42 protein-coding genes and 1 pseudogene (2 of these 43 running past the window's edge) are annotated in these 57,671 nt (G+C 45.3%); 23 read left to right on the top strand and 20 right to left on the bottom strand.

What is annotated here, in order from left to right:
• Window positions 1-1,148 carry the 3' portion of an alpha/beta fold hydrolase gene (locus ACWYU8_RS08990; RefSeq protein ID WP_457519043.1) on the top strand. Its footprint begins 148 nt before the window's first position, so 1,148 of the gene's 1,296 nt are visible here — the last part of the coding sequence; its start codon lies off the left edge, out of view; its stop codon occupies window positions 1,146-1,148.
• 96 nt (window positions 1,149-1,244) lie between these two features.
• Here ACWYU8_RS08990 and hutG read toward each other — a convergent pair whose 3' ends face one another.
• The gene (gene hutG / locus ACWYU8_RS08985; protein ID WP_457519041.1) at window positions 1,245-2,057 is read right to left on the bottom strand and encodes an N-formylglutamate deformylase; all 813 of its coding nucleotides are present in this window, start codon (window positions 2,055-2,057) and stop codon (window positions 1,245-1,247) included.
• 240 nt (window positions 2,058-2,297) lie between these two features.
• Between hutG and ACWYU8_RS08980 the strand changes: the two genes are divergently transcribed.
• The 3 genes and pseudogenes from ACWYU8_RS08980 to ACWYU8_RS08970 form a co-directional block, all read left to right on the top strand.
• The gene (locus ACWYU8_RS08980; RefSeq protein WP_457519039.1) at window positions 2,298-3,683 is read left to right on the top strand and encodes a formimidoylglutamate deiminase; all 1,386 of its coding nucleotides are present in this window, start codon (window positions 2,298-2,300) and stop codon (window positions 3,681-3,683) included.
• Window positions 3,676-4,272: a HutD/Ves family protein gene (locus ACWYU8_RS08975; protein WP_457519037.1), complete on the top strand. Its 597-nt coding sequence runs from the start codon at window positions 3,676-3,678 to the stop codon at window positions 4,270-4,272. Before ACWYU8_RS08980 ends, ACWYU8_RS08975 begins: the two co-directional genes overlap by 8 nt.
• Window positions 4,273-4,309: 37 nt before the next feature.
• Window positions 4,310-4,467 (top strand): annotated as a pseudogene (locus ACWYU8_RS08970) (IS5/IS1182 family transposase); the annotation flags it as partial.
• Window positions 4,468-4,655: 188 nt separating this feature from the next.
• Here the strand turns inward: ACWYU8_RS08970 and ACWYU8_RS08965 are convergent.
• Complete coding sequence (locus ACWYU8_RS08965; protein ID WP_457519035.1) at window positions 4,656-6,113, bottom strand: DUF3360 domain-containing protein; 1,458 nt, start codon at window positions 6,111-6,113, stop codon at window positions 4,656-4,658.
• 857 nt (window positions 6,114-6,970) lie between these two features.
• Between ACWYU8_RS08965 and ACWYU8_RS08960 the strand changes: the two genes are divergently transcribed.
• Both ACWYU8_RS08960 and trhO read left to right on the top strand, forming a co-directional pair.
• Window positions 6,971-7,384, top strand: a complete 414-nt coding sequence (locus tag ACWYU8_RS08960) for a VF530 family protein (protein WP_457519033.1) — start codon at window positions 6,971-6,973, stop codon at window positions 7,382-7,384.
• Window positions 7,385-7,566: 182 nt separating this feature from the next.
• Window positions 7,567-8,547, top strand: coding sequence for an oxygen-dependent tRNA uridine(34) hydroxylase TrhO (gene trhO / locus ACWYU8_RS08955; protein ID WP_457519031.1), 981 nt, complete (start codon window positions 7,567-7,569; stop codon window positions 8,545-8,547).
• Between the two features lie 62 nt (window positions 8,548-8,609).
• Here the strand turns inward: trhO and ACWYU8_RS08950 are convergent, their stop codons facing one another.
• Complete coding sequence (locus ACWYU8_RS08950; protein WP_457519029.1) at window positions 8,610-9,497, bottom strand: patatin-like phospholipase family protein; 888 nt, start codon at window positions 9,495-9,497, stop codon at window positions 8,610-8,612.
• Window positions 9,498-9,615: 118 nt separating this feature from the next.
• Entirely contained in the window at window positions 9,616-10,257 is a 642-nt protein-coding gene (locus tag ACWYU8_RS08945) for a MarC family protein (protein ID WP_457519027.1), read from the bottom strand.
• A gap of 197 nt (window positions 10,258-10,454) precedes the next feature.
• Between ACWYU8_RS08945 and nfsA the strand changes: the two genes are divergently transcribed.
• The 3 genes from nfsA to ACWYU8_RS08930 all read left to right on the top strand — a co-directional run bounded on the left by nfsA (window position 10,455) and on the right by ACWYU8_RS08930 (window position 14,176).
• Window positions 10,455-11,177: an oxygen-insensitive NADPH nitroreductase gene (gene nfsA, locus ACWYU8_RS08940; protein ID WP_457519025.1), complete on the top strand. Its 723-nt coding sequence runs from the start codon at window positions 10,455-10,457 to the stop codon at window positions 11,175-11,177.
• Window positions 11,178-11,271: 94 nt separating this feature from the next.
• Window positions 11,272-12,549, top strand: coding sequence for a DUF1835 domain-containing protein (locus ACWYU8_RS08935; RefSeq protein WP_457519024.1), 1,278 nt, complete (start codon window positions 11,272-11,274; stop codon window positions 12,547-12,549).
• 322 nt (window positions 12,550-12,871) lie between these two features.
• Window positions 12,872-14,176 carry a dicarboxylate/amino acid:cation symporter gene (locus tag ACWYU8_RS08930; RefSeq protein WP_457519022.1) on the top strand — a complete coding sequence of 435 codons (1,305 nt, stop codon included), beginning with the start codon at window positions 12,872-12,874 and terminating at the stop codon, window positions 14,174-14,176.
• Window positions 14,177-14,259: 83 nt separating this feature from the next.
• On the opposite strand, the gene ACWYU8_RS08925 is transcribed toward ACWYU8_RS08930, so the two are convergent.
• The 9 genes from ACWYU8_RS08925 to ACWYU8_RS08885 all read right to left on the bottom strand — a co-directional run bounded on the left by ACWYU8_RS08925 (window position 14,260) and on the right by ACWYU8_RS08885 (window position 27,742).
• Window positions 14,260-14,631: a YkvA family protein gene (locus ACWYU8_RS08925; protein ID WP_457519020.1), complete on the bottom strand. Its 372-nt coding sequence runs from the start codon at window positions 14,629-14,631 to the stop codon at window positions 14,260-14,262.
• Between the two features lie 154 nt (window positions 14,632-14,785).
• Entirely contained in the window at window positions 14,786-15,910 is a 1,125-nt protein-coding gene (locus tag ACWYU8_RS08920) for a M20 family metallopeptidase (RefSeq protein ID WP_457519018.1), read from the bottom strand.
• A 9-nt stretch (window positions 15,911-15,919) separates the two neighbouring features.
• Window positions 15,920-16,387, bottom strand: coding sequence for a YjiG family protein (locus ACWYU8_RS08915; RefSeq protein ID WP_444493787.1), 468 nt, complete (start codon window positions 16,385-16,387; stop codon window positions 15,920-15,922).
• Window positions 16,387-17,124 (bottom strand): nucleoside recognition domain-containing protein, encoded by a 738-nt coding sequence (locus tag ACWYU8_RS08910; protein ID WP_457519017.1) that lies wholly within the window; start codon window positions 17,122-17,124, stop codon window positions 16,387-16,389. The genes ACWYU8_RS08915 and ACWYU8_RS08910 overlap by 1 nt, the downstream gene beginning before the upstream one ends.
• A gap of 291 nt (window positions 17,125-17,415) precedes the next feature.
• Window positions 17,416-19,476, bottom strand: a complete 2,061-nt coding sequence (locus tag ACWYU8_RS08905) for an alpha-amylase (RefSeq protein ID WP_457519015.1) — start codon at window positions 19,474-19,476, stop codon at window positions 17,416-17,418.
• 161 nt (window positions 19,477-19,637) lie between these two features.
• On the bottom strand, window positions 19,638-20,315 hold the full coding sequence (gene mtgA / locus ACWYU8_RS08900) for a monofunctional biosynthetic peptidoglycan transglycosylase (RefSeq protein ID WP_457519013.1): 678 nt from the start codon (window positions 20,313-20,315) through the stop codon (window positions 19,638-19,640).
• 145 nt (window positions 20,316-20,460) lie between these two features.
• A complete protein-coding gene (gene glgB, locus ACWYU8_RS08895; RefSeq protein WP_457519011.1) occupies window positions 20,461-22,665 on the bottom strand; it encodes a 1,4-alpha-glucan branching protein GlgB in 2,205 nt (734 codons plus the stop codon).
• A gap of 277 nt (window positions 22,666-22,942) precedes the next feature.
• Complete coding sequence (gene malQ, locus ACWYU8_RS08890; protein ID WP_457519009.1) at window positions 22,943-25,123, bottom strand: 4-alpha-glucanotransferase; 2,181 nt, start codon at window positions 25,121-25,123, stop codon at window positions 22,943-22,945.
• Between the two features lie 165 nt (window positions 25,124-25,288).
• Window positions 25,289-27,742, bottom strand: a complete 2,454-nt coding sequence (locus ACWYU8_RS08885) for a glycogen/starch/alpha-glucan phosphorylase (protein WP_457519007.1) — start codon at window positions 27,740-27,742, stop codon at window positions 25,289-25,291.
• Between the two features lie 573 nt (window positions 27,743-28,315).
• Between ACWYU8_RS08885 and malT the strand changes: the two genes are divergently transcribed.
• The 6 genes from malT to sstT all read left to right on the top strand — a co-directional run bounded on the left by malT (window position 28,316) and on the right by sstT (window position 35,741).
• On the top strand, window positions 28,316-31,024 hold the full coding sequence (gene malT / locus ACWYU8_RS08880) for an HTH-type transcriptional regulator MalT (RefSeq protein ID WP_457519006.1): 2,709 nt from the start codon (window positions 28,316-28,318) through the stop codon (window positions 31,022-31,024).
• A 539-nt stretch (window positions 31,025-31,563) separates the two neighbouring features.
• A complete protein-coding gene (locus ACWYU8_RS08875) occupies window positions 31,564-32,481 on the top strand; it encodes a DUF368 domain-containing protein (protein ID WP_457519004.1) in 918 nt (305 codons plus the stop codon).
• Between the two features lie 143 nt (window positions 32,482-32,624).
• Window positions 32,625-33,050: a hypothetical protein gene (locus ACWYU8_RS08870; RefSeq protein ID WP_457519003.1), complete on the top strand. Its 426-nt coding sequence runs from the start codon at window positions 32,625-32,627 to the stop codon at window positions 33,048-33,050.
• Between the two features lie 9 nt (window positions 33,051-33,059).
• On the top strand, window positions 33,060-33,662 hold the full coding sequence (locus ACWYU8_RS08865) for an SCO family protein (RefSeq protein WP_457519001.1): 603 nt from the start codon (window positions 33,060-33,062) through the stop codon (window positions 33,660-33,662).
• 157 nt (window positions 33,663-33,819) lie between these two features.
• Window positions 33,820-34,122, top strand: coding sequence for a glucose PTS transporter subunit EIIB (locus ACWYU8_RS08860; RefSeq protein WP_457518999.1), 303 nt, complete (start codon window positions 33,820-33,822; stop codon window positions 34,120-34,122).
• 398 nt (window positions 34,123-34,520) lie between these two features.
• Complete coding sequence (gene sstT / locus ACWYU8_RS08855) at window positions 34,521-35,741, top strand: serine/threonine transporter SstT (RefSeq protein ID WP_457518998.1); 1,221 nt, start codon at window positions 34,521-34,523, stop codon at window positions 35,739-35,741.
• Between the two features lie 66 nt (window positions 35,742-35,807).
• Here the strand turns inward: sstT and pdxY are convergent, their stop codons facing one another.
• Window positions 35,808-36,677 (bottom strand): pyridoxal kinase PdxY, encoded by an 870-nt coding sequence (pdxY, locus tag ACWYU8_RS08850; RefSeq protein ID WP_457518996.1) that lies wholly within the window; start codon window positions 36,675-36,677, stop codon window positions 35,808-35,810.
• A 676-nt stretch (window positions 36,678-37,353) separates the two neighbouring features.
• Between pdxY and pulA the strand changes: the two genes are divergently transcribed.
• A complete protein-coding gene (pulA, locus tag ACWYU8_RS08845) occupies window positions 37,354-41,337 on the top strand; it encodes a pullulanase-type alpha-1,6-glucosidase (protein WP_457518994.1) in 3,984 nt (1,327 codons plus the stop codon).
• 211 nt (window positions 41,338-41,548) lie between these two features.
• Here the strand turns inward: pulA and ACWYU8_RS08840 are convergent, their stop codons facing one another.
• From ACWYU8_RS08840 to ACWYU8_RS08830, 3 genes are all read right to left on the bottom strand, one after another.
• On the bottom strand, window positions 41,549-42,055 hold the full coding sequence (locus ACWYU8_RS08840; RefSeq protein ID WP_457518992.1) for a glycosidase: 507 nt from the start codon (window positions 42,053-42,055) through the stop codon (window positions 41,549-41,551).
• A 313-nt stretch (window positions 42,056-42,368) separates the two neighbouring features.
• Window positions 42,369-43,178: a MalM family protein gene (locus tag ACWYU8_RS08835; RefSeq protein ID WP_457518990.1), complete on the bottom strand. Its 810-nt coding sequence runs from the start codon at window positions 43,176-43,178 to the stop codon at window positions 42,369-42,371.
• Window positions 43,179-43,278: 100 nt separating this feature from the next.
• Window positions 43,279-44,556, bottom strand: a complete 1,278-nt coding sequence (locus tag ACWYU8_RS08830; protein ID WP_457518989.1) for a maltoporin — start codon at window positions 44,554-44,556, stop codon at window positions 43,279-43,281.
• Between the two features lie 454 nt (window positions 44,557-45,010).
• Here ACWYU8_RS08830 and glgX point away from each other — a divergent pair, with 454 nt between their 5' ends.
• Complete coding sequence (glgX, locus tag ACWYU8_RS08825) at window positions 45,011-46,981, top strand: glycogen debranching protein GlgX (RefSeq protein ID WP_457518987.1); 1,971 nt, start codon at window positions 45,011-45,013, stop codon at window positions 46,979-46,981.
• Window positions 46,982-47,114: 133 nt separating this feature from the next.
• On the opposite strand, the gene ACWYU8_RS08820 is transcribed toward glgX, so the two are convergent.
• The gene (locus ACWYU8_RS08820; RefSeq protein ID WP_457518985.1) at window positions 47,115-48,101 is read right to left on the bottom strand and encodes a LacI family DNA-binding transcriptional regulator; all 987 of its coding nucleotides are present in this window, start codon (window positions 48,099-48,101) and stop codon (window positions 47,115-47,117) included.
• Window positions 48,102-48,487: 386 nt separating this feature from the next.
• Here ACWYU8_RS08820 and ACWYU8_RS08815 point away from each other — a divergent pair, with 386 nt between their 5' ends.
• The 3 genes from ACWYU8_RS08815 to ACWYU8_RS08805 all read left to right on the top strand — a co-directional run bounded on the left by ACWYU8_RS08815 (window position 48,488) and on the right by ACWYU8_RS08805 (window position 52,029).
• The gene (locus ACWYU8_RS08815; protein WP_457518983.1) at window positions 48,488-49,927 is read left to right on the top strand and encodes a sucrose-specific PTS transporter subunit IIBC; all 1,440 of its coding nucleotides are present in this window, start codon (window positions 48,488-48,490) and stop codon (window positions 49,925-49,927) included.
• Between the two features lie 276 nt (window positions 49,928-50,203).
• A complete protein-coding gene (locus ACWYU8_RS08810; RefSeq protein WP_457518981.1) occupies window positions 50,204-50,848 on the top strand; it encodes a recombinase family protein in 645 nt (214 codons plus the stop codon).
• Complete coding sequence (locus ACWYU8_RS08805; protein ID WP_457518980.1) at window positions 50,845-52,029, top strand: multidrug effflux MFS transporter; 1,185 nt, start codon at window positions 50,845-50,847, stop codon at window positions 52,027-52,029. Before ACWYU8_RS08810 ends, ACWYU8_RS08805 begins: the two co-directional genes overlap by 4 nt.
• Window positions 52,030-52,109: 80 nt before the next feature.
• Here the strand turns inward: ACWYU8_RS08805 and ACWYU8_RS08800 are convergent, their stop codons facing one another.
• A complete protein-coding gene (locus tag ACWYU8_RS08800) occupies window positions 52,110-54,140 on the bottom strand; it encodes a TonB-dependent receptor domain-containing protein (RefSeq protein ID WP_457518978.1) in 2,031 nt (676 codons plus the stop codon).
• A 137-nt stretch (window positions 54,141-54,277) separates the two neighbouring features.
• Window positions 54,278-55,216 (bottom strand): LysR family transcriptional regulator, encoded by a 939-nt coding sequence (locus ACWYU8_RS08795; RefSeq protein WP_457519566.1) that lies wholly within the window; start codon window positions 55,214-55,216, stop codon window positions 54,278-54,280.
• 198 nt (window positions 55,217-55,414) lie between these two features.
• Between ACWYU8_RS08795 and ACWYU8_RS08790 the strand changes: the two genes are divergently transcribed.
• The 3 genes from ACWYU8_RS08790 to ACWYU8_RS08780 form a co-directional block, all read left to right on the top strand.
• A complete protein-coding gene (locus ACWYU8_RS08790) occupies window positions 55,415-56,335 on the top strand; it encodes a siderophore ABC transporter substrate-binding protein (RefSeq protein WP_457518976.1) in 921 nt (306 codons plus the stop codon).
• 89 nt (window positions 56,336-56,424) lie between these two features.
• Entirely contained in the window at window positions 56,425-57,381 is a 957-nt protein-coding gene (locus tag ACWYU8_RS08785) for an ABC transporter permease (RefSeq protein WP_457518974.1), read from the top strand.
• Window positions 57,374-57,671, top strand: partial view of an iron chelate uptake ABC transporter family permease subunit gene (locus tag ACWYU8_RS08780; protein WP_457518973.1) — the beginning only. The gene runs 653 nt beyond the window's last position; the window shows 298 of its 951 coding nt (coding positions 1-298); its start codon is at window positions 57,374-57,376; its stop codon lies beyond the right edge, outside the window. The genes ACWYU8_RS08785 and ACWYU8_RS08780 overlap by 8 nt, the downstream gene beginning before the upstream one ends.

Here is a 57,671-nt window from a genome sequence, read left to right as displayed (position 1 = left end):
CGTGGTTGGTGTATTTTCAAGGCGGTCCGGGCTTTCCCTCTCCACGTCCGAACGGCAATAACGGCTGGATAAAAAGAGCACTTCAAGAATACCGGGTATTGCTGCTTGACCAGCGAGGCACGGGAAACAGCTCGGTGATCAACCATCAAACACTGGCGCATCTTACGCCACAGCAGCAAGCTGAGTACTTAAGCCATTTCAGGGCGGATAATATTGTTCGAGATGCTGAGTTTATTCGTCAGGAGATCGGCGTTAAAAAATGGGCAATTCTTGGCCAGAGCTTCGGCGGCTTTTGTTCTCTAACCTATCTATCCTTGTTCCCAGATAGCCTGCGTCAAAGTTATATTACTGGTGGGGTACCGTCTGTTTCTCGTCATCCTGACGACGTCTATGAGGCAACGTTTAAACGTACGATGGATAAAAATCAGGCGTTCTTTCAGCAGTTTCCTAAAGCGCAGCAACTTTGCCAGAACATCGCTGATCATCTTATTGAAAACGAAGAGTTTCTTCCAAACGGTCAACGTTTTACCGTTGAGCAGTTTCAACAGATTGGTATTAATTTTGGTGTCAGTGATACCTTTTTACCGACTTATTACTGGCTGGAGAGTGCACTTATCCATGTGAATGGAAAACCTCAGCTGCGTTACGAGTTTCTGAGCGATATGTTGGCTCAGCAAAACTTCCAAACCAATCCGATTTACGCCATTTTACACGAGTCAATCTACTGTCAGGGATTCTCCTCTAGCTGGAGTGCACACCGGGTACGTCAGTCACATCAAGCGTTTAACTATGAAAAAGGTAAGTCTTTCTACTTCACCGGAGAGATGGTCTTCCCATGGATGTTTGACCAATATGTCAACCTGAAACCACTCAAAGAAGCGGCCGAGATATTAGCGAACAAGGACGACTGGCCCGCACTTTATGACGAAAAGCAGCTGGCAATGAACAAAGTACCGGTAAGCTGCGCTGTCTACGCTGACGACATGTTTGTGGAAATGGACATCAGCCGCGAGACGTTATCTTTAATGCCAAATGCAAAGGCGTGGATCACCAACGAATATGAACATAATGGTCTGCGTGCAGACGGTGAACGTATTCTGGATACCTTGATTGCAATGGGTAATCAGACTGCCGCTACATTGCTGTAGTGGAGACTCACGTTAATTGAAAAATGCACATAGGCGGGACAGCATATGTGCATTGATACATTCCTTGCTCAATCCTCAGAGCACTCTTGCTCTAGCTTATATTTTTGTATTCAGTACCGCGCTTAAAATGGCTGTAAGTTGAGACTTAACCGCCTCAGACTTCTCAGCATCCAGCTCGTAACGTCCTCGTGCCAGAGCGTCATTGTTCAGATAGGTATCTTGGGACATCTCTAACTGAATAGCGTGAATATTGTCACTTGGGTTACCGAAGCCTCGAGTAATAAAGCCGCCTTTAAAGCGACCATTAAGCACCTGGCTGTAGTTATCTGACACTGCATCCATCACAGCATCGACAATGGCCGAGCTGCAAGACTCTCCTTGATTGGTACCCCAGTTAAATTCAGGCAGGGTACCTTCGAACAACATTGGAACTTGGGCGGCAATGCTGTGTGCATCAAACAGAATCGCGTAACCATGAACCTCTTTTAAGCGCGCGAGTTCTTGCTCGATAGTCGAGTGGTAAGGCTGCCAAATTTGCTGGATATAACGTTCGTGATCCGCTTCGGTTGGCGCTTTACCTTCAACAAATACCGACGTGGAATCAAATAATATTTCTGGGAACAAGCCAGTTGTTTTGGTGGTGTATAACGGCTTGTCATCACTCGGACGGTTTAGATCAACGACATAGCGAGAATAATTTGCAGAAATGACGCTGGCTCCGAGATCTTTTACACATTCATAAAGCTCTGGAATAAACCAATCTGTATCCGGGAGTTTACGTGCAGCATCTGTTAATCCTTGTTCGACTTCAGGAGTCAGGTTTAGACCCGAGTGAGGCATGCTCACTAGTAGCGGGACGCTTCCCTGATGAAACTCGAACGGTGATGACACGATAGTAGGTTGAGTCATTTGGCAGACACTCCGTTATCTTATATTCAAATGTATATACATTTAACAATGTAACTATGATATAGCGTTGTTGCAAGCTTGAAGTTATTAAAACAGGCCCTCCATCTCGAATTTCCGCCCAACAATCACCCTGTAATTTGTGCAGAAATTAGTTTTAAAATATAACTTGTATATACATATCAAGCTCAATTAAACTAATTTGCAACATGTATGGTCATTATAGATAACTAGGAATCCACTATGACAGGGACTCAAACACGTCATTACTTTTTTGCTGAAAGAGCTTGGCTTAATCAGGGTTGGCAAAACAACGTCTTGTTCGAAGTGGCAGATGGCGTGTTTACTCGTATCGAATCGGATTCTAAAGCGTCAGATAATGCAGTGAAACTATCAGGCCCTGTATTGCCGACAATAGCGAACGTTCACTCGCATGCATTCCAAAGAGTCATGGCTGGCATGGCAGAAGTGTGTTTGAACCCAAATGATAGTTTCTGGAGCTGGCGTGACCTGATGTACAAAATTGTACAGAAACTATCTCCAGAACAAGCAAATGTTATTGCCACTCAACTGTATATCGACATGCTCAAGGCTGGCTACACTCAAGTGGGCGAGTTTCATTATCTTCACCATGATGTGGCAGGTAAGCACTACGCGAATCGCGCTGAAATGTCCCATCAGTTAATCAATGCTGCTGATCGTTCTGGTATTGGACTAACCTTGCTTCCTGTTCTCTACTCTCACTCTGGTTTCGGTGCACTTGCACCAAATGAAGGTCAGGCACGCTTTATCCACTCTTCTCAATCCTATTTGGATTTACAACACCAGTGTGAACAGGCATTAGCGGGTTCAAAACTGCATAATCTTGGTATTTGTTTCCACTCATTACGTGCCGTTACAGAGCAACAAATTAACGAAGTGCTGGGTGAATTAGATAGACAACGAATCGTGCATATTCATATTTCTGAGCAGCAGAAAGAAGTCAATGACAGTATTGCATGGAGTGGACAACGTCCTGTTGAGTGGTTACACGAGCATATTGGCTTGAACAAACGCTGGAACCTTATCCACGCAACACATTTAAATGATCACGAACTTAACGCTATCGCGCATAGTGGAGCGGTTGTAGGCTTGTGTCCAACAACAGAAGCGAACTTAGGTGATGGTATTTTCCCGGGTGTCGAGTTTGAACGCTTGAATGGCCGTTGGGGCATTGGTTCTGACAGCCATGTTAGCCTTTCGATAGTGGAAGAGTTACGTATCTTAGAATACGGACAACGCTTGCGTGATCAACAACGTAACCGCCTCTACCGTGAAGAACAAGGCAGCATAGGTGATAACCTGTTTAAGCAAGCACTAATCGGTGGCAACCAGTCTTGTGATGTGAAGTTTGGCTTGTCTGTGGGAAGCCGAGCGGACTTTATGGTTCTCGACGATACCCATCCGTTCATTGGCGCTAGCGAAAACAAAGATGTTCTAAATCGTTGGCTATTTGCGTGTAGTGAAAATGTCGTAAAAGATGTCTTTGTTGCAGGTAAGCAAGTGATTGAAGATGGTCGTCATGAACTCGATTTGGTAAGCCGTGCTGAGTTTACTCAAGTGATTAAAAAGGTGATTTACGATGCTTAATCACAGAGACATATTTAGCATTATTCCTCAATCTGACTATCTTCGCATGCCGTGGAAAAACGGTTTAGGAGAAACACTGGAAATTGCCGTAAGTCGTGAAAACGATGAAATGCAGTACAGAGTGAGTCAAGCAGCAGTTGTAGAAGACGGCCTGTTTTCTGATTTCAGAGGATTGCACCGCACCCTTATTTTGCTCCAAGGTCAGGGGATGTTGTTGACTCATCAAAACGGAGAGAAGACATCTAGCCACGAACTGAAACAGCCATTATCCATGGCGAAATTCGCTGGCGGTGACGTAACCCATGCCTCACTAACCGATGGGAAGATTGAAGATCTCAATATTATGGTGAGAGAAGGTAAAGTGACATCGAAGGTTGACGCGGTGTTTTCTCCAGCTTCGTTTATGGCTGAGCACACGGACAGCACGTTATTCAGTGCATTCTACGCCAATAGTGATTGCGTTTTAGCTATTGAGTCTAAGTCGGCGCGACAAGAGTTACACCTAAAAAGCCAAGACACGGTACGTTTCCATCAGCCTGTCAACACCACCTTGCTGAAAGGAATGGGCGTTAAAATCCTTATTCTCTAAGTATTGGTCAGTGAGTACAAAGTAAACTTTACTATGGGTAGTTTGTCCCCAATATTACTGCATAAGTCGCCGATCTAAGGATGTCGAGGTTTGCTTTAAAACCTCTTCACGAGGCAGTATTAAGCACTCAGACATTGATGCAACTCAACTCAGGTATACGGTGAGGGCGAATGGAAAGTGAAAAAACATAGAACCGGGTCATATCCGTCTTTCATTAATGTCAGTCAGCACTGAAGCGAGACTACGTGAAGGGCTAATAAGTTGAAATATCTCTTGGATTCAAAAGTAAATACCTTGTTCCCATTATAGTCAGTTGGTCTATGTGAACCCGAATGAGAGAAGGCACAGGTGGTGACCATCTGTGCCTTTAGAGCGAGTTTAGATTAACCGATCAGAGCGGGAATACCCGGAAGCTGACCAACGACAGCAAGAGAGCCAACACAAACGATAAAGGCAACCCCTGGAATCAGGTATTTATCTTTGCCAGATAGATCGTTGGCGCGCTCATGGTCGCCGATAAGTCCGAGGTTATCCAGCAGCATAGTGGTTGCCCAGCCAAAGACTGGGTTAACGAATGCACAGGCAAAAATACATACACCTGCACTGAGTGAATCTTTATGCTTATGGATCATCTGCATACCCGCTTCAAGAAGTGGTAAGAATACACCGACTATCAGCGCAACGCGTAGCACAGGCTCCCACATCGCTAGATCCATTGGGTACCCAATTACCGCCGCGGCAACACACATTAAACCAGTTAACAGCGCGCCGCCTGGAATAGGACGCTTGGCTATTGCGGCAGGAATCATGTACGTACCCCAAGAAGAAGCTAGGTTACCGCCACCTAATAGTGAGCCAACACCCTGACGAACAGACGCTCCGATCATTGTGTCATCGACATCCATTAGTACGCCTTTCGCTTCTTTTGGGTAGTTAAGTTCTTGAAAAACACGATGACCGAGGTAGTCAGGAGACCACATAGCTACGGCTAGTAGAGCAAATGGAGTAACGGCAATAAAGTGCTCTAGGGTTGGCCAGCCTAGTTGCCATCCGGTATCTTCACCCCACCAGTAGAATGGACTGAAATTAGGCAGACCCGGCTCAGTGGTAAAAGCAAACTCAGCGCCCATCGCATAAGCGACAATACCCGCTAGAGCAGAACACAGTGGGATTGCCAACCAACGTTTGTTGATCTTGGCTAAGTATGCATAAACCAACACAGTTAAACCAATAACCACAAACGAGATGTAACTGTGGTCGGCACTTGCAGCCCACGCTTCCGTCTTATTGATCTGTCCTATCAACCCCACTGCACCAAGGTAGATCAGTAACCCACCCCGAACCCCAATGCCAGTGAGAGTCATGAGTTTAGAACCACCTTTAGTAAAAGCGAGTATTAAACCAAAAACACATACCATCAAGCCAAGAGCAAGTGGGTGCCCCCCTGCTGCTGCAATCATTGGAATTAGCGGTATCATTGGGCCGTGGGTACCGGCTAAGTTTGCGTTCGGGTTTAGGATTGCAGAAAAAAGGATAACGAACAGGGCGCCCGCGATAAGCAGTTCGTAACGCACGTTTTCTGCAACGAACTCCGGAGATAATCCGAACTGAGCAGCAAAAGCGGAAACCATGGCGGTGACCATAACCACTTTACCAATGGTTGCTGCTAATGCAGGTACCCAGTCTTCGATTTCAATACTGTAATCACGTGAAGGCAAATGAATACCCCAGCGACGAAAGCTCATGATGGTTAAATCATGGTTTAGAAAGTCTTCTCGGTTTTCAAATTCATGCGGTTTTTTGCGCACATCCCTGTAAAAGGTCTTACTTGTGTCAGACATTGAATTATCCTTTTTATGTTTCGAAGTTGAACTACGTCAACCAGAGTTTCGCTTGGTATACAGACCTTCGACCAAGACGAGACAACATCCCAGGTGCTACCAAGCACCTTTTTTAATTTCATACATAAAGAAAACATGGATTTACTTCGCTAGTAATAACAAGAAAACTGAATGGGTATCTTGCCAAACATCCACTTCAAACATCGGGGCCATACTAAGAAAGAGGCATGGGACCAATTTTGTTTGAGCTTATTAAGCATGTGTTGCTATCGATAGGAATATTAGACATTAGTAAAAGAACAACAAAAATCTCACTTATTGCACAAATATTTAACATCTCATGGACATGTTGCTCATTCGTGAGTGATTTTTGAACGGTAAAACAAGGGGAATGGCCGAAACTCCAACCTGTGTTTGTATGCTAAAACCTACGCTTTGGGGAGGGCGTTATGGCTGCTAACTTGACGCTTCCTTATCATGTGCTTGAATTAGGTTTTAACTGATTCACATTAGCGGTTTGTACAACAAAACTCACCATCAAGAGCCATATTGAATGTTAACGTCAACTCGGAAATTGGACAAACGCGTTTTAATTTCATTGTCAATGTAAGTACAGAAATCCGTCGCTTTCATACTTAGACGTGAAGGTGATACTTACTACACAAATAGCAACACATGAAGATATTACAGCCATATAAAATACTGCTTTCAACTAAACTATTTCAGATTAGGGAAAGCACATTAACTCTGCTAGAATCCTCTCCCTTCCTATCTTCATGACACAATGCGACAGTCTGTTGAGAGCGGAAACCAAACACCCCCACTACCTCGACCAGTTAGATACTTAGGAAATCGTTATGATGACTGATGAAGAAAGAATTGAATTACAGAAAAATAACCCATTACACGGTCTTAAGTTGGAAACCATGCTGCAAGAACTCGTGGATTTCTATGGTTGGGATATTCTAGATACCGCTATGCGTTTTAACTGCTTTCATACCAAACCATCGGTTGCGAGTAGCGTTAAGTATTTAAAGAAAACCGATTGGGCGAGAGAAAAGCTAGAAAACTTTTACCTATACCGCTTTAAGCGTATGCCTCGTGCTTCTAGCGAAGAGTATGACCTGCCTCCCCGTGCTCGTACTTTCCCACATGGTCTGAAGCCGAAAGAGCCAATGGAACTAACCGTTGACTCAATTTTGAAATCACAAGCTAAAGCGGCATCGGCTCATAAAGAGCGCTCATCACGCAATCGTCAATCTCGCCGTTAATGCAGTTAACAAGCGCGATAGAGTAAAAAATCGCCGCAAAATCATTGAGTTTAACGCAGACAAAATATCCATATAGATTGTCCGTATTTCCGACAAATTTAGTCAGGTATAATACGCGCCGTTATAATTTAATGGTCATCGACCACCTGTTTTATTAAAGCCTGTTTTATTAAGGAAACCTCATGAGTCAGTATGTTGTCTGCGCGCTGTACAAGTTTGTGGAACTCGGTAACTACAAAGAACTACGTGAACCATTACTTGCGCTGATGGAGAAGAACCAAATTCGCGGTACTCTACTGCTGGCAAGTGAAGGTATTAACGGTACAGTTGCTTCTGACCGAGCAGGTATTGATACGCTGCTTGATTGGTTAAATAAAGAGCCGCGCCTTGTTGGTACGGTGTACAAAGAGTCATTTTCAGACACTCAGCCGTTTAACCGCACTAAAGTGAAACTTAAAAAAGAGATTGTAACTTTAGGTGTAGAAGGTATCGATCCTCGCCACGTGGTTGGCACGTATGTGAAACCAAAAGACTGGAACGATCTGATTGCCGATCCTGAAGTATTTGTTGTCGATACGCGTAATGATTACGAAATCGAGATAGGTACATTTAAAGGTGCGGTTAACCCAAAAACAGATACTTTTCGTGAATTTCCAGATTACGTGAAAGAAAACATGGATCCGGCGAAGCACAAAAAAGTGGCGATGTTCTGTACCGGTGGTATCCGTTGCGAAAAATCAACCGCGTACATGAAAGAGCAAGGTTTTGACGAAGTGTATCATCTGGAAGGCGGCATCCTAAAGTATCTGGAAGAAGTACCACAAGAAGAAAGCATGTGGGAAGGTGATTGTTACGTATTTGATGGTCGTGTTGCGGTAAACCACCAGCTTGAAAAAGCAGACTACGACTTATGTAACGCTTGTCGTCTACCAATTACAGAAGAAGACAAACAATCAGAGCTTTACGAACAAGGTGTCAGTTGCCCTAAGTGTCACGGCACACACTCAGAAGAGCAAATCATCCGTTTCCGTGAGCGTGAAAAACAAATTTCTTTAGCAGAACAACGCGGTGAACAACACGTAGGTGGCGAAAGTGCGAAGCAACGTCAAGAGCGACGCGCAGCAAAACTGGCACAGAAAGAATCGCAGCGTAAACAAGCCTAATGCTTCTTGGCGAACCATATTTTTATGGTTCGCTAATTCAGATATTTTGTCGTGACAGGATGTTAGGCGTCGCGGCCCACAGTAGAGAAGTTATCGTGTTCTCGATCTAAGTCATGATCACAAGCAAGATTTTTCAGATGTGCTCTGCCCTCAACTAGCCCCATCTCGTAACCCTCAAGCAGTACCGATTGACGCATCGTTAAACGCTGTACGCGAAAATTATCCGGCGGAGCAATAACGCGGATACGCGCATCTTCCGGCGGGTTACGAATAAACGCCAAAGATTCGTTATAGTTCTCTGTTCGGTGCAACATTGCTTCTACCATATTAGGGTGCTCTGCAAATAACTTTCTCATCAACCATGTGGTTTTGACTGGCTTCTTCGAATAGTTCAAAGGGTGTGATAGGACGACGGTAATATCTCGGGCACCTCGACGATAAGCTTCGCGCACTGGAATAGAATCTGCAACGCCGCCATCGGTGTAACAACCTCCAGAAAAACATGGGGTATGTCTATACGCAATAGGCAAAGCCGTGGTGGCTTCGAGAGCATGGTGAAAATTCATGCGAGTCACTCGATAATAATCGGCTTTACCTGTGTCGACATTGGTTGTAGTCGCAAAAAATGGAATACCATCAAACAACTTCTTTTCATCGACTGGATATAAACGGTTAGACTCTTCAAATAACCATTTAACGTCAATAAGGTCACCGCCCTTTATAAAGCGGGTTGGATCGAAGAAACGTTTACAGGTTGCAAGCTTGGCGATGATATTAATGCTGCGATGCGGATAATCAGTTAAATAACCAATCAGATTAGATGCACCAGCCGACACACCAATAGCAAAATCAAACGGCTTATAATTTTGCTCCATAAATGCGTCTAACACGCCGCTGGCGAAGACGCCACGCATCGCACCACCTTCAACAACAATTGCTTTTTTGCCCATGTTTCCTCCCCAATAATCTATCTTCAAAATAGTATTGAAACTAAGGTGATAGAAACAATTGGTTATTCTTATTAGTCAGATAGGAGATACCTATACCTGAACCTTCTCTGACTGCTAATTAGGAAAAAACGCTCTTGTAGGCCTCCCCGGCTCCATCAATAAACATTTGAGTACCGATAACAGCCAAAATCAACCCCATCATTTTGGTCACTACATTTAAAGCGCTAGGGCCAACCGCTTTGACCAATTTATCGCCAAATAAAAACAGAATGTAAGTGATGGCGCAAAGCACAGCAAAGGAAACAATGGTGATTATCGTCTGATCAAAGCCTCCCGCTGTGGCAAAGTTCATCGCGGTTGCAATCGTCCCTGGTCCAGCCAGTATTGGCATCGCTAAAGGTGAGACTGCGATGCTTAATGCAGCCTGTTGTTGCGCGGGTGAGTATGCCTTTTCTTTGGTTTTCTGATGCGTTGTGTCACCTTGCAGCATGTTATAACCAATCAAAAACACCAATATGCCTCCGGTAATGCGCAGCGCATAGAGGGTGATACCAAACAAATCGAAGATCAATTTACCTGCAATGGAAAACACCGTCACAATAATAAAAGCAATAAGTACCGAACGGAGCGCAATAGAGCGAACCGTCTCTTTATCTTCGTCAGCCGTTAAGCTTAAAAATATTGGGATATTAGCTATGGGATTCATGATAGCGAAGAAGCCCATAAACACCGTTACCGTGTGAACGATCAGTTCTTTCATCTATGTACCGCACGTAATCTATTGATTTTAAGAAAGTATATACCTATATCTGCAGTTGTGTCTGTTACCTACTGTCCTCGCCCCAAACTTATGGGCTGAGGCACACTTTTTCTTTTACGGGAGTTTACCCAGTCAGCAAATACCGATAAGGTGATGCTAAAACGTAATAGAACAATAACAAAGGATGTTGACACATCATGAACAACACAATTCAAACCATTTTAAGCCACCGCTCGATCCGAAAGTTCAGCACACAGCCGATTGATAAAGCACAATTTGAAACCATTATTCAGGCAGGTCTTGCAGCGTCGTCGTCCAGTATGTTGCAAGTCGTCTCTATTGTCCGGGTCACCGATCCAGAAAAGAGAACATTGTTGGCTCAGTACGCAGGCAATCAGGCATACGTTGCCAATGCCGCCGAGTTTTTAGTGTTCTGTATTGATTATCAGCGCCACGCGACTATCAACCCTAAAGTACAAGCAGACTTTACGGAGCTAACCCTTATTGGTGCGGTTGATTCCGGTATCATGGCTCAAAACTGTCTATTGGCAGCAGAATCAATGGGACTCGGAGGCGTGTACATTGGTGGTTTGAGAAATAATGCTCAACAAGTCGATGAGTTGCTGGGATTACCTGAAAATACCGCCATCCTGTTCGGTATGTGTCTCGGCCATCCGGAACAAAGCCCAGAGATTAAGCCTCGTTTACCGGCGCAAGTGGTTGTACATGAAAACCAGTACCAACCGCTGAAATTAGAAGATATCGAGGTTTACGATCAAACCATGCACGACTACTACGCCAGCCGTTCAAGTAATCAAAAACAGAGTACCTGGTCTGAGGAAGTTACGACCAAGCTTGCCGGGGAATCACGTCCACATATTTTGCCTTATTTAAATAAAAAAGGTTTAGCTAAGCGCTAAATGGTATTGAACGATGGCCCTACCAATCAGGTGGGGCTTTTTCAAGTAAGATATTAATCACTGTAAGCAATTGGTTAGAAATAGCGTAGGAAACATGCAATCTCAAAATAGCTTCTCTATTAACTTAAAGCAGCAAAAAGCCATCGCGAAAGAACGCTTAAAAGCGATCCGCGAGAATGACCACGCCACTCTGGATCAGGTAAAAAAATTTCACTCCCAACCTGACACTCTTTCTTTCGAGTCTGCTCAGCTTGCTGATGTTCAACATGCTTTAGCCAGAGAACTGGGATTGCCAAGCTGGAGCAAACTTAAAGCTCATGTGGAAAATTTAGAATCTCACGAGCGCGCTATTTCGTTAAAAGGACGGGCATTGGACCATGACCTAAGCACACTCCATGTTCGATGCGGTCACGATATTCAACAACGTCTCGTAGAAAGTGGTTTTGAAGGCCCTTTTTTACCGATGATAGATCCACTGTGTATTGGTCCAATACCAAATAACGAGCAGTCATTTTTATCGATTCGCGCTCAATATGTCGTCAACACCCTTTTACCAGTAATGGGACTAGAAAATTCGGTACAAGATATAGTGCAGCAGGGACAAAGAAACCTAGACACACTACGTAACGACAAATTTCAACGTATCGTATTTTGGGTCGAGCATGACGCTTATGATCAGCTCATGCTTCTGCGCGCTCTGATGTACCTAGAGGACGTGAAGGATAAGGTCATTGAAATTATCGAGATCAATCATTTCCCTAGTACAGAACGTTTTATTGGTTTGGGTCAGTTGCCCGCCGAAGCCCTTCGCTCATGCTGGCAATACCGGAAACCTGTCAGTGCAAAATTGATGAGTCAGGCTAAACAGTGTTGGGATGCAGTGACATCAGAAAATCCAAACTCTATTGTGGCTCTGTTACAGCAAGATGATTTAGATTGCCTGCCAAATATGGCAACCATGCTCAAACGTCACTTAAAGGAATTGCCACATTCGCAATCAGGGTTGAGCTTTACTCAGCGTCTCGCCTTAGATGCACTAAAGGAACAAAGCGCCCCAATTTCAGTTAGTAAATGTTTCCAGATTTATCAGCAAAGCGAACCTTTGCCGTATCTAGGTGATGTCATGTTTTACGCCTTGATACTCCCTCTAGTAACGAATAAGTCGCCGCTAATAACAATAGATTCAATGCATAAAAATTGGTGGGAACAACAAGTGAGCATTACCCAATACGGTAAGCACTGCTTAGAAGGTAAGGCGAAGTTTATCCAAGAATATTGGGTTGGCGGTATCCCAAATAATGAGCAAAATCGCTGGGTATGGGATCACTTAAACCTATCCACTCTCTCCGATGAGCGACACTCATCCAGCTAAATAACACAGTTATAGATTGCATATCCTCTGGCTAGCTATTCTAACGGGATAGAATTAAGGCGAGATGTGCAATCAAAAACATACTTCTACCAATTTGTAACAAAGAATTATCGTTAGTTTTATATTCGATAAATATGTTAAATTTTAAATGTTAATTCCACAATAAAGGTTAAAATACCGTTAAAATAACATTTTAATTGGTGATCGCAGTCACATCTATCAACCAACCATTGGGATTTTCTTTCACGTTCTTTCACTCCGCTGCTAATCTGCACGCCACTTTGAAATGAACTCAGAGTGCATAACTATAAGGAGTGTTCTCATGAATACCAAGAAACCGATGTCGCTTACTAGCCGTGTAATTTTAGGTATGGTAGCGGGTATCTTGACAGGATTTGCAATCCGCACACTTTTCGCCGACAACGGATTTGTCGACGCATACATTGTTAATGGATTATTTGAAGTTGGTGGCCAAATCTTTGTAGCCAGCTTAAAGATGCTAGTAGTACCACTGGTGTTTGTATCACTGGTTTGCGGTACTAGCTCTCTGAAAGACCTCTCAACGCTAGGTCGTATGGGCGGTAAAACCCTCGGTTTATATATTGCAACGACCGCAGTAGCCATCACACTTGCTCTGACGATGGGGACATTATTCCAGCCAGGAGCGGGCGCAGATCTTACCGCAGTAAGTTCTTTCAAGTCAGCAGAAGCGCCATCTTTAGGTCAGGTGATCATCGATATGTTCCCTACCAACCCAATCAGCGCAATGGCTGAGGGTAAAACACTTCAAGTGATCGTGTTTGCCGTTCTATTCGGTATTGCTATCAGCGCTGCGGGTAAACCGGGCGAGCGTATCGCGGCATTTTTCTCTGATTTAAATGAAGTGATCATGAAGCTGGTTGCTATTTTGATGAACCTTGCCCCTTACGGTGTGTTCTTCTTAATGGCGAAACTGTTTACCGGCCTTGGGCTGAGTGCAATCCTTAACCTTGCTGAGTACTTTGTTGTTCTTGCAGGCACACTATTGCTTCACGGTATCGTCACATACAGTCTGATGTTAAAAGGCTTCACTGGCCTGAACCCAATTACGTTCCTACGTAAAATGGAAGACGCCGTGATGTTTGCATTCTCTACTGCATCATCGAACGCGACCATTCCTGTTACTATGGAAACAGCGAAGCACCGCATGGGCGTTGAAAACCGTGTCTCCTCGTTCACTGTACCACTTGGTGCAACTGTGAACATGGATGGTACAGCGATCATGCAAGGTGTTGCGACAGCATTTATCGCCCAGGCCTTCAACATTGATTTGACCATGGGTGACTACATGATGGTCATCATGACGGCTACCCTGGCATCTATTGGTACAGCAGGCGTTCCTGGTGTTGGCCTTGTTATGTTAGCAATGGTATTAAACCAGGTAGGCTTGCCGCTGGAAGGCATCGCACTCATTATGGGTGTTGACCGTCTGCTGGATATGATTCGTACCGCAGTGAACATCACTGGCGATAGCGCAGTAACCGTTATTGTTGCGAAATCAGAAGGCGCATTGGATGAAGCTCGCTTCAACGATCCAATGGCCGGCGTAGCCGAAGAAGAAGTAAATCTGAAGCGCGCTGACGCTTAAACCGTTTTCGGTTACTTTAATCCTGTCTAAAACAAAGCCCTGATGGAAACATCGGGGCTTTGTTTATTTAAGCCATGTTGTTATTACGCCAACGAATTTAACTTCTCTCTGGCCTGCTTCTCGTGCTCTGGCGTAATGGCATTGCCAACTGTGTTCGCAGCCAGTGTTAGCGCTGCCATATCATCAGTAAATCCAACACCAGCTAATACGTCTGGCACCAAATCGGTTGGCAAAACGAAATATGCTAACGCACCGCCAAGAATTGCTTTGTGGCGAACAGAGGTGTTGGAATCTGTCATCGCGAGCCAGGATTTAATCCCCATTACCGCAATCTCTTCACCCGCTTTCCTGACAGATTTCTTCACCTTATGCCAGAAGGTTTTCTCATCTGGCACTTTTAGAGTTTCATTGACGACGTCATTAGGCGTCGATTTTAAAGACATGGCTGTAGTCATCGTTGCCTCCTGATATTTATGACTGTGGCGCTAATACTAATAGAGTAAACCTGAACGCGAGATTAATAGCATACGATTATCTTAGGTGGCAGAAATATAAAAACCCCCAAACCTTGGTCTGGGGGTTGAGAGCTATATTAGTGCAATGAACGTTTTATTGAGCGAGCTTCTCTAGTACACGCATCAGCATCTTGATGCGAGGCTCAATAGATTCTAAAAGTAAGTATTCCTGCTCACTGTGGAAGCCCGCGCCGATTGGACCAAAGCCATCTAATGTTGGAACACCTAAAATAGCGGTATTGTTAGCATCAGAACCGCCACCAACCTCTTTCCAATTAATATCAATAGAAAGCTCACTGGCAGCCTTTTCAACCAACGCCATTAAACCTTCGGTTTGCACACTCGGTAACATTGATGGTTTATACGCTTCTCGATCTAACTGAATGCTTACCCCGTCAATAAACGGAGTTTCAACTAACCCGTTCAGCTTAGTGTCGACCTCATCGTACTCTTCGTTGCTCCAAAAGCGCACATCCACAATCGCTTCAGCTTGTGCAGGCACAATGTTCGCCCCATTACCGCCCGACACAATGCCCACGTTTAAAGTAGTGCCAGAGTTAAAGTTGGTCATCGCATTGATAGCGAGAATCCAGTTTGCCATTTCGGTAATCGCACTACGACCATTCTCTGGCTCGTTACCCGCGTGAGCCGCTACACCATTGAACGATATTTTGTAACGCGCCATGCCTTTTCTTGCTTTCACCAACCCACCGTCTGCACGTGCGGCTTCTGCTACCAGCACATTCTGGGCATTTTTCGCAACAGACTGAATCCAATCTACCGAATCTAGTGAACCTGTTTCTTCATCCGGGTTCATACAAATACAGATCGACAGCTTTTCTAATACCGCTTTATCTAAATTTCGCATCGCATGAACGATGTTTAACAAGCCAGACTTCATATCTGACACGCCAGGCCCGTATGCTTTATTTTCATCCATAGACATCGGACGTCGCTCAACTGTACCTATAGGGAAAACCGTATCCATATGTCCTATCAGCATCACATCTATCTGTTCTGCCTCTGGCTTATTACGAATCTCAAGCCCTACTCCTGCTTTGCCACAATCAATACGCTTAACATTCCAGCCGGGCAACGCTTGAAATTTTGCCTCAAACTGAGAAGCAATAAATTCAATGCCATCGGTAGTGTAAGTTCCACAATCGACGTTGATTAATGGACGTAGCTCTTCGAGATAATCTTTGAGAGAAAACAGCATGATTGACTCCTAAACAAACAGGTTCATGACCAACATTGCACCAAATGCGTTTAGCACTGAGATTGCAATCATGATTGGGATATAGCGACCTTCTGTACCGATAGGACCCATGATGCGTCCCATATATTGGACCTGAGAGCCCATCAGGTAAATTGCAGGAGCAAGAATCGCGATATGAGTGCCATTTAGAATACCTTGGTCAAACAGCGTGATAACCACACCAACAGCGCCACCCATCGACATCCAGGCACCAATAAGTACGGCTGCAGCTTCACCTGGCAAACCAAATATCGCCATCACAGGAGAGAAGATAGACCCCATTAAATCCAGCGCGCCTGTGATCTGAAGCGCTTTGATAATAACAAATGCCATAAGAACGTTTGGTAAAGTAGAAGTTGTCGCGATCACCCAACCTTTTTTTGCGCCTTCAACGAAAATATCCGTCACCATAGGCTTACTTGTTTTTACATCACCCATTACGCTGTCTCCTCTTTCAAGTTCTCAGATTTGTTTTGTTCTTGTTTGTCTTCTTTGCCTTCAGTGATGTTTAAGTAGATGCGGAACAAGTTTGCACCAATAATCTTAAACGCAAACATGACCACGACCGCTAAACCGATAGAAGACGTCACAGCTAATGATCCATCCGCCATGGTTAAGGTAAATAACACAGCGCCTGATGAGAAAAAGTTAACGATGGTTGCACCTGCCGTGAATTGGAACATAGTAAATACATCCGTTTCACGTTTGGTGAGATGGCCTTCGTCTTTAAGTTGACGCGTCATTGCAGCACCTGCGTCAGTACTTTGTAGTGACGCGATTAGCGCTAAGCCGGAGTTACCCGGAATACCCATCAGAGGTCGTAGTAGAGGAGTCAGCAGTTTACGTGCGGCATCTAATGCACCGTAGTGTTCTAGAACATTGATCATCCCTAATGCGAACATCACGGTAGGGATAAGTGTAAGGGCAAAAAGAAAGCCATCGCGGGCACCGCTACCACCAGTACCACGAAGAGATGTTGTCGCGACTTTTAAACCATCTGCCGTTTCAGTGACGCCATACGCCACCTTACCAAAAGAGCCATTCAACGTTGTGAAGTCAAAGACTCCATACCATTGGTTTGATTGCAACATGCCAGAGAAGAAAACAACGGCAAACGCCAGTGCGATATAGCACCCTAACGTCACCTTACGATCAGTTTGAATCAGATTTTTCATAAGATTACCTACACATGGGGGATATGACACATATGTTCAACTTATTCAGATTCTCGAGATATGATCGAAATCAATCAGTCATTCAAACTAATATAAAAAACTAAAACGATATTTTATTTTATGATTACAATCACAATTGAAGTATAAGAATAAATAATAGATAAAATTAGGAATTTTAATCTTACTTAATTTTGCGGGTGTTACTTCGAAATAATATTCAGATTTGAAATAAAAAGCCCTTCTTTGAAAATCCAAAAGAAGGACTTTTAATTGCTTATTTCTAGCCTGGGATTACCTATCGCGGCCAACAAACGCAACCACAATTTTGTCATAACCAAGTGAACGTGAGAATACGTACGCTCCGTCTTGAGCGATCACTTGATGCTTGCCAGCCCCAACTGCTGGGTGTGCCTTACGGAACTGACCAAGCGTCTGCCAGTGTTTCAGCAACGCTTGTTTGTCATCAGTCAATTCCCAAACCATGTCAGAACGCGTGCCTTGATGAAAGTCATCCGCGTACGGGCCAATGTTACGCCCGATTTCATCGCCATAATAAACCTGAACTGCTCCAGGACTTAATAGCAATGCGTTCGCCGCGTTGCGCTGCATGGCGTAGTCTTTAAAGCGCGAGAAGAACAACTCGGTATCGTGAGAGGACATATAACTAACTGGGTTAAAGTCTTTCTCGTTGGCAATGGTATCGGCATAGCTTTGGTAGGTCTCTGCCATTTGGCTAAAACAGGCTGCACCTTTGTCGAGTTTCTTCTGCATATCGAAGTTGATAAGAGCATCGAATCCATCGTCAAAATAAGGGCTGCGATATGCGGAGTGTCCCCATACTTCGCCCATCATCCAGAAAGGTTGCCCCGACTTACCGTTCTCTTTACGCCACTGTTGTAAGCTTTGAGAGGCTTCCTGCTTCAGGCGTTTCCAGACTTCACCTTCCACATGTTTAACTGTGTCAACACGGTAGCCATCAATACCGAAGCGTTTCACCCAATCGGTTTGCCATTCAATTAAATAGTCCGACACAGTGTAATTGTCACGAGCCTTAACACGCGTACCCGGGTTGTCGAGTAGCCATTTTGGCGGTGTCACCGCTTTATCTGATTCGGTGACAAAGTCCGGTAAACCAGCGAGCGACATGGTGATATCACTGCTGCCTGGCTCGGGATAGCCCGGCAAACCGGCTCTTACCCAATCACCGCCCCACCAGTTGACCCAGTTCGGACTTTGGTAATCGATGTTTTGATGGAAACTATGCCAGTTTTCCCCACTCAGAGGTTGCCAGTCACCCCACTTCTCAGGTAAATCAGCGCCCGGCTTTAAAACGTCAAGGCCATCAAACTGCAAGTCGGCTAATGTAGAATATCCGGTATGGTTGATTACTGCGTCTAGCAGCACTTTCAGACCACGCTTGTGTGCTTCTTCCACCAGCGTTTTCAGGTCATCTTCGTTTCCAAAGTTCTCGTCTATCTTGGTGAAGTCACGAGTCCAGTAGCCGTGATAGGCATAAAATGGGAACGAACCACTGTCCCCGCCACCAACAAAGCCATGCACTTGCTCTACAATCGGTGACAGCCAAATCGCATCCGTACCCAAGCTCTTGATGTAGTCCAGTTTCTCAATCACACCTTTAAGATCACCACCGTGGAAGGTACCGATTTCTTCTTTTCCATCTTTTTTACGGCCGTAGCTTTCATCATTGCTACTATCCGCATTATTAAATCTATCTACCATTACAAAGTAGATATTGGCATTACGGTAATCGAACGGTACGGCTTCTTTGGTCTTTTTGATGGGTTCAAGCAATACAATGCCACCAGAAGATTTTTCAGGAGTGAGCGATACTTTTTGGTCTTTGACCTCTACGATTTGCCCTGAATAAGCATCTCGTAATTTCGTCCCATCAGGAAAACTATCTCCCAAGGCGATAGAGACTTCACCACCTTGGTAGACTTCACATTGAACTTGTGGAACTGGGCGTTTGAACTCGGTTTTCGCCGCTTTCTTTGGTTCACGTTTGAATAGGAGCGTTTTCGCTTCGTCATCATAGGCAAATGAGTAATCGCCGGTAAAACGAATCTGAAGAGGAAGCTCTGTTGGTTCACCACAGTTTAGCGAGATCGGCTGATTAAACTTGACGGTTTGGCCTTCTGGCGCCGTACAGTTTCCTTCAACACCGGTTATTTTTAGTGTGTAGCCATCTTTGGTCAGTGGTACAACTAACGCTTGTGCAGAACTAAGTGGAAAGTCGCGGCTATTCGTTGTGGTCGATATGGAAATATTGGGTTCGGCAATGGCACTTGCCGACACAAGTAATAATGTCGTCGTGATAAGGTTCAGTTTCATCGTTCAGTCCATTGGTTACGCAGACAAGTTGCGTGAATGTAATTGTTTTATTCACGCTAATCTTGCCTGTATAAGAAACTGAACACATCATTCTAAAAGACTACGCCCCAAAGCTTGGGATAACTCACACTTTACTAATGAAGAGGCGTAGTTCGTCGAATTTACAACTGCACACTGCCAAGATTACGCATTTGGTTCAAAGCCCACCTTGTGCGGCGCTGAGTGTAATTACTCTGTGGGAAGACTTTAATTCGGTAAGGATTGGGTAACACCACCGCTAATTGCGCCGCTTGCCACTGAGACAACCTGTCTGCGCTCACACCATAATAGTTCTGTGCAGCCGCTTCAGCCCCATAGATACCCGGACCAAATTCCACCACATTGAGGTAAACCTCCAAAATGCGCTCTTTGCTCCACATGGCTTCCATCAGCAGGGCAAAGTACAACTCGTAAGCTTTGCGAACATAAGAATGAGATGGAAACAAAAACAGATTTTTTGCGGTTTGCTGAGTGATCGTACTTGCGCCTCGGGATGGGCCATTTTCATCCGCATTTGCTATTACATGAAACAACGACTCAAAATCGATCCCATAGTGCGTAGGGAATTTCTGGTCTTCGGTCGCAATCACAGCAAGTTGCATGTTCTTAGAGATTTGAGACAAAGGCACCCACTCATGGAGGCTATGCTCTGGGTAGTTCGTTGGCGGCGAAATGAGTCGACTGAGTTTCCATCCCCAGATAGGAGGATCGATAAACCTTCCCGCGCCCACTAAAACGACAGGAACGAGCAACAGTACCAACACCATTTTCAATAGAAATGACTTCAGCCTTTTCAACATGTGTAAGATCCCAACAACTCAGAGCTTTAAAAGCAGCGAGCAAGAATGCCGGATTATGTGACGAAGAGCAAGTTTTTGAAGGTCAAAGTTTGGTCAAAAAAAGCCCGATTTACAATGTAAAGCGGGCTTGTTTCAGTAGGTGTGCTTATTTAACAAGCTTGTAGAATACGGTAGATAACGGAGGCAGGCGAAGTCCAAGTGACTGAGGAAGAGACTCACTCTCTATCTCTTCGGTCTCTACACTCGTATGAACCTTAAAACTACTGCCATGGTATTTACTATCATCGGTATTGAGCAGAAGCTCATATCTGCCTTCATTCGGTACGCCTAAGCGGAATTTCTCATGCGGCACCGGAGTGAAGTTAGTAATCACCAAAATACGCTCACCATCTTGGCTAATACGCTCATGAGCCAAAATACTTGCGTCCGCTTCGTCTTGAAGACGCCATTCAAAGCCTGCTGACTCACAGTCTTGGTCATGCAGCGCAGGAGCATTGCGGTACAGATGGTTTAAGTCCCGAGTCAGAGCCTGTACACCTTGGTGACGTTCAAAATCCAGCAAGAACCATTGCAACTGATCATCATGGTTCCATTCCGAGGTCTGGCCAAATTCAGCGCCCATGAAGTTCAGCTTCTTACCTGGTTGACCATACATGTAACCATAGTATGCACGTAGGTTTGCCGTTTGTTGCCACTCATCACCCGGCATCTTATTGTGGATAGAAGCTTTCCCATACACCACTTCATCGTGCGACAAAGACAACACATAGTTTTCGCTGTGTGCATAAATAAGCGGGAATGTGATGGTATTGTGATGGTATTTGCGGTGAACAGGATCTTCTTTCACGTATGCAAGGCTGTCGTGCATCCAACCCATGTTCCATTTAAATCCAAACCCTAAACCGCCCATGAATGTTGGAGCCGAAACGCCTGGGAATGCTGTAGATTCTTCTGCGATCGTCATAGCGTTCGGGAAGTGCTTGTACACCTCCTCATTCATCCACTTCAGCGTCGCGATGGCCTCGTAGTTTTCATTACCGCCGTCGATATTCGGGATCCACTGATCGTGGCTACGCGAATAATCCAGATAAATCATGGAAGCAACCGCATCGACGCGAATACCGTCAATATGGAATTGTTCAAACCAGTACAGTGCATTCGCAACAAGGAAACGGCGCACATGCTCGCGACCGACATCGTAAATATACGAGTTCCAGTCTTGATGCCATCCACGACGCGGATCGGGATCATGGAATAGCGGTGTACCATCGAAGTTAGCCAAACCGTGTCCATCTGATGGGAAGTGTGCTGGTACCCAGTCAAGCACTACGCCAATGCCTGATTGGTGGCACAGATCCACGAAGTACTTAAAGTCATCTGGCGAACCATAGCGGCTGGTTGGTGCAAACAGACCAACTGGCTGGTACCCCCAAGAGCCATAGAATGGGTGCTCAGAAATTGGCATCAGCTCTACATGGGTATATTCCATGTCGACTAAGTAAGGTACTAACAAATCCGCCAACTCGCGGTAGTTCAAAAACTCACCCTGCTCATTACGCTTCCACGACCCAGCGTGTAGTTCATAGAAAGACAGTGCTTCATCACGTTTTTGCGTGACGGGACGCTGTTGCCACTCTTCGTCTTGCCATTGATAACGGCTATGATCGTAGGTAATCGACGCGAATGAAGGGTATTGCTCTGAGTAAAAACCCCAAGGATCTTGTTTATGAGGAAGCCCTTCCCCATGTGGACCTTTGAGTTCAAATTTGTATTGCACGCCCTCTTTCAGATCTGGAATAAACAACCCCCAGATACCGTAATCCAAACGTTGCATCGGATGGCGACGACCATCCCATTGGTTAAAACCACCAATCAGACTGACTGCTGAAGCATGTGGAGCGTACACAAGGAAACGGACACCAGAGATGTTTTCACCACCGCGCTCCAACGTAACAAATTGCGAGCCCATGTAATGGTACATGTCTATCGGTGTATGAAGATGTTCGTACTCTTGATAGATATTATGATATTGGTATGGGTCATCAATGATCTGCTCAACACCAGCCCAATCCACCGCCAAACGGTAGTGTGTGAGATGTAAGTCACGTTTCTCTTTGAGGATAAAACCACTCTCACCTTCACGTTCAAGCTCTACGCGAGGTTCGCCCTCTATGAGCAGCTCAACTTTATCTGCGCCCGGCATCCAGACTCTCAGGGAGCCCTCACCATCATCAATGAATGGCCCGAGTGTCGCAAACGGGTCTGAGTAAGAAGCCTGAGCCAGCAGATCATAGGCGCGTTCGTACTTTTTCTTTGTTCTCTTTATTGTATTGGTTTTAACGTTTTTCAAACCTTTCTCCCTAGAGCCAACACCCACCTAAAACGAATAGATTTTAAGCAAATATTGGTTTGTACAACCAGCGTAAACTTACTAAAAAGCGCGGCTTCACACATCAATGTTACAAAGCTGCCACAAAAAACGAAAATGCCCGCTATTATCGCGGGCATAATAACAGTACTCCATCCTAACGGATTGTTCCTGAAGAATGAGTGACCTAGATGGAAATTTCTTATCTGAAAAGCAACAAATTGAAATCAGCTCATGTGTCTAAATCACTCTATTCATTTTACTTACCTGCTTGTGCGCGAACTTCAGTCAGGCGTTTCGCAATTCGATTCACATCTTCACGACCGAAAATTTCATCGAGGTTCATCGACAACTTACGACGCCAGTTAGGATACTCATCAACGGTGCCTGGAATGTTGACCGGTTGATCCATTTCCAGCCAGTCTTCAAGCTGAACACTCAGTAGCGCTGAACCACCAGAGGCAACGTGCAGTTGCAGTGCTTCGCTCAGGTAAGAATCCATTGGGACAAACTGCGCATCGTGACCAATGCCTTCTGGTAGGTAACCATGCCAGCGAACGCTATCCAGAATGCCTTGTTTGCACTTCAATCGGTCAGCAAACAGACCTTCCAGTTGATCTTCATCTGGGTAAAGTCCAATCTCACGCCCCATTTTTAAATCATCACAGTGCCAGAAACCACGTAGCGTTGGCATGTCATGTGTACACAGTGCTGCCATAGACTGCTCAGCGTAATGCTCCGGAGAAATGAAGCCGCCATCTTCTTTCGATGTTTCGAAGAAGAATACTTTGTAAGAATGCACACCCGCATCGCGAAGGATATCGACGATTTCATCTGGCACAGTACCTAAATCTTCACCGATCACTGAACACTGATGGCGATGAGATTCAAGCGCTAAGATTGCCAGCATATCTTCTACTGGGTAATACAGGTATGCGCCTTCGGTTGCCTTCTCACCTTTAGGGATCCACCACAGACGCAGCAATCCAAGCACATGGTCAATACGCAACGCACCACAGTGCTTCATATTTGCACGCAGTAGTTCGATATACGCTTGGTATCCTGTTGCTTCCAATACTTGTGGATTTAACGGTGGTAAACCCCAGTTTTGGCCCAAAGGACCAAGAACATCTGGTGGCGCACCAATACTTGCGTCCAGAACCAGGTTACCTTCATCAGCCCAAGTTTCACTACCAGAATCTGCCACGCCTACTGCCAGGTCTCGGTACAGACCAACAGACATGCCTTTTTCTTCCGCAAGTACTTGTGCTTCTTTAATTTGATCGTCTGCAATCCACTGGAGGTACATGTACAAGTGAACGCGTTCCAGATTGTCTTTGACGTATTTCTGAGTACCCGCAGACTCAAAAGAGCGGTACTTATCAGGGAAAGCAGGCCAGCCCCACATATTTGAGTCTTCAGCGTGAAGGTCAGCATGAATCGCGTCAAACGCTGCTTGATGCAACAAGCTTTCGCCACCTTTCTCTACAAAGTCGAAGAAGGCGCGAGAGCGGTCAGTATTCTTGTCCAGGTGACGGGCTTTGAACTCACTGAACAGAAGCGGTAATACGCTCATCTTAAGCGCAGAAACTTCTGTGTAATTCACCCAGTGTGAGTCACGAGCTTTTTGCAGACGTTGCTGGAACTCAGCGCTGCCAACTTGCTGTTGCGCTTCTGCACTTAGTGCGAATTCAGGTACAGAAACCACATCAATGTACATTATGTTCAGCCAACGACGAGACGATGGGCTGTATGGGCTTGCACCTTCTGGATTTGCTGGGAACAACGAGTGAATTGGGTTCAGGCCAATGAAGTCTCCACCACGCGAAGCAATGTCACTAACCAGTTGCTTTAGGTCGCCAAAATCACCAATACCCCAGTTATGCTGAGTACGCAGTGTATAAAGCTGGATGCTCGGACCCCAAAGCTTTTTGTGTTGGTTTAGCTCATCCTGTTTATAACAAGCTTTAGGTGTGATGATCAGTGACATTTCGTAAGGCGTTTTACGACGCTTACGGCTGATGATCAATTTGTGATAACCCCACGCCAAATTCTTTGGCAATGCAAACACTAGAGGGCCACCCTCAGCACGTTCGTCACGAACAATTTGAGACTGAAGATAGCCTTCAAGTACCTCTCCTTGCTCTGTTTCTAAACGCCAGCTGAATTCACTCTCACGAGCACTCGTACCTAGGTTTAGTTCCACTTCGACCGGGTCGCCGTCGCGTAAAACAAGAACAGGGGCTAGTACGTCTTTCTTATGTTTTCTCTCAGCAGAAGCTAATAGTTTTTCGTCGCTGCTAATATCGTAGCCAAGTGACGCGAGCAAACGGCGCAAAGTCTCATCAGACACTTTAGCCTCTTCTCCCCAGGCGCTCACGTAGCTATCAGCCAATCTCGCCATTGCCGCGACTTTCTTCAATGCTGTTTGTTCTTTCATCGCTTTCTCCGAAGGTAATGCAAACACCTTCCATGTAGGGTTTTATTGTTATCAATAATTTATATTTGGAAATAACCAAAGGTAGCGCTTGGCTACCTTGGTCGTATACCCAAGTGACTTCTAGGTGCAAAGTTCAGAGCCATGTTACTTGGGTATATAGGTCGATTAACGGTGAACCGGTTCTAGTTTCCAGATGTTATTCACATAGTCACGAATTGAGCGGTCTGATGTGAACTTACCGACTAGGGCTGTATTAAGGATGGCTTTCTTAGCCCACCCAGCCTGATCTTTGTACTGTTCACCCATATCTTCATGCGCTTTCACGTAAGACGCGAAGTCTGCAAGACATAGGTATGGGTCACCGCCATCAAGCAGGCTATCGTACGTTGCACGCAATAGACCTGGTTGACCCGGAGTAAACTCTTCACCCGCAAGTAAATCCATCGAAGCTTTCAACAGGTGGTCCGCATTGTAGTAATCAAATGGGTTGTAACCCTGAGCTTTCACCGCTTTCACACCTTCAACATCCAGACCGAAGATGTAGATATTCTCGTCACCCACTTCTTCACGAATCTCAACGTTCGCACCATCCATCGTACCGATAGTCAAAGCACCGTTAAGCGCCATCTTCATGTTACCAGTACCCGATGCTTCTTTACCCGCTAGTGAGATTTGTTGTGATACATCCGCCGCAGGAATGATGATTTCTGCCATGCTCACGCGGTAGTCAGGAATGAATACCACTTTAAGCTTGTTACCGATGCGAGGGTCGCTGTTGATCTTCTCTGCAATTTTGTTGATTGCGAAGATGATTTCTTTTGCTAGGTGGTAACCCGGTGCTGCTTTCGCTGCGAAGAATACAACACGTGGTACACAATCAAACCCAGGCTCGTTAAGAATACGATGGTACAGAGACAACACGTGTAGCAAATCTAGGTGCTGACGCTTGTACTCGTGTAGACGCTTGATTTGAACATCGAAGATCGCATTGGTATCCAGCTCGATACCCATGTTTTCTTTGACCCATTTAGCCAGGCGCTCTTTGTTCTCTTTCTTAACTGCCATGAATTCTTTTTGGAATTTCGCGTCTGTTGCGTACTTCGCAATACCTTCTAGCAGTTCAAGTTTCGCAGGCCATTCGTCACCGATTTTGTCTGTGATTAAAGTAGACAGGCCAGGGTTACAGAACTTCAACCAACGACGAGGTGTGATACCGTTCGTCACATTGTGTAGACGAGTTGGGTACAGCTCATGGAACTCAGGGAACAGGTCTTTCTTAACCAATTCAGAGTGAAGCGCTGCTACACCATTAACCGCGTATGAACCGATTACACTCAGGTTGGCCATACGTACCATGCGGTGGAAACCGTCTTCGATGATCGAAAGTTTTTGCTGTTTCGCAACATCACCAGGCCACTTAGCACGAACTTCTTGCAGGAAGCGGTGGTTGATTTCGTAAATGATTTCCATGTGACGTGGAAGCAAGTGCTGAATTAGCGACTCAGGCCATGTCTCTAGTGCTTCTGGAAGTAATGTGTGGTTTGTGTACGCGAATGTGTGTGAACAGATTTCCCATGCCGCTTCCCAAGTTAGACCTTTCTCATCAACAAGGATGCGCATTAGCTCAGGAATCGCGATGGTTGGGTGCGTATCGTTAAGCTGGATTGCCTCTTGCTTAGGCAGTTCTTCTAGTGAGTAACCTGCTGCTTCATGACGGCGTAGAATATCGCGTACTGAGGCCGCAGAGTGGAAGTACTGTTGCATTAGACGAAGTGTTTTACCTTTCTCGTGGTTATCGTTCGGGTAAAGCACTTTAGTGATGTTACCTGCGTCTATCAGCGCATGCTGAGCTTCGAAGTAATCACCACTATTAAAGCTGGCTAGTGAGAATGGTGCAATTGCCTGACATTCCCAAAGACGCAAAGGGTAAACCGTGTCTGATTCGTATCCTACGATTGGAAGATCCCACGGCATCGCTTTTACTGTCATGCCAGGAACCCATTTACGAACTTCTTTGCCGTTCTCGTTTACCACTTCAACGTGACCGTAGAAGCCGATTTCCTGTGCAAGTTCCGGACGAGCGACTTCCCAAGGGTAACCTTCAACGCCACACCATGCATCTGGCGCTTCTTGTTGACGACAATCTTTGAATGACTGCTTAAACAGACCGTATTCATAGTGGAGGCCGTAACCTACAGTAGGGAATTCTTGTGCTGCACATGAATCCATAAAACATGCAGCCAGGCGACCAAGACCGCCGTTACCCAATGATGGATCGCGCTCTTCTTCTAGCAGGTCAGTTAAGCTATGACCTAGCTCAGCCATTGCCTCTGTCACTTGCTCGTACAGACCCATGCTGATTAAGTTGTTACCTGTTAAGCGACCGATTAGGAACTCTAGAGAAAGGTAGTTAACACTCTTAGCGCTCTTGATACGAGGATCTTCTTCAGTCGCAAGTAAATCAAAAGTAGTGAACTCAGCCAGTGCGCGCCCCATTGCCAGGTACCATGCGCGGCTATCGGCATTTTCAACGGTATGAGCGTAAGTCACTGATAGGTGTTTTTTTACGCTGTCTTGGAACGACTTTTTGTCAAATTTTTTCTGTTGTGTAGGTTTCATTAAGAAATTCTCACGTCTTTTAGTAATTCATCTGCCATACATCGTGCATTTAGCAGGGTGAATAAACATCCTCCTAATTCTCCCCCCTTAAAGGAGGAGGAATGAGGGCGTAGAGGGGGGTACCCCCAAGCAATTAGTGATCTAAATCTCAACAACACTGGGCTCGCTCGACTTGTTAGTGATTTCGGTCACAACCAAGCATGAGAAAAGCATGAATTACACTTATGACGGTTATTAGGGCTCACATGGTCTTTGATGCAAAATTTGTCTTAGTGATCACATTAACCCAGTTAACAACCATGAAATATTCCAAACGCTGTGCAGAAAAATGCATACATTACCAACTCGAAGTGCTTTTAGGTGATCAAAATCACAAATCAAGGGCGTAGTTAATGCCAATCGGGTTATCTCCTGAGAATTAGGAAGTGGATCAAAGTAAGCTGCGATGGCGATGACGTAACATCTCAATCAATTTGCATGTTTTGTTCGCTTTTTAAACAAATTAAGATTTAGTGACACAAACCGTTTTCAGATTTCGCTAGCTTACGCTTACATATAAGGACTCAATTACTAATGTGGATTCCATCTAAGCTTACTCGCCCGGGTCGTTTACACAACGCCATTGTACGTCCTCGAGTGCTGGACCTCCTGCAACAAGCGCCTTACTACAAATTGGTTTTGTTTCGCTCTCCTGCTGGATACGGCAAAACCACGATGGCAGCGCAGTGGCTGTCAGACAAGCCCAACGTTGGCTGGTATAGCATTGATGACAGTGACAATGACGGCTTTCGTTTCGTCAATTACCTGCTACAAGCATTGAATAAAGCAACCAACTACAGTTGCGCTAATGCCCAAAAACTGGCGGAAAAGCGCCAAATATCCTCGTTGCGCTCTCTGTATAGCGAACTCTTTGCGGAAATGGCTGATTTTCACCAGGAATGCTATGTCGTACTCGATGACTACCACCTGATCACCAATGATGAAATTCATGAATCGATGCGCTTCTTCTTAAAGCACATGCCAGATAATCTGACCGTCGTGGTCACTAGCCGTGCAACCCCGCCTCTCGGTACAGCGAATCTGCGAGTGCGTGACTTGATGATCGAAATCGGCAATGAAATGCTGGCATTCGATACAGAAGAAACCACCCGCTTCTTTAATCAACGCATCGCTGATGGTATTGATGAAGACATGGCGAATAGCTTGCGAGCATATGTTGAAGGTTGGCCTTCGGCGCTACAACTCATCGCTCTGCAAGCGCAACATCAAAACCGTACGCTGGCGCAAACCGTTGAGTCGGTATCACAGTTTAATCACGCGCATCTATGGGATTATCTGGTCGAAGAGGTGTTTGATCTACTCGATCACGACACTCGCCACTTCTTAATGCAAGTATCGGTTTTAGATCATTTTAACGATGAGTTGGTGTTTGCGTTGACTCAGCGTGAAGATGCGCTTGGATTGATCGAATCCCTCAATCGTTACGGCTTGTTTATCTATCCACTTGAGGGTGAACATAACTGGTTCCGATTCCACAATTTGTTCGGTGAGTTTCTATCTCACGAACGCCAGGCCAGAATTCCTCAACAAGAGAAAGATCTGCACCGTAATGCGGCATTGGCATGGTTACAACAAAAATCGCCACATCAGGCGATTCACCACGCACAAAAGTCAAATGACAAACACTTAGTCGTTGAAATATTGAATGAATTTGGCTGGAAAATGTTTAACCAAGGCGAGCTAAGCACCTTGGAGCGTGCGATTCATCAGCTAGATTCGGAGCTACTGTTCAGTCATCCAAAACTGACCATGTTACGTGCATGGCTGGCTCAGAGTCAGCACCGCTACAATCAGGTTGGTCAGTTACTTCAGGAAGCTGAAACCGAGCATAAAAAACGCAATATTGAGCTTGATGTCCATTATCAAGGTCAGGCTAATGCGTTACTGGCGCAGGTGGCGATTAACAGCAACCAACCCGAAAGAGCACTCGAACTGGCAGAACTTGCTCTTAGTCAGCTCGATCACACTATCTATCGCAGCCGAATCGTCGCAACTTCCGTCGTTGGAGAAGTCAATCACGTCCTGGGCAAACTCGATCGTGCCTTGCCAATGATGCAACAAACTGAAAAATTGGCACGTCAGTATCAGGTTTATCATCAGGCACTTTGGGCGATTTTGCAGCAAAGTGAAATATTGATTGCTCAGGGTTACGTCCAGGCCGCATTTGAAGTGCAGGACTCAGGCTTCCGCTTGATCGAGGAGCACCAACTGCAACATGTTCCGCTGCATGAGTTCTTGCTGCGTATCCGTGCGCAAGTGCTCTGGTGCTGGAATCGTTTAGACGAAGCCGAAGAGTGCGCTTATAAGGGCTTACAGATCCTTGAGAATCATTCACCAAGTAAGCACTTACATAGCTACTCGATGCTGGCACGTATTGCGATTGGACGCGGAGAACTCGACAAAGCCGGTAAGTTTATTGAGCATATTCAACACTTGATGAAACAGTCTACTTACCACGTTGACTGGACTGCAAATGCGTCACTGTCTCTGATCCTATTCTGGCAAGCTCGCGGCAATACCGAAGCGATACAGGAATGGTTAAACACCGCAGTTCGTCCAGAATCTGCGTATAACCACTTCTGCCAGTTGCAATGGCGCAACATCGCCCGAGCGCACATTAACCTCGGGCAGTATGACGAAGCGCGTCAAGCGTTAGACTTTTTACAAAGTGAGGCGCGCCGCAGCAAACTGGTCACCGATACAAACCGAAATCTGGTCGTAGAAGCCGTTTTAGCCGCACGCCAATCAAATGAAGAGCAAGCAAAAGCATTATTAAAAGAAGCGCTGGTCATGACCAATCAGACAGGCATGGTTGGAAACTTCCTGATTGATGGTGCAACGACTGGCAGTCTGCTAGAAAAGCTTAGCCTTCGCCATGAACTGGGGGATTTGGAACGCCATCGAGCACAGCAATTGATGAAAGACATTTCATCGAACCAACGCAGCCGTTCCATACACTTTGACGAAGAGTTCATTGAAAAGCTGGTCAACCACCCGAACGTACCAGAGTTAGTACGCACTAGCCCGCTCACTCAACGTGAATGGCAAGTTTTAGGATTGATTTACTCTGGTTTTAGTAATGAACAAATTGCCCAAGAGCTCGATGTAGCGGGTACTACCATCAAGACCCACATTCGCAACTTGTATCAAAAGCTGAACATTGCAAACCGTAAGGAAGCGATTATTACAGCAGAAAATTTGCTGCAGTTGATGGGCTACTAGAACAAGAGAGTCATCGAAAACAAACCTAACGAATAAAGGGTTGGCGTATCGCGTCAGCCCTTTTTTGTTGCCTGACTTAACGAAAAAGTCATGCTCAAAAAACGTTTTGTTCAGACAAAAAAATAGCCAACCGCAATGACCGCGATTGGCTTTTATATACTGTGAACAATCTGTATTCACTAACAACGTCAGTTGGCTAGGTGACCCTCGGCTTAAGAAGGGTCGCGGCATATTATGCATATAACGTGCCAGTTTTTAAAGGCATATTTTTGCGCTCAAGATCTCATATATAACTTATTTTCGACACAGTTTATTGCAAAATGCAAAATGCAAAATGCGAAATACAATTGCAATTGGCAATTCTATATTGCAAAAAAACATTTATTTACGGAAGACGTATTCTGCTTTGAGATTACGCAAAAAAATCACCTTCGTGGATTAATCAAGCAGTTAGATATCAATCATCACTACTATTTCATACTTTTTTGACAGCAATGTTTGTATACTCTTTGCCATCTAAACGACATAACCATAGAAATATGAATTATCTAATTACTTTCTTCAAAGGAATCGCCATGGGAGCCGCGGATGTGGTTCCCGGCGTCTCTGGCGGCACTATTGCTTTTATTACTGGTATTTATGACACGTTGCTAGAGAGCATTCGACGAATTAACCCCTATCTTTTGACGATTTGGAAACGACAAGGGGCTAAAGCAGCGTTTAATCATATTAATGGCTTTTTTCTCATTTCTCTTTTCTCGGGTATTTTCGTTAGCATTGCGACGCTCGCAAAGCTGATCACCTGGCTGCTGAATACGCACCCGATTCCAATTTGGTCGTTCTTCTTTGGACTGATTCTGGTTTCGGTGTACCACATCGTCAGGCAAGTAGAAAAGCGTGACGCGATTCGCTTCATTACCCTCTTGGTTGGCGTGGCATTCGCGTACAGCATTACGGTGCTTAAGCCTCTGCATATGGAACCAACGATGTTGAACACGCTTATTGCTGGTTCTATCGCGATCTGCGCAATGATCCTGCCAGGGATTTCAGGCAGTTTCATTCTGCTACTGATTGGCATGTATACACCAGTGCTAGCCGCAGTGAAGGGATTCCAGATGGACATCTTAGCGCTGTTTTTAGCTGGCTGTGTGATTGGTCTGCTAACCTTCTCACACCTGTTGTCCTGGCTGCTACGCAAGTTCCGCGACGCAACGCTTATGTTTCTGACTGGATTGATGATCGGCACCCTACCTAAGATCTGGCCATGGAAAGAGACGTTAACCTGGCGCACCAACTCAAAAGGTGAGCAAGTGCCACTACTTCAGCACAACCTGTCTCCGTTTGAATATGAGCATATCACCTCGCAACCCTCACAACTGGTGATAGCGATAGTGATGATGCTGGCTGCAATCGCGCTGGTGCTTGGCTTAGAAAAGTTCGCAGATTCAAATAAATAACTTTATTGCCTAAAACGGAGCCACCAGCTCCGTTTTTTATTCAATCTATATAAGGTGTACACAATTTCTCGAACTTGTCTCGTTCAGCATTACTCAGATGTGCTACGATACGGTTCTTATTACGTCATAATTGCTGAGCTTTAATGAAACTGTTAAACATTACAGGCGTCGCTGTGGCACTGGTCGCAGGGTTTTACGCCCCTACTCTTATCAAAAGCTTATCAACTTCCTCAGAACTCAAACCGCTTGATGAATATTGTTTTCTGTCTACAACGGCTTGTGTCCAGCACGATGTCTCCATGATACTCAATGTCGACAACGCTCAACCGCTAGTTCCGGCGCAACTGACCGTTGAATGGTCAGGCAATCAGGCTGAACAACTCGTACTGAGCCTGTCGGGTCGAGAAATGGAAATGGGAGAACCCAAATTTCTCCTAAAAATGGTTTCTCCCGGAAAATACATGGGTGAAGTGGTTTTGCCTGTCTGTACTCAAGAGTCAATGACTTGGGTAGGAGAGCTGAGCGACGGACAAAACACGATTTATCCCGCCATCAAAATGCATAGATAAGGAATCCTTATGAGCCGTAACTGGTCCCTCATTCTCATAGTCGCATTCGTACTTGGGTTTGGCGCTAAAAGCTATTTAGACAACCAGGAAAAGATCCCTACTACCGAACAATCTGAGCCTGCAACGTCAGAACAGACGATCTTGTTTGGTGAAAACGATCAGCCAGTCAACATCTTTGATGAAAACGACCCACGTATCCGTATCGTATATTTTGGATTTACGCGTTGTCCGGATGTTTGTCCAACGTCGCTAGCGATGCTGGCAGGCGCACTGAATCAAATTGATGATGCACAAAAAGCCCAGCTACGTCCGATGTTCATCTCTCTTGATCCTGAGCGTGATGAAGCGGATGCATCTGCAAAATATGCACACTACTTCCACCCAATGATTGAAGGCTTGTCAGCACCACTGGACATCACAACTCCACTCGCTCACAGCTACGGCGTTATTTTCCGTAAGACAGAGTTAGAAGGTTCTGAGCTGAAATATACCTTAGACCACAGCTCCTATTTCTACTTTTTAAAACCCGATGGAACCTTGATCACTAAAGTCCCGCACACGCTGACACCAGCGCCGATTGTCGAGGCGATTTCACAACTCACCGCACATTAAACGTTTCAATTCGGCTCCTGGATCAGGAGCCTTATTTTTATTCAGCACCTTATGCCTTGACGGCTATTTATCTAATTTCTGTGCTTTATCCCTCAAATATGTATGCTTATTTAAGATATAAACTAGTTTCCAAATTCGAGAAAGATAGACAAAGAGTATGTTCCAAAGGCTAAAACGCATCTTTAAATTCCTGACTCAGGTAAACCCAAATATGGATCAGGATGTCGACATCATTATTGCCGCAATTGGTGGTATAGAGAATGTCGTTGAAACTGGCGCGTGTGCCACACGTCTCAGACTGACACTCAACTCTACTGCCATCGTCAACAAAGAAGCGCTGAAACAACACGGTGCGCACGGTGTCGTGGTGATAGACGAGCGCCATATCCAGATCATCTACGGACTCAAAGCCAACACATACTCGCAAATTATGGAAGAGAAAAGGGTTAGCCGCACGTAAGGAATGCTCTGCCGCAATAGGATGAGAGCGACTATACTCTCCAAGTTTCATTCACCCCGCTATCAACGCGCTAAAGGGAACATTTGTCTCCTTTTTAGTAACGTTATGCAAAAGCATCATTCATAAGTGCCAATATTTTGCAACACAAATAACTTATTTTGATAACATCGAGCAAACATTTAATCCAAGAACAAACTAAAACTAGACACAAAATATTACCAAGTTAAGATATGTGCCATTCAGCCAGAGAAGGGTTGAATATACAAAAACAGGATAATTGATAATCATGTGTTTTAGTGACGAGTAGTGATGCTGCCCCTTGATCATTCAAGGACATTATCGCCGTGTAATGTTTAGTATTGCTCAATCACTTAAGCACAACATTGCAGGAATGAAGTATGCAACACAACAGCCTCGTTGCCCGATATGCTCGTGGTAACCTCGTTCTCCAAATCCTAGTCGGGATCGTCTTTGGTGTCTTACTTGCGACAGTTTCACCAAGTCACGCCCAAAGTGCTGGTCTAATTGGTAACTTATTTGTTGGAGCTCTAAAAGCAATTGCTCCGATCCTTGTGTTTGTTTTGGTTGCCGCATCTATCGCGAATCAAAAGAAAAACCAACACACTTACATGCGCCCAATCGTTGTTCTTTACTTGATGGGCACATTCTTCGCTGCGCTATCAGCCGTGGTTCTAAGCTTCCTTTTCCCGACCACTTTAACGCTTGTAACTGGTGCTGAAGGTGCAACGCCTCCTCAGGGTATTACAGAAGTTCTACAAACACTGCTGTTTAAAGTGGTCGACAACCCGGTAAACGCTCTAGTCGAAGCAAACTATATCGGTATTCTTGCTTGGGGTGTTGGTCTTGGTCTGGCGCTACACCACGCTTCAGCAACGACCAAAGCACTATTCGAAGATCTAAGCCACAGTGTGTCACAGATCGTACGCTTTATTATTCGTCTGGCACCATTTGGTATCTTCGGTTTGGTAGCATCAACGTTCGCTACAACAGGTTTCAGCGCGTTGGCTGGCTACGCACACCTACTAGCAGTACTGTTAGGTGCAATGTTTATCATCGCATTGGTAGTAAACCCAGCGATTGTTTACTTCAAAACCAAACAAAACCCTTACCCATTGGTTTTCCAATGTCTGCGTGAAAGTGGCGTAACGGCATTCTTCACTCGTTCAAGTGCGGCGAACATTCCAGTAAACATGGCACTGTGTGAAAAGCTAAAACTGGATGAAGATACTTACTCAGTGTCTATCCCTCTGGGTGCAACCATCAACATGGCTGGTGCAGCAATCACTATTACAACGCTTACGTTGGCAGCAGTGCACACTATGGGTATCGAAGTTGATCTAATGACAGCTCTGCTTCTGAGCGTAGTTGCAGCAATCTCTGCATGTGGTGCTTCTGGTGTCGCGGGCGGTTCTCTGCTTCTGATTCCTCTGGCATGTGGCCTGTTTGGTATTTCAAATGACGTAGCCATGCAGGTTGTAGCAGTAGGCTTTATCATTGGTGTGATTCAAGACTCTGCAGAAACTGCACTAAACAGTTCGACAGACGTGGTCTTCACTGCCGCAGTTTGTAACTCAGAGCACCAAAAAGAACAGCAATAATCTGTTTGATATTCAATAAAAATGGGGGAGCCAATTGGCTCCCCCATTTTTTTAACTCAATGTCCATTAAGCATCAGACAGCGCCACTTCTTCAATGGGAAAATGTTTGCTTGGCTCTACAAACTCTTGCTGAGCGGCGATAGTTTGTAACTCCCACTCGCCATCATGGAAAGTTGCACTTAACACGCCATAGCAAGCATCGTGACAGTGCTGGAAAGCGTGTTTCGGACTCCAGCCTTTCAGCAATCCGGCCGTGAATATAGCCGAAATCAAATCACCTACACCAACAGGTTGCTTAGCGAATTCAAAATGAGGCCGCTTGGCAAGATAAATCCCTTCTTGGGTAGCAAGCAACATGTTGAAGCTGCCGTTATCCAGACAGTAGAGGTGTTTAACCAACACAACTTTTGGGCCTTTCGCCAGAGCGCGCTGACAAGCAGTGACGGCATCTTCTAGGGTGTGGATTTCCATTCCAGCAAACTGACTGAGTTCAAACTGATTAGGCACAATAACATCAGCCATTGGCATCAGCCGCGTTAGAAGATTCTCAGCAATCCCTGGAGCAACAATACAACCTTTGTCTGGTGCGCCCATCACTGGATCACAAACATATAACGCCGTTGGGGTTGCACGTTTAACTTGAGCGACGGTCTCCTCGATGGCAAGACACTGTTCAGCACTACCTTGATAGCCAGTTAAGACCGCCTGGCACTTTTCAAGAGCGCCAATATTGCCTAAACCACGAACAAGGTCGCTGATGTCATCCGCTGAAAACGCACGACCCGTCCAACCTTCTTGATATTGGGTATGATTGGAAAATTGAACGGTATGAATAGGCCACACTTCAAATCCCATACGCTGCATAGGAAAAACAGCACTGCTGTTGCCAGCGTGGCCAAAAGAGACATGAGACTGTATAGAGAGGATACCTTGCATAAGTACCTGTCCTCTTATTTTTGTTATCGATAATTCTAAGACTGCGGCAAGCGTCAGTTTTGCGAAGCGGCTAGTGTATCCGACTCGCCCCGATTTACTAACTCAAATCGCACTCAACTTGGTCAAAGGTTGATCACTCTCAGTTTAAATTGCAGTTCTAACCACTGATTTGAGTCAGAGAAAATAGCTAACCGCTCAATATCGTCCTAATAGCGGTATATACAGGCAAACACGACCACTTTGAGGGAATTCTAAAATTTAAGTGCGAAATAGTCGGCAATGTTGTTGATCAATGACCAAACTTATTTTCCAAAGATAATTATCTGCCCGATTTTTATAGAAGGCAGTCACGCTTTTGGGGCTGAGACATGCTCATCCCCTGTCATCCCCCCTGACTCCTCCTACTAAAATTTTGATTTTGATAATGCGTTAGATCTCTCACTCTGCGCGAGTTTTATTATTCACTTTGAGATGTCCATCAACTGTGTAAGAAAATTTTCACTTGTAAAAAACTAAACTGCCTGCACTCACATTTTGCTGATGATTCAGTGTATTAGCATCTATTTGAACATTTCCTTTCGGCATTTGCACCCTATAGGACGTGTTGTTCTTCTCGCTATTGAGCGGAAATCCAATGCGTTCTTAATATCAATTCAATAAAAATGGATTTGTAAACGTGGACAAAAAAACATTCAAATTATCAACAATTGCCAAAACCGTACTGCCTTTGATCTCCGTCGCGGTGATCAGCGGTTGTGGCAGTGACAGCTCCGACGACACCACCACCCCGAGTTCAGGCCTGTACCCTGCGGGAGAGAATGAAGTTGTTGTTTACTATAAACGTGATGTTGCCTCAGCATCCTCAGCAAGCGACTACGACGGCTGGGGTCTGCACCTATGGAACGGTGAAGGCTGTACCAGTACCGATTTAGACGCCATGGGCATTACAAGTGGCGGTACAGATTGGGCATCACCTCGCACATTTGATGGTATCAGCGAAACTTATGGTGCGTACTACGTACTTAAAGTCGATCCTGACGCGTCTGACCCATACGAATGTATGAACTTCATCTTACACAATGGCGATGACAAAGCCTTCGGCAGTGCAAACTCTAAGGTTGAACTAACTAAGATTGGCGAATCTAAAGGGGTATTTGGTTTTCACGGTAGTAGCGAACTTTACTACGAGCCAATCGAAGAGCGACCAGTCGATATTGACGGTCAAAAAGCACATTGGTTAGATGCCAACACCATTGCGTGGGAAGCAGCAGCAAACGCTGATTCCATAAAGCTATACTACAGCCTGACCAACGACATCCAGATGGATGAAGACAAACAGATCACTGGTGGTACAGCCGTTGAGCTAAGCAAAGCTGGTGACTTGTCTGAAGAACTGAAATCCCGCTTCCGTCACTTAGCTAGCCTGCAAGTAGCGGGAATCGACGTCGATGACGCCACCCTGCGTACCATTCTGAAATCGCAAATTGTGATGGTGGCTTACAACGCTGATGGCGATGTTATTTCGGCTACTGAAGTGCAAAAACCGGGCGTACTGGATGCTGTATTCGCAGATGCCGATGCTGGTAACGCGATCGGTCAGGAGCTGGGTGCGATTGTTGAAGGCGGCGCTGCAACCTTCAAACTATGGGCACCAACGGCTCAAGACGTTTCTCTGATCATCTACAATGAGAACCTGCAAGAAGAGTCAACCGTTACCATGACGGAAGACAGCGTCACAGGTATTTGGGCTTCAGAGCCACAAAGTAATGTAGTGAACAAATTCTACCGTTACCAAGTGAAGGTTTATCACCCAACCACTGGCGTGATAGAAACGCGTATGGTCACTGACCCATACTCATTAAGCTTGTCAATCAATTCGCTATACTCACAAGTTGTCGACCTAGACGATACAAGCTTAATGCCTCAGGATTGGAACAACTACGATCGCCCAACCGTTGAGAAAGATGAAGATCACGTATTGTACGAGTCACATCTGCGTGATTTCAGCTTCAGTGATTCCAAAGGTACCCCGGCTTACAACGGTAAATACCTAGCACTCACAGAAGCCGATCGTGAGTCTGTGTCTCACCTGCAAGCGCTGAAAGACGCAGGTCTGACAACGCTCCACCTTCTGCCTGCATTTGATATCGCAACTGTCGATGAAAATACAGACAATCGCGTAGATATCAATGACACCGTCGGCAAACTGTGTGGTATCAAACCTGACGCGTCTGTCTGTGAAGCAGAAGATGATGCGAAAATCATTGAAGATGTGCTGAACAGTTACGATCCTGCCTCTGGTTCTGCCCAAGCGCTGATGAACGATCTGCGTATGCTAGACAGTTTCAACTGGGGTTACGATCCATTCCATTACACCGTACCAGAAGGCAGCTACGCGACGAATCCAAACGGCACCCAGCGTATTCTTGAATTCCGTGAAATGGTTCAGGCAACGCACAAGATGGAGTTGAAGCTGGTGATGGACGTGGTGTACAACCATACCAACGCATCTGGCATCAATGAAAAATCCGTTCTGGATAAAATCGTACCGGGATACTACCACCGTCTGAACGTCAATACGGGTGGTGTAGAAAACTCGACCTGTTGTGATAACACCGCGACTGAAAATCTGATGATGGGTAAGTTGATGGTTGACTCACTGAAGGTTTGGGCTAAGGACTACAAAGTTGACGGTTTCCGCTTTGACTTGATGGGTCACCAGCCAAAAGATGTGATGGTTTACGCTTTAGATCAAATCCGTGCAATTGACCCGAACACGCTATTCTACGGCGAAGGTTGGGACTTTGGTGAGGTGGCAAACGACGCGCGCTTCGATCAAGCGACTCAGCTAAACATGGCTGGTACAGAAATTGGTACCTTCTCAGACCGTCTTCGTGATGCTGTCCGTGGTGGTGGTCCTTTTGATGGCGGTGTCGATTCAGAGGGTAACCACTCACTTCGCTACAATCAGGGCTTTGGTAACGCGGCCTACGCAAACGAAGAAACCAAGACGGATACAGAGTCAGTAAATGGCCGTCTGCACAATCAAGACTTGGTTCGTCTGGGTATGGCTGGTAACCTGGCAGAGTATGTGCTTCTCGATTACACCGGTGAGACCAAGCTTGGTAAAAACGTGGACTACAACGGAGCACCTGCGGGCTACACTAAATTGCCTTCTGAGAACATCTCTTACGTTTCTAAGCACGATAACCAAACTCTGTGGGACAATAACGCCTACAAGATCGCAACAAGCACCAGCTCAGCTGAGCGTGCTCGTATGCAAAGCGTCTCTCTATCAACAGTGATGTTGGGGCAAGGTATTCCGTTCATTCACATGGGTTCTGAGCTACTTCGCTCTAAGTCAATGCAGCGTGACTCTTACGACTCTGGTGACTGGTTCAACCGCGTATTCTTTGACGGTAGCGACAACAACTGGAACGTAGGTCTGCCTCGCGAAGACAAAGACGGCGATAACTGGGAGCTTATCAAAACTATCGTCAGTGACAGCACGGCAAAACCTGATACAAACGACATTGAGTTAACCAAGCAGCAATTCCTGGAGCTACTGAAAATCCGTACTTCAAGTGAACTGTTCCGTCTGGATACCGCTCAGGAAGTGATGAATCGTGTTGACTTCCGCAACGTTGGACAAAATCAGGTCGCGGGTCTGATTGTGATGTCTATTGATGACGGTGTATCTGCCGGTCAGGATCTGGATCCTGAAAACGACGCGATTGTCGCAGTGATTAACTCATCGTCTGAAGCACAATCATTTACTGTAGCTGGCGCGAGCGGCTTTGTACTTCATGATATACAACAAAACTCTGCTGATGAAATCGTGAAAGGAGCGAGCTTCTCAGGAGAAACCTTCACAGTGCCAGCACTGACAACAGCGGTATTTGTCCAGCCTCAAGCTGGCGCGCAAGGAGCAGGTCTGCCAGTAAATACGTCGAACAAAGACGTATCAAGCATCCCTCCTTACGGTGAAACGGTTGTTTACGTGAAAGGTACAATGAACGGTTGGGCAGATAGCTCAGACTGGGCAATGACCTTCATTGGTAACGGCATGTACTCGGTAACAGGTGTACTGGAAGCTGGTGACCATGAGTTCAAATTCGCGGACGCAGGCTGGTCAAATCCAAATATTGGTTGTAGCTCAGTGGACATGGCAGGTGATTCGCTTGATCTGGGAACAGGTGACAACTGTACACTGTCTGTCGCTGAAACAGGCAAATACACCTTCATCCTTAATGCACTTAACGTTCAAGATGACAGCGTAGAAAAACCTGTCGTTTCAGTAACCAAGTCAGCAGACGCACCAACGTTTGGCGAAACTGCACTTTACCTACGCGGTGATGTGACAGACGCTAACTGGGGAGCGATTGAAACCGCCAAATTCAGCTATGTGGCAAACGATGTTTACTCATTAGACATCAACCTGACTGCAGGCACATTCGAGATGAAGATTGCCAGCTCAGACTGGGCAGATGCAACTAACTTCGGCGGACAAGGCGCAATTGAGTTCGGCACGCCATTAACCATGGAAGCGGGCGGCGAGAGCGGTAACATCAGTATCACGGTACCAGCAGACGGAAGCTACCACTTCCACTTTAATGCTGCAGATACAACAGCACCAATCGTGACAGTCACTCAAAACTAAATCATTTAAACCAAGTTATTTAATAACACTAATGGGGGAAGCCACCGCTTCCCCCTTTTTATATTTGCCCTCCGTTTAATTTTTCCACTGTTTATATTTTTATATCATTGGATAGATACACAGACTAAAGCTCAAAAAATTGGCCCCGAAATGTTTTCATTTCGGGGCCAATTAAATAAAAAACCAAATTTAAAAATAACTTAATAGAATACTACTGGCATTTATTGACCATGACGCTGAGTGGCTTACCTTCTCCTTCAAATTGAAGGCTCCAAACATATTTTCCGTCGTCTTTAATATCAACTACAGTGTCTGTTCCGTAACCACCAAATGTTAATGGGGTTATTTCACCCACATTCATACGATTGCCTTTCGCTGTAAACTGCGGGATCCATAACTCTGTTGCATACTGCATTTTAAATGAGCCTGATTTTTCTTGAGTCACAGCTTGATAGAAGTTATTTCCCTTGTAAGAATACTGGCGTTGAGGAACGTGTTTCCAATCAGAGTCGGCAAACGAACCGACAACAAACAGTGGCTTTTTAATTGGACCACTTTCTGCGCTGTCTGGATTATCGCAAGCTTGCATGAAAGCAACTGCATCGGCATCAGACATGTTTGTAACGGGTGCTGCGACCGCGTCAGGCTGAGAATTAGATTGACAACCAGCCAGCACAACAAGCAAGGCGGCAGCGAGTGTAGTCTTCATTAATTTCATATTCACGTTAATCCTTTTTATATTTAGTAAAGATCATCAAGTCAGGAAAAATTAATACTTAAGTCGAAATAATACAGTTCTGACGACAGAAGGTTTGAAGTTATCTTTCTTGTCTTGATTATTTGGATAGGTTTATTTATTTCTCAAGCGTTCATAAAACAATGTTAGAAACTCTATTTAATTATTACGCAAGCAATGTTAAAGGCAAAGAAATAAGAATAAATATGTGAATACGTTAACTGTATGTAGGGGTAATTTTTGACTGTTAGTGATATAAAAAAGGCCAACAACGGGTTGGCCTTTGTGAATTCGGTTATTTGCTATTTACCGCTTTAACAAATACTTCTTGTGCACCTGGAATACCCAACTCTTTTGCTTCATCGAGTAAGGTTAAGGCCTTAGGAATATTCTCTTCAGCAACGGCTCTTTCAATGGCACGGTGGTAGTAGCCGGTTAATTCTGCACCTTCTGGAATATTATCGTTTTTCGCTACGATTTTAGACGTTACAATGTCATTGGCTGAAATTGACAAGCGGAATTGACCAAGTGGACTGTGCTTCGCAAGCGGATCGGCAATATCTGGCGGCTGAGTATGGCGAGCCTTAGCATAGGCTTTAGCCGGATGCAGGATCTGAGAACTTCCTTTTAGATCATTGGACGTGGTGTAAATCAATACATGAAGGTCTTTACCACTCATGTCAGGAATAACGTTGAGATTAAGTACAAATTTGTCGTTATCCAACATTTTTGCAGGTACATACTCAAATTTTGAGAAATCTGCAGAGTAAACCGTTTTTCCGTCTGCATTCACCACGATGACATTTGGCGCATAAAATTGGAGATCGGTATTTACGAATGTCTCTAGTTGCAGATCGAGACTGCCTCGATTTCCAGGAAGTGCGAACGCAGCGATAGCACCAGCACTGTTGCCATCTAACAGCATTTGGCTTTTATCAGTCAAAGCAAACTCAGTAACCACAGGTACATCGAGCGGTACCCATTTGATATCACCCGATTGGGTAATCACTTGTTGTTGATCATTTGGAGTCATCTCTACTTGTTCTACAGACGCACAGCCAGTTGCCAACATGCCCAGCAGTACGGGAGCAAGCCATTTTCTCATTACTGTCTACCTCGAATTTTTATTGTTTTTGAAATAAATACAGCCAGATAAATTCTGGCTGTATCATTCTAGGACAATTTAGGACTCAGTGGTTAGATGATTACCACCAAGCTTCAGCTTGTACGCCGAATTGGAATGTGTCGTCTGAACGACCGCCGTCAAATTTTTGCGTATCGTCGTCGTCGTCAGCTGTCAGGTAAGTAGCGTATAGACGGATTTCTGGACGTGCCCAGAAGCTAGAGCCAGCAGACCAAGCTTGAGCAACAGTCATCTTACCGTAAGTGCTTTCAAAGCCATCGTTGTCGTCGATTGCGTAACCCGCTTCGAAGATAGTCTTGTTGTTTTCATCCCACTTGAATACTGGGCGAGCAACGACAGAGAATGTTTCCCACTTGTCTTGACCGTCCCACATGTCATTACCCACACCGTATACTAACTGGTGACCAAGTTCCCAGTTGTCGCCCAGGCCGATAACACCCCAGTTGATGATGCGGTAACCGTCTGCACCGTCGTTAGCTTCTGCGCCGTACCAGCTACCGTCACCGTAGAATGCAAATGCTTTAGAGTAACCTTCAGTACCGTATTGGAATACTGTTTTGTTAAAGCCAGAGTCCAGACCTTGAGTTAATTCAGCAGTAACCATTACGCCATTTTTAGCATCTTTAGTGCTATCAGACGCGTCGTCAGTTTCGTTTACGATTGCGTAGTCCAGACCCATTTCCAGAGTCGCATTTGACCATAGAGAAAGGCCTGCGTAGCGAAGGTCTAGTGTGTTAACGTTTGCTGCATCGCCGTCGTTACCTTCGTCAGTGATGTCTGAACGGTCGTTACGAACCCATGCAAAAGAGAGTTTACCAGGGCCAGCTTCGATACCTTCGATACCCGCGCCAGCACCAGAGATGTTCCAGTAGTAGAAGTCAGAGATATGAACATCGTGACGTTGGTAGAAGCGCTTACCTGCCCAAAGTGTTGCTTCAGGAGCGAAGTTAAGAACGCCTTTCGCTTGGACATTGAACTGACGCAGAGCAAATTGTGCATCGTCAACACACTCAACATCCGTACCAGCTTCATTCAAACCACAGTTAGTAGAAGTACTTTCCCAGTCGTTTGAACCGTTAGAAGTCATTGCCACCATAGAGTCTACATAGAACGTTTTACCGTTGTTGTTGTAAACTTCCTGACCTAGCTGAACTTCACCGTAGATATCGCCTTCGTTACCTAAACGACCAACCTTGTTCTTTTCAAATGTTACTTGCTGGCCACCGTCTCCGCTCACACCGACGCCAGCACGCATGTAACCATGAAAATCCACTGCGAATGCAGAGCCAGCAGCTAAAGAAGCAGCCACTGCTGCAGCAATTACACTTACTTTTTTCATTCTTAACTCCATTAAGGGTATTTATAATTCTGTCCTCCCTGCTCTCTCTCGGTGATTAAAGGCAGATAAAACACACCAATAGAAAGAGAGGTAAGATGGGAACAAGTCCCCGTTTGTTTCAACAATATAGAGACTACCCGAGGCGTAAAAGGATGACTTCCTCCGCCCCAAACTAAATTAAGGGGGATGAGAAGGGCGTAGGAATTATACAGAATGGCGTTTTATCTAGCTATATCACGAAATTAGGGAGTAGAACGTAAATATTTTCAATGGCGAATGGATACAAAACGATAAACAGATCAAACTTTAAACATAAAACCTCATATTTAAAGTAATTAAATTACACGAATATTTTATCTTCTTTTCTATTTAAAGCTGTTGACCTTAGTAAGACAAAGTTTTTATCTTATAGTTTCCTATAGGTAGCAATAAATTAATAAATAAAGAATCGCCGATGACGCAACTTAGATCTCACCCATACCCATTGGGTGCAACACTAAATAAAGAAGGCTGTAACTTCTCTATTCATGCGCCCGAGAATAAAGACATTAAACTGGCCTTATTTTCGGATGAGGGTAAGTACACTCTCCACGATTTGCCCGGAGAGTATGCGGGTATTCGACATACCTTCATCCCAAAGATAAAAGCAGGTCAAAAGTATGGTTATGTTGTCTTCCATCAAGATGAAAAACTTCTCATCTCCGACCCTTACGCGAAATCCATAGATAAAGCGCTTCACTATCAACCCCCTTTTACTCCAGCCAAAAGCTTTGATATGCCTAAGTGCGTCGTTATCGAAGACAACTTTGACTGGCAGGAATCTGAGCACCCGCGTATTCCCAGAGAAGAGATGGTACTGTTTGAAACCCATGTCAAAGGCCTGACACAGTTACATCAAAACGTCGATGCCAGTAAGAAAGGGCGATATCTCGGACTGGCTTCTCCGGAGATGCTGGCGTTTTATAAGCAGCAGAACATTAACACGTTGCAATTGCTACCTATCGCAGCGTGTATGCACGAGCCGCATCTTTTAGAAATGAAAAAGGTCAACTACTGGGGCTACAATCCGTACCTGTTTATGGCTCCGGATCCGCGCTATGCAAAAAAGGATGCGGTAACCGAGCTGAAAACAACCATTCGTGAACTGCATAAAAACGGAATCGAAGTGATCCTCGATGTGGTGTACAACCACACAGCAGAAAGTGGCGAAGGCCCGACAATTTTCAACCTCAAAGCCCTTGATTCACGTTTTTACATCAAGCATGGCACCCACTTTGCGAATTATACTGGCTGTGGCAATACCGTCGACCTGACATATCAGCCCGCTTTAAACTTAGTGATGGATACGCTGCGCTACTGGGTCAGCGAGTTCAAAGTCGATGGTTTCCGCTTCGATTTGGCTGCTACACTTGGCCGCCAGGGTGATAACTACAATCCAGAAGCCGCGTTTTTCAAAGCCGTCGCGCAAGATCCGATACTGCGAGAAACAAAATTGATTGCAGAGCCGTGGGATATCGGTCCAAATGGCTACCAGGTAGGTAATTTCCCGTTCGGCTGGAATGAATGTAACGACAAGCTTCGCGATATATCACGCAGCTTCTGGCGCGGCGATCAAGGCTATTTAAAAGAGTTTGCGACCCGCTTGATGGGTTCACGTGACATATACAGCGCAGCCAACTGGCCATACAAGCTGACCGTCAACTACATCACGTACCACGATGGTTTCACGCTACAGGATCTGGTTTCCTACAAACAAAAGCACAATGAAGCCAATGGTGAAGAAAACCGCGATGGGCACGGTGACAACCGCTCTGAAAACTACGGCGTAGAAGGTGAGACGGAAAACCTGATGATCATCGCGACGCGCGAGAAACAAAAGCGCAACCTGATCGCGAGCTTGCTGTTTGCCTTCGGTATTCCTCATATCCTGACGGCAGACGTGTTGTCTCATACTCAGGGCGGCAACAATAATGCCTACTGTCAGGACAACGAAACCAGTTGGCTTAACTGGGGTCAGACGGAGCGTAAGCAACATTTCAAAATATGGATGTCGCAAATGGTAGCCAATCGTAAAAAATACATGGTGCCATTTATTCGCTCGTTCAGTGGCGATAATCGTCATAATAACCGCATTTTCTGGCGTAGAACCGATGGGCGCTTAATGGAGCACGATGACTGGAACCGTTTAAGCTCAGTGGCACTTCATCTCGGGATTGGTAAAGACGATCAAGAGTTGGTGTATTTAATCAACCAGACCAATGCCACTGCTCGCTTTAAGTTACCAAACGATCGCAAACAGAACTGGATAACGATTTGCGATACCAACGTGCGCAACTTAAATCCAGGTCATGCCGAAGGCGAAGTTCTGCTTTCACCGACTTCTATGGCGATATTGCATTACCAACCCAAGCAGAAGTCGAAATAGCTGTATTTAGGATAAGCCAACATCCCAATCTACAGAGACAAAAGCCGATGCATATTATGGCATCGGCTTTTATTTAAGACATTAAGGGAACGTTCCCCATAATTAAATGCGCTTCAGAAAAATAAAATGGCCTCTAGCAGGTTTCACGCACGATGTTTTGGAATGTCAGCACTACTTTGCTCATTTCCTTACCACGACCTTCAATCCGTTCAAGCAACATTTTAGCTGCATTTTCCCCTGCTTTATCAAAAGCATAATTGAAAGTAGACAAGCCAGGAATACTGATTCCTGCCAGTTCGTCATTACCGACACCCAGTATACGGACTTGCTCACCAACTTTAATCCCCAACTCGCGCAAAGCCTTTACAGCGCCAACGGCAATACGGTCGGTCGCGCAAAACAGGCCATCCACATCCGGATAGATCTTGATTAACTCCTGCGCTTGTTGGTAACCCGATTCAATAGTGAAGTCCCCTCGGGCATGGAATAGCAGCGCTTGTTGATGAAAATCTAAAGCCTGCTTCAGCCCTTGAGAGCGCAGTGCGTCAACCGCGATATCTGCACCTTGAACACCAATAAAACCAATGTGTTTACAACCTGCGGCGACAAGGCGATTACCCGCTTCAAAACCCACACGAACATCATCGTGAACAACACTTGGCACATTGTGTAAAGAACCGTCCTGACCCACCAGCACGACAGGCACATTCGATTGATGTATCGCTTTCACCAATTGCGCATCCAGGTGAGTCGCATAGAGAATGATGCCTTCGACCCGCTTTTGATTAAATATCTGAATATATTCAACTTCCTTCTCATAAAGCTGGTGAGTATTGGCCAGTAATACGTGCTTACCAGACTGCTCAATAACCGCCGTCAGCCCATCAACACCTTGAGAAATTGCATGAGAAGAAACACGCGGAACGATGACACCAATTAGATTCGTCTTTTGAGATTTGAGATCTTTAGCAACCTGATTCACTACGTAGCCACACTCTTCCACGGCTTTTCGTACTTTCACTTTGGTTGCTTCCTTTACCCCGTACTCATTGTTAATCACGCGAGATACGGTGGATTTAGATACCCCAGCCAAACGCGCTACGTCGTGCAAACTTGCCATATTGCCCCTATTCCAATTCTCTATTGGGATTGTTTGCAGAAATCCATCTGTATCCCTCGTTAGTTAACGTGATTTTACCCTCGTTAAGCGGAATTTTGTTGACGAATATGGGGATCATACTCACATATTTCAGTCTTTTGTTTTGACCCCTAGTGAATAATCATCAAAAATCCATTTTGCAAACGTTCCCAAAAATACAAAAACGATAAGTCAGGTGTTGATATGTACTCAGACCACACACGGTGAAGGGGATGAGTAATATTAAGCCAAGAAAGCCACGAAAGTGGGTATGAGAGCAGCAGAATCTTTCCGAATGTTCATGCTGCCCAATTGGCGATAGCACTTGTGTACATTTTAAATTTCAGCAATACCAATCGGGGTGTGCAATGAACTATCCAGTCATAGCGAAACAATTACTCGAGCATTTAGGCGGTAAAGAGAATATTCAAGCCCTTGCTCACTGTGCAACGCGCCTGCGTCTAGCACTAAAAGATGAAGACAAAGTCAACGAAGAAGCCGTCGGTAACTTAGATGGCGTTAAAGGCCAGTTCAAAGTAGCAGGCCAATATCAAATTATTTTCGGCTCAGGCATTGTAAACCAAGTCTACGCTGAGATGGCGAAGCAAACTGGCTTAGCTGAGATGTCGACCAATGATGTTGCTTCTGCTGGGGCACAAAAACAAAACATCGTACAACGCGCAGTAAAAGGCTTGTCGGACATTTTCGTCCCAATCATTCCAGCGATCGTTGCGGGTGGCCTTCTGATGGGGCTTTTCAACCTGCTTACCGCGCAAGGTCTGTTTATTGAAGGCCAGTCAATCATAGACGCGTATCCAGGCTTGGCTGATCTAGCGAGCATGATCAACACATTCGCCAATGCACCTTTTGTTTACTTACCCGTTTTACTGGCGTTCTCTGCTTCAAGGAAATTTGGCGGTAACCCATTCTTGGGAGCTGCACTGGGTATGCTGATGGTTCACCCAGACTTACTGAATGGCTGGGGCTTCGGCAGTGCATCTATTTCGGGAACGGTTCCAACCTGGAACATTATGGGCTTGGAGATCCAAAAGGTAGGCTACCAAGGTTCAGTACTTCCAGTGCTAGTGTCCGCATTTATTCTGGCAAAGGTAGAACTTGGTCTGCGTAAGGTTATCCCTTCAGTCTTAGACAACTTGCTGACACCGATGCTGGCGATCTTCATCACCGGTTTCGTAACTTTCACACTTGTTGGTCCGTTTACTCGCGACCTTGGCTTTATGCTGGGCGACGGACTGAACTGGCTATACGATTCTGCTGGTTTTATCGGTGGCGCATTGTTTGGTTTTATCTATGCTCCATTTGTTATCACAGGCATGCACCACAGCTTTATCGCGATTGAAACTCAGCTTCTGGCAGACATCGCAACAACTGGCGGCACATTTATCTTCCCTATCGCAGCCATGTCGAACGTAGCGCAAGGTGCGGCAGCATTAGCGGTAGGCTTCACAACTCGTGACACAAAAATGAAGGGTATCGCAGTACCATCAGGTATCACAGGTCTTCTCGGTATTACTGAGCCAGCGATGTTCGGTGTAAACCTCAAGCTGCGTTATCCATTTCTGGCGGCCATCGCAGGCTCAGCCATCGCCAGTGCATTCATCACGCTATTCAATGTGAAAGCACAAGCGCTTGGTGCGGCGGGTTTACCTGGCATCATCTCCATCTCGCCAGACAAAATTAGCTACTACATTATCGGCATGATGATTTCTTTCGCTAGCGCCTTTGCCCTGACCGTCGTGCTGGGTATGCGCGAGAAAGCAAAGCAAGGTAAGCAAGCAACCGCATAACCAGTTTTAGCTCCTTGTGGTAACCACTTACTTATCTTAGTTTTTCGTGTTCGGTAGGGTAGAAGAACCGAGCTGAAAGAATAGAATAGATAAGTCACCCCCCCTGCCTTAATACATGAGCAGTAAGCCAGCCAGAAACATTCTGACTGGCTTTTTTTATTTCTGCTGCTGACTTCCTTTCCACTAGCTCATTTGGTGTTGTAAGCATTAATAAACCCATGTATATTTATGAGCCATTACTTTATATGAACCTAATTATTGACGAGGCAAGTCACCATGACTACCTACCTCTATTCACGTTATTCACCCCGGAACAAAGCCTACATCGAAAACCTGAAGATTTTAAAAGCCGCAGCTCCCGAAGCGAAACATTTTGAAGATCGACTACGAGGCTGTGTCCCACCAGCAGAACGACAAGCATTCCAGCAATTAATTAACGCCATTCAGCCCGGCGATACTGTCATTATCTGGTGGCTGACCACCTTTGGCCGTGAATTTAGTCAGGCACTTAACACCATAAAGCAACTGCTTGATAAGAAAGTGACGCTTAAAACCGTGTGCGAATCTATGAGTTTTGAGCCCGATTCTAACGAGACTCAAACTATGCTCACGCTACTTTCTGGTTATGGAAAAGTGCAAACCCAACATCGCTTATTCGCCGCAGAACAAGGCCGACGAGCCATTAAAGGTCAACCTGATGTGTGGCAAAAGAAGTTCCGTGGCAGACCTGCCGATAAAGCCAAACATCAGCAAATCGCCACGTTGTTGCTTGAAGGAAACACACTACAACATGTTGCCGATCAATGTGAGGTCAGCCTATCAACCGTTAAACGTATCAAGGCGAAATTGAATGACTTTGATGACGAAGGTGGATTAAGAACGCGTGGCAAAACGGGGCTTTCCGATGGTGAACCATCATGAGGGAAGGTATTCATTTTCGTGCCATTCTCATTGCCTGTCTGATCATCAGTATCGGCCAACTAAGTATGGGCTTGGTTATGCCTTCCCTGCCTTGGATCGCAAAAGATTTCTCTATTTCACTCGACCAAGCTCAGTTATTAGTGAGTATTTACTTACTTGGCTTTGGCCCGTCGCAATTTATTTACGGCCCGGTATCCGATGCATTAGGGCGTAAAAAAGTGCTCTTGACTGGCCTGCTAATAGCGATGTCAGGCTTAGTTATGATCATCCTTGCAAGTGACACATTTACAGGTATGGTCATGGGTCGTTTTTTACAAGGGTTGGGAACGGGTTGCTGTGCGGTATTAGCACGCGCTTCTACCCGAGATCGCTTTAGCGGTAGTGAACTTCCGGTTGCCTTGTCTTATATCGCAATGGCTGCTTCTATTACGCCTTTAATGGCGCCAGTAATTGGTGGTTTTATTAACTTCCACTTTGGTTGGTCCATGGTGTTTATTTCACTGCTGGGTTACGTATCAGTTGCGTGGGTCATTATCGCTTTCCGCTTTACAGAAACGATACCGAATCGCTCTTCGATACCATCACCAAAAACGATGTTACGCCAATACCGTAACTTACTCTCGACACGTTACTTTATGAGTTTTGCCAGCATCAGTTGGCTGAATTTTAGCTTGATGATCACCACGGTTTCGGTCATGCCATTTATTATGCAGAACCAAATCGGGATGACGTCGGATGAATACGCGATGTGGGCGCTAATCCCTGCCCTCGGAATGTTAGGTGGTACAACGATTTGCAATCGGGCCAGACCCATCATTGGCAATAAGAAGATGCTGCTCTGTACCCCAGTGCTGCATATCAGCGCTGCAATTTGGTTGTTTTTCTGCCCTATAGAGCCTTTGTACCTGATGCTGGGCCAACTGCTGATGATTTTGGGTAATGGAATTGCGCTACCCTGCGCGCAAGCTTTGGTAATGCAGCCATATAAAAAGCAAGCAGGTTCGGCCGCCGCGATGTCTGGTGGAGGCCAAATGATTACGTCATCTCTTGTCAGCTTGACGCTGGTGCAGTTAGGTTTGAGTCAAGCCTGGCACCTTTCTATTGTAATTGCCCTGTTTTCTGCAATCACCTTAGCCAACATACTGCGTGGTTTTAATGCTCCATTGCCTGAGGAACAGTAAAAACTCAAGCTAAGGTACGCAAAAACAAAAAAGGCGCTACAGTATGTGCTGTAACGCCTTTATTCAACTAAAAAATTTGATTAGAAGTTTGCTGTCATACCTACATAGTAAGTACGCGGAGCTTCAACATAACCAATATCTTCAAGCTCTTTAGATACGCTCTCATCTGTCAGGTTGGTAATACCCGCACGAACTCGAAGTGAATCATTCACATGGTATACCGTACCCAAATCTAACGTCGTGTAAGCGTCTTGAGTCAACTCAGAATCAATATTACGCTCACCTCGGTAACGAGCACTCGCAAACAGATCGAGATCTTTGGTTGGGTACCAGTTCAGGCGAGCAAATGCCGAGTGCTTGTAGCGCTCGTTCAGCTCTTCGCCCGTCGATTTATCTTCTGTATCTAAGTAAGTGTAGTTACCAGACATTGCCCATTGCTCAGAAAATTGAATGCTACCAGACAGTTCTACGCCCTGGATGACCGCTTTCGATACGTTTGTAAATGATTTGTATGGATTAGAAACCGAGCGATCGATTGGGTCACCATTTTCGTCGATACAGCTCATGATGGAGCTTGACCAAGACCCTGTTTCACAGAAAACATCGGATTGTTCGATCAGGTTATCAACCTCGTTGCGGAATACGGCCGTCTCAATATCCCAGTTACGAGCACTGTACAAAGCGGAGAGTTCATAGTTGATACTGGTTTCGGCTTCAAGATCTTCGTTACCCTGAATGTCACAGTTGCCTTTACAACTAATCAACTTAAAGTCTGGGTTATTTTGTGTCATGGTTGGCGCTTTAAACGCTTTACCCACACCGCCTTTTAAGACCAGTGAATCTGTTGTCTGGTGCACCAAATAAATACGTGGACTGAATTCTTCACCATATTGCTCATGTTTATCAAAACGACCGCCAATGGTTGCGGTTAAAGTGTCTGTCACTTCCCACTGATCTTGAGCAAAAAGCGCACCTTGGTAGGCGTCAGCTTTGCCACTCACGATATTTTCTGGGTTAGTCAGTTCGCTGTTCTGATAATCCATACCAAACGTAAGCGTGTGACTTTCACCCAAGTAAGTCGTTGCCGACGCCTCCACTATCTGCGTTAGTTCTTCAATAGAATCCGCACCGTCATTAGCCGCTTCTACGTTTTCCACATTCTCACGAGAATAGCGTACTTGCGTGTCACCCCAAGACCATAAACCGGTATGCGAGAGCGCCTGACTGTCACGTTTCACTCGCGAATTAGAAGAAAGTATCGTCGTTGCACTTTCAGCAACCGTATCACGCTCGTCATCGCTGTATCCTAAGTCCAAATCGATAAACTGATTTTCCGCTAAGTGCCACGACAAGGTACCAAACATCGACAACGTATCACGCCCTTCTAACGCCGTAATGTCGGAACGATCGTAATCAACACCCCTAACTGTTTTAGTACCTGAGTAAGGTTGCCATGCATCACGACTGGTTTGCGAAACCGAAAAACGTGCGAATAAAGTGTCATCAATCAGCGCACCTGACGTTGTCAGTCCAACGCTGTACTTCTGGCCACCATCGCTGTCATTTGGTGTGGCATTATCCAAACTAAGCTGAGATCTCCAGTCATTTTCTGGTGACTTAGTAATGATGTTTATCGTACCGCCCATACCGTCAGAACCGTAAAGCGCCGACATAGGGCCACGGATAATTTCGACCCGTTCAATCGAATCCATAGGGATTGCAGAAAGGTCGAAATCATTACCACGCACGATCGCACTTGCTGAGCTCATACGACGGCCATTCACCATAATGAGGGTGTACTTTGAATCCATACCACGGATAGAAATCTGCTGACGTCCCGCACGTGTGCTGTCGTAATCAGCCTCCACGCTGGTTTGATTGGCAACGATATCTGCCAATGTAATACCTGGGTCATTCGCGATATCTTCTGCTGTAATGACAGACATCGACGCAGGTGCGTTTTTCAGCTCCAGTTGAGTACGCGTTGCCGTTACCACCATCTGCTCATCGACATGGGTTGGTGTAGTATCAGCCATTACTGAAATTGAAGTGCATAGTGTACCAATCGCCACTGCTAATGGTTTTGGTGCGAACAGAGTCGTCTTAGACATAGTAAAACCTGTTATTCTTATTGAAATTTATAATGATAATGGTTCGTATTAAATATGTTTTATTTATCTAAGACAAGCCCCCCTGTATCCAACCAATAAATTACCACTATACGAGATATGAATAATGGGGCATTTGATCATTCACCCTCAGTTGATCCATATATTTCCTTGAATAACGACTTGACCCAAATGCACATTGGATCGTTGTGATATCGTTTGTGCCAATACAAAAAGACCGACTCGCTATCAAGACGGATTTCCTCTGGCACTGTTTTCGTCACCAGTTTGCGCCCCAGACAGGCTCCTTCTGCAAATGGGGTAGGTAAATGAAAAATCACATCCGTTTGCTCAGCGATGGCAGGCGCAGCGTTAAAATTTGAAAGCTGCAGTGGAATCGATAATGGCCGATTCTTGTCCACCACCCCAAGTTCAGCAAATCGGTGATAAATCGATAACGTTTTGCCCCCTTGCAGAGAAATCTGGCCAAAGTTACATTCAAGTAACATGTCAATGGTCAACTCTTCGACATTCGCTAGCGGATGAGATTCACTCATTAAAAACCGATAATCACGGCTGGCAATTTTCATTCGATACAGATTTTGCTCCGAGCTTGGTGGCGAAGCAGTAGATAGCACGAAATGTACGTCACCGGTAATCAGAGCATCGAAGTGCCTTTTAGGAATAGAGTCTACGTCGACAATCATATTGGGCGCTTCTTCCCTGATACGCGAAATCACGCTTGGAAGCAGCATGATGACCTGTGGTACCAAACCGTAGAAGCGTATCGTACCCTTGCTCTTCTCCGGAACAAAAGACTGACCATACATCAGCTTTTCTAATCCAGTCAGTACCGTGTTCAAATCTTGTTTGATCACCTCTGCTTTTGGTGTCAGTTCATAACCGTGAGCCGTTCTGACAAGAAGTTCATCGTCAAACAAATTTCTGAGCTTTTGTAAAGAGCGACTCACAGATGGTTGACTCATATTTAGCAAAATTGCGGTATTAGATACATGCTTCTCCTCAAGTAAGTTCTTGAGAATAAATAACAAGTTTAAGTCGACCTGAGCTAAATTCACTTTTTGAATACCCACTATTCCTATAATACTGTTGCTGCATATAGACTATCTGCTAACGTATCTGCAATCAATAATCATTCTTATTTCTTTTTAAGAAAAGTTAGTAATATCGCTTTTCAGCTTACCCTGCTGCGCGTTTTTAAGGTTTAGACGCTTTTTAAGTAGTTCGCTGATTATGCACACCTTTGGGAAATCATTATGTTTGGTAAAACTTCTCTTCGTATAGCAACAGCAACTTTGCTATTTGCGTTAGCACCTATGGGAGCCATCGCAAAAACCTACCAACACAGCTTGGGCTCAGTAGAAATTAATGAAGTACCGAAACGCGTAGTCGTACTGGGCTACGGCAGCCTGGATTATATCGATGCTCTAGGGATCAAGCCGGTTGGAGTACCAAAGACACTGCTTCCAGCGACGCTGGAAAAATATAAAGACGATACTGTAGTGAATACAGGTAGCGTGAAAGAGGTGAATTTCGAGACTTTGTTTACCTTAAAACCAGATCTCATCATCGCTGAAGCCCGCTTGGCAGACAGCTATAAAGATCTGAATGAGATCGCTCCTACTTACATGTTCGAAATCGATAATACAAACTATTGGAAAACCACTCAAAAGAACTGGCGTAATCTTGGTGATATTTTCAATAAAGAAGACCAGGCTGAAAAGTTAATTGCAGACGTTCAAGGTCAGATCGATCAGCTTCATGCAAAAGTGGCCGCTCACCCGCCACGCGCTTTGATGGTATCTAACAGCGGCAACAACCTGGCAATGTTTGGAGAGAAGAGCCGATTCTCATTTGTATTTGATGAAGCAGGTTTTGCGTCATCAAAATCTGCTAATGTGAAATCCGTGGCCGGTAAACACGGCAATCTGATTTCGTTTGAATACATCTCAGACGCCCAACCAGAAGTCTTGTTGGTCTTAGATCGTGAACAAGCGATCGGCCAAAGTAACGGCAAAGCAAAGGCACTGTTTGATAATGAGCTTGTGAAGTCAACGCCAGCCGCGAAAAACGGTCATGTCATGTTTGTTGACCCAGCAGCCTGGTACTTAACGGCCGGTGGCTACCATTCAACACAAACCATGATTAATGAGCTAAACCAAGTCGTTGTTAACTAGGCAGCCCACTCTGATCACCCGATAAAAGATGACCTTTCCGCTTCTGGCGTGAAAGGTCATTGTCGTATTTATAAATCAACCTCTTCACTATGAAATTACACCATATTTTGGCTTTCGTTTTGCTCATTGTCCTCGCCGGTGCTTCCCTGTTGGTCGGAGTAGCAAACGTCTCTCTATCGCAGATTTTGGCTGGTGACAGCCACAGTCTGGACATTCTTTTGGTCAGTCGTTTACCCCGATTAATCGCCATCATTCTAGCGGGAGCGGGATTGAGTATCGCTGGCTTGATCATGCAACAAATCGTACAAAACCGATTTGCCGCCCCTTCCACAACAGGTACTGTGGACTGGGCGATGTTCGGCTACATCATTGCTCTTATCTTTTTTGCAGACATGAGCAACTGGGTACACCTCATCACCATCTTCACATTTTCTGTACTTGGTACCCTTATTTTTGTTCGCTTCCTACAACGGCTCAAATTTAAGAACACGGTATTGGTCCCATTGATTGGTATCATGTACGGCAATGTCGTCTCTTCAATGACGACGTTTATCGCGTATAAATATGATTTGGTACAGACACTTGGCTCCTGGACAGTCGCGAACTTCGCTTCCGTACTACGTGGAAATTATGAGTTCTTATACTTAGCTCTGCCGGTGTCAGTATTGGCTTATGCCTATGCCAACCGCTTCAGCGCAGCAAGCGTTGGTGAGAGCTTCGCAAAAAATATCGGTTTGAACTATCAACGCATCGTGTTAATTGGCGTAATTTTAGTCGCAGTCTTATCGTCATCTGTCGTGATGATTGTAGGGATGATTCCTTTCCTGGGTCTTATCGTGCCGAACTTAGTATCGATATTCATTGGCGACAACATGCGTCGTAACTTGCCTTGGACAGCTTTCGCAGGCGTGATCCTCGTGCTGACGTGTGACATTTTAGGTCGCCTGATAATCTTCCCTTATGAAATCCCTATTTCGATGATCATCAGCATCTTAGGTGGTTCCGTTTTCATTTATCTGGTACTGAGAGACAAAGCAAATGCGTGATTCCATCAAAGTCATGGTACTCGCGGCTATCGCAGTACTTATCTGTGCCGTATTTATCGGTAAAGGCTTAACGCCTGACAACTATCAATTCTTCTTATCTCGCCGCATTCCAAAAGTTCTGGCGATCGTGTTGGCGGCGATAGCCATTGCTTCTTCTTCGCTAATTTTCCAGACCATTACCAATAACCGAATCCTGACGCCATCAATCTTGGGCTTTGATTCGCTGTATGTGATGATTCAGGTGATATTGGTGGTGATGTTTGGTGGCATGAGCGCATTGGTCATCAACA

The organism is Vibrio limimangrovi (assembly GCF_054064025.1).
Note: the sequence above shows the minus strand (reverse complement) of the source record. Positions and strands in the feature narration are given on the sequence as shown.

Bases quoted from the DNA above. Each gene is read 5' to 3' on its own strand.
- hutG (WP_457519041.1), bottom strand. From the start codon at position 2,057: ATGACTCAACCTACTATCGTGTCATCACCGTTCGAGTTTCATCAGGGA.
- ACWYU8_RS08980 (WP_457519039.1), top strand. From the start codon at position 2,298: ATGACAGGGACTCAAACACGTCATTACTTTTTTGCTGAAAGAGCTTGG.
- ACWYU8_RS08975 (WP_457519037.1), top strand. From the start codon at position 3,676: ATGCTTAATCACAGAGACATATTTAGCATTATTCCTCAATCTGACTAT.
- ACWYU8_RS08965 (WP_457519035.1), bottom strand. From the start codon at position 6,113: ATGTCTGACACAAGTAAGACCTTTTACAGGGATGTGCGCAAAAAACCG.
- ACWYU8_RS08960 (WP_457519033.1), top strand. From the start codon at position 6,971: ATGATGACTGATGAAGAAAGAATTGAATTACAGAAAAATAACCCATTA.
- trhO (WP_457519031.1), top strand. From the start codon at position 7,567: ATGAGTCAGTATGTTGTCTGCGCGCTGTACAAGTTTGTGGAACTCGGT.
- ACWYU8_RS08950 (WP_457519029.1), bottom strand. From the start codon at position 9,497: ATGGGCAAAAAAGCAATTGTTGTTGAAGGTGGTGCGATGCGTGGCGTC.
- ACWYU8_RS08945 (WP_457519027.1), bottom strand. From the start codon at position 10,257: ATGAAAGAACTGATCGTTCACACGGTAACGGTGTTTATGGGCTTCTTC.
- nfsA (WP_457519025.1), top strand. From the start codon at position 10,455: ATGAACAACACAATTCAAACCATTTTAAGCCACCGCTCGATCCGAAAG.
- ACWYU8_RS08935 (WP_457519024.1), top strand. From the start codon at position 11,272: ATGCAATCTCAAAATAGCTTCTCTATTAACTTAAAGCAGCAAAAAGCC.
- ACWYU8_RS08930 (WP_457519022.1), top strand. From the start codon at position 12,872: ATGAATACCAAGAAACCGATGTCGCTTACTAGCCGTGTAATTTTAGGT.
- ACWYU8_RS08925 (WP_457519020.1), bottom strand. From the start codon at position 14,631: ATGACTACAGCCATGTCTTTAAAATCGACGCCTAATGACGTCGTCAAT.
- ACWYU8_RS08920 (WP_457519018.1), bottom strand. From the start codon at position 15,910: ATGCTGTTTTCTCTCAAAGATTATCTCGAAGAGCTACGTCCATTAATC.
- ACWYU8_RS08915 (WP_444493787.1), bottom strand. From the start codon at position 16,387: ATGGGTGATGTAAAAACAAGTAAGCCTATGGTGACGGATATTTTCGTT.
- ACWYU8_RS08910 (WP_457519017.1), bottom strand. From the start codon at position 17,124: ATGAAAAATCTGATTCAAACTGATCGTAAGGTGACGTTAGGGTGCTAT.
- ACWYU8_RS08905 (WP_457519015.1), bottom strand. From the start codon at position 19,476: ATGAAACTGAACCTTATCACGACGACATTATTACTTGTGTCGGCAAGT.
- mtgA (WP_457519013.1), bottom strand. From the start codon at position 20,315: ATGTTGAAAAGGCTGAAGTCATTTCTATTGAAAATGGTGTTGGTACTG.
- malQ (WP_457519009.1), bottom strand. From the start codon at position 25,123: ATGAAAGAACAAACAGCATTGAAGAAAGTCGCGGCAATGGCGAGATTG.
- ACWYU8_RS08885 (WP_457519007.1), bottom strand. From the start codon at position 27,742: ATGAAACCTACACAACAGAAAAAATTTGACAAAAAGTCGTTCCAAGAC.
- malT (WP_457519006.1), top strand. From the start codon at position 28,316: ATGTGGATTCCATCTAAGCTTACTCGCCCGGGTCGTTTACACAACGCC.
- ACWYU8_RS08875 (WP_457519004.1), top strand. From the start codon at position 31,564: ATGAATTATCTAATTACTTTCTTCAAAGGAATCGCCATGGGAGCCGCG.
- ACWYU8_RS08870 (WP_457519003.1), top strand. From the start codon at position 32,625: ATGAAACTGTTAAACATTACAGGCGTCGCTGTGGCACTGGTCGCAGGG.
- ACWYU8_RS08865 (WP_457519001.1), top strand. From the start codon at position 33,060: ATGAGCCGTAACTGGTCCCTCATTCTCATAGTCGCATTCGTACTTGGG.
- ACWYU8_RS08860 (WP_457518999.1), top strand. From the start codon at position 33,820: ATGTTCCAAAGGCTAAAACGCATCTTTAAATTCCTGACTCAGGTAAAC.
- sstT (WP_457518998.1), top strand. From the start codon at position 34,521: ATGCAACACAACAGCCTCGTTGCCCGATATGCTCGTGGTAACCTCGTT.
- pdxY (WP_457518996.1), bottom strand. From the start codon at position 36,677: ATGCAAGGTATCCTCTCTATACAGTCTCATGTCTCTTTTGGCCACGCT.
- ACWYU8_RS08840 (WP_457518992.1), bottom strand. From the start codon at position 42,055: ATGAAATTAATGAAGACTACACTCGCTGCCGCCTTGCTTGTTGTGCTG.
- ACWYU8_RS08835 (WP_457518990.1), bottom strand. From the start codon at position 43,178: ATGAGAAAATGGCTTGCTCCCGTACTGCTGGGCATGTTGGCAACTGGC.
- ACWYU8_RS08830 (WP_457518989.1), bottom strand. From the start codon at position 44,556: ATGAAAAAAGTAAGTGTAATTGCTGCAGCAGTGGCTGCTTCTTTAGCT.
- glgX (WP_457518987.1), top strand. From the start codon at position 45,011: ATGACGCAACTTAGATCTCACCCATACCCATTGGGTGCAACACTAAAT.
- ACWYU8_RS08820 (WP_457518985.1), bottom strand. From the start codon at position 48,101: ATGGCAAGTTTGCACGACGTAGCGCGTTTGGCTGGGGTATCTAAATCC.
- ACWYU8_RS08815 (WP_457518983.1), top strand. From the start codon at position 48,488: ATGAACTATCCAGTCATAGCGAAACAATTACTCGAGCATTTAGGCGGT.
- ACWYU8_RS08810 (WP_457518981.1), top strand. From the start codon at position 50,204: ATGACTACCTACCTCTATTCACGTTATTCACCCCGGAACAAAGCCTAC.
- ACWYU8_RS08805 (WP_457518980.1), top strand. From the start codon at position 50,845: ATGAGGGAAGGTATTCATTTTCGTGCCATTCTCATTGCCTGTCTGATC.
- ACWYU8_RS08800 (WP_457518978.1), bottom strand. From the start codon at position 54,140: ATGTCTAAGACGACTCTGTTCGCACCAAAACCATTAGCAGTGGCGATT.
- ACWYU8_RS08790 (WP_457518976.1), top strand. From the start codon at position 55,415: ATGTTTGGTAAAACTTCTCTTCGTATAGCAACAGCAACTTTGCTATTT.
- ACWYU8_RS08785 (WP_457518974.1), top strand. From the start codon at position 56,425: ATGAAATTACACCATATTTTGGCTTTCGTTTTGCTCATTGTCCTCGCC.